This is a genomic window from Leclercia sp. GLN_9 (assembly GCF_043105735.1).
Taxonomy (GTDB): domain Bacteria; phylum Pseudomonadota; class Gammaproteobacteria; order Enterobacterales; family Enterobacteriaceae; genus Enterobacter; species Enterobacter adecarboxylatus.
In genome coordinates this window covers 1-56887 of sequence record NZ_JBICLV010000022.1, presented here as the reverse complement: position 1 = coordinate 56887, position 56887 = coordinate 1, and the positions used below count along the sequence as shown (strand labels likewise).

Here is a 56887-nt window from a genome sequence, read left to right as displayed (position 1 = left end):
CCATATCCACCAGCCCTTGCATCGACGCCAGTTCGTTACCGAGGTTATAAACGTACCCGCTCATGGTCTGAATTCCGTTCAGGACAAACACCTGCTGATTCTCCTGCGACAGCATGCTGCGCCCGTTCGGATATTTGATGCAGCAGGTCTCGCACTCATCCTTCGGTAGGTTCTCTGAGCGCGCGGTAAAGCAGCGTGCGGAGTAGGCCAGCGGCAGATGGCCATAGCTGAGTACTTCTACTTCAAACTGATTGCGGATCCCCAGTTCGTCGCACTGCGCCAGTATGTTGACCAGCCAGTCACGGGAAAGCTCCACCGGCATACACCAGCGGGTCATGCCCTGTTTAAGCAACAGACGCAGGGTTACGGCGTTGTAGCAGTTCAACGCATGCCCGGCGACAAACGGCAGTTTGCGCTCGGCGCACAGGTTCACCACGCCGAGATCGCTGGCTTCCAGCAGAAACTCGCCGTTATCCACGTAGCGTTTCAGCTCGTTCAGTTCAGACGAGGCCTGCACCAGCGCCAGGGTGGAGAGCACCACCTGTTTGCCGCTGCCTGCCAGGCTTTTTGCCATATCCAGCCAGTCACCCACTTTAGTGGCCCGGCGCTTACTGCATACCGCCTCACCGAGATAAATCACATCGGCCTGACTGGTTGCGGCCTGCTGGTAAAAATCTTCCAGCGTCTCTTTTGACCAGTAATAGAGCACCGGTCCTAATGAATATTTCATGCGTTATCTCACTGCCATTTACGGTGATACGCGCCCAGCGTGGTCTGAGTGCCTTCGGACATTGCGCCCAGGGTCTCCATCCATGCGGGTTGCGGGGCATATTGCTTGGGATCTGCCATGCAGCGATCGATCGCCTGGCGCCACACTTTTGCCACCTGGCTGACGTAAGCCGGGCTGCGCTGGCGGCCTTCGATTTTGACCGAGGCAATATTGGCAGCCAGCAGTTCCGGCAAAAGCGCCAGGGTATTGAGGCTGGTAGGCTCTTCCAGCGCATGATAGCGCTCGCCATCCACCAGATAGCGGCCTTTACACAGCGTCGGATAACCCGCGTTTTCGCCGTCCTGATAACGGTCAATCAGCACCTCGTTCAGACGCGACTCCAGCCCCTGGGGAGTTTGTTGCCAGCGCACGAAGCGGGCTGGCGAGCAGGCACCCACGGTGTTAGGGGATTCGCCGGTTAAGTAGGAGGAGAGGTAGCAGCGACCTTCGGCCATAATGCACAGGCTGCCAAAGGCAAAAACTTCCAGCGGAACTGGCGTGACGCGCGCCAGTTGCTTAACCTGATGAATAGAAAGCACCCGTGGCAGCACCACGCGCGCAACGTCGAAGTGACGATGATAAAAGCGAATGGCTTCTTCATTGGTGGCCGATGCCTGAACCGAGACATGGCGCTCAATATGGGGATAGCGTTCGGCGGCATACTCCAGCATGGCGAGGTCGGCAAGGATCAGCGCATCGGCGCCCAGCTGTGCCGCCATATCCACCGCACGCTGCCAGCGTTGATAGCCGTCGGGGTGGGCAAAGGTATTAATGGCGATGTGCAGCTTGCGGCGGTGCTGGTGCACGAAACTCACCGCTTCCTGTAGCTTTTTCTCAGTAAAATTGAGACCAGCGAAGTGACGGGCATTGGTATCGTCCTTCAGCCCGATATAAACCGCATCGGCGCCGTTTTCGATGGCCGCCTTAAGCGCCGGTAGATTTCCAGCAGGGCAGAGCAGCTCCATAATTTATCCTGACGTTCGCAGCCCCAGAGGGATGCAAAATTGTTATCGAGCAGCGATTTTAGTTAACCATCCGGCGACAATTTTTGATTTAAGGCAGCTAATGGCGTATTGATGGCACCAATAATGGATTATGCCGGACGCCAGTTTGTTGATTTACGCCGCTATACCAACGACTGGATATGGCAAAATATCAGGACTATAGATATCAGGGAGTATTGCTCGTGCTGGATAAACTGCGTTCACGTCTCGTACAATTTGGCCCATCGCTGCTGAGCGTGCCGGTGAAGCTAGCGCCCTTTGCGCTGAAGCGCCAGGTGCTGGAGCAGGTACTAAGCTGGCAGTTTCGCCAGGCGCTGGCGGAGGGCGAGCTGGAATTTCTGGAAGGACGCTGGTTAAGTATCGAGGTGCGGGACATCGGCCTGCGCTGGTACACTTCCGTTGAAAATGAACAGCTGGTGGTACGTGAATCTGCTGAGGCGGATGTCAGCTTCAGCGCTGACGCCAGCGATCTGCTGATGATCGCGGCGCGTAAACAGGATCCTGACACGCTCTTTTTCCAGCGCCGTCTGGTGATTGAGGGCGATACCGAGTTAGGCCTGTATGTTAAAAACCTGATGGATGCCATTGAACTGGAGCAGATGCCGAAGCCGCTGCGCGTGGCGCTGCTGCAACTGGCCGATTTTGTCGAGGCGGGCCTGAAAACGCCGCCGGATAGTAAACACACTTCTGTAGGTGAGCCATGTTGATTCGAGTAGAGATTGGGATCGATGCGCCGGGTATTGATGCCTTATTACGCCGGGCTTTCGACGGAGACGGTGAAGCGCAACTGGTTCAGGACCTTCGTGAAGATGGCCTGATTACCCTGGGCCTGGTGGCTACGGACGATGAGGGGCAGGTTGTAGGCTACGTCGCCTTTAGCCCGGTCACCGTGCAGGGCGAAGAGTTGCAGTGGGTCGGCATGGCACCGCTGGCGGTGGATGAAAACTACCGCGGCCAGGGCCTGGCGCGTCAGCTGGTCTACGAAGGGCTGGATTCACTCAACGAGTTTGGCTATGCCGCGGTGGTCACGCTGGGCGATCCGGCGTTCTACAGCCGTTTAGGCTTCGAGAAAGCAGCGCATTACGATCTGCGCTGCCGCTGGCCAGGCACCGAGTCGGCTTTCCAGCTGCACGGTCTGGCAGACGATGCGCTTAACGGCGTCAGCGGCCTGGTCGAATACCACGACCACTTCAACCGCTTTTAATCAGCGGCGTTTGCAGGCTCTCCCGTAGCGCCTCAAAGGTTCCATCCCCACTGACGAGGCACTCTTTCTGGCGCTTCGTCAGCTGTTTGATCCGGTACTCCAGCCGTAGCGCCAGCGACCGATCCCCCACGACGGCGGAAAACGCCAGCGTCAGTTCTCCTTTGCCGCGTAACGCCTTCGCCCCTTTTCCTGTCTGATGTTGCAGGAAGCGGCGCGGGACATCGGTAGTGATCCCCGTATAGAGCGCATTATCAGCAGTTCGAACCAGATAGAGAAACCAGCACACGGCGAAAGATTCATTATGTTAAGGTGAACGCACCTTAGCACGAGAGAGAAGCGAAATGGAAACTCTGGCCGCTATCAACCGCTGGCTGGCGAAGCAGCATGTGGTCACCTGGTGTGTGCATCATGACGATGAGCTGTGGTGCGCCAATGCCTTTTACTACTACGATCCACAGCGGGTGGCGTTCTATGTCTTAAGCGAGGATAAAACCCGTCATGCCCAGATGAGCGGCAGGCAGGCCAGGGTCGCGGGCACCGTCAACGGACAGCCAAAGAATGTGGCCTTGATCCGCGGGGTGCAATTTAAAGGGGAGATCCGTCGTCTGGAAGGGGAGGAAAGCGACGCCATGCGTAAGCACTACCTTCGTCGCTTTCCGGTAGCCGCCGCAATGCCAGCTCCCGTATGGGAAATCCGTCTGGATGAACTTAAGTTCACTGACAACACGTTAGGCTTTGGTAAAAAACATCACTGGCTACGCGCCGAGTAAGCGCAGCGCCTCGCGGTTAAACGCGATCAGATCTTCCGGCGTACGGCTGGTGACAAGCTGATCTTTATCAACCACCACCTCCTGATCGTGGAAATCCGCCCCGGCGTTTTTCAGATCAATGGCGATCGATTTCACGCCCGTTAATTTGCGGCCGCGCACCACTTCGGCGCTGATCAGCAGCTGCGGGCCATGGCAAATGGCGAACACCGGTTTGCCAGAATCGACAAAATCACGGGTAAAGGTCACGAAACGCGAGTCGCTGCGCAGTGAATCCGGGGAGTGGCCGCCGGGTAGCAGCAGGGCGTCAAACTCTGCGGGCTGCACTTCGTCGATAGCTTTATCAATGGAAACGCTGGCTTCGCCTTTATGGCCTTTCACCGTTTTTCCCGCCTGTTTTTCGATTGTGATCACCTCATGTCCCGCTTTGCGGAACGCCTCGGCAGGCGAGGTGAATTCTGAATCTTCAAACTCGTCGGTGATCAAGACTGCAATTTTCTTGCTCATGCTTCCTCCGTTGTTTTGGCTTCAGACAGCTTTTTCTTCGCTTGTGGTAAATACTTTGCAATGAGACTACTAAGTGTGGTTGAAGAGCATGAAATCGCATACGGACTAATCTGCAAAGGAGGAATAATGAGTCAGGTTTTAATTACCGGCGCGACTGGTCTTGTGGGTGGGCACCTGCTGCGTATGCTGATTCAGGATCGGAGAGTTAACTATATCGCCGCTCCGACACGTCGCCCGCTGGGGGATATCGAAGGTGTGTTCAATCCAAACGATCCGCAGCTAACCGATGCCCTGGCTCAGGTGCAGGATCCGGTGGATACCGTTTTTTGCTGTCTGGGTACCACGCGGCGTGAAGCAGGCAGCAAAGAGGCCTTTATCCATGCCGACTATACCCTGGTGGTGGATACGGCCCTGACCGGCAAACGGCTCGGGGCGAAACATCTGCTGGTGGTCAGTGCGATGGGAGCCAACGCGCACTCGCCGTTCTTCTACAACAAAGTAAAAGGCAAAATGGAAGAGGCCCTGATCGCCCAGAAGTGGGAGCGACTGACCCTCGTGCGGCCCTCAATGTTGCTGGGTGAACGAGAGAAGCATCGCTTCAGTGAGTCACTGTTTGCGCCGCTGTTTAGCCTGTTGCCCGGCAACTGGAAGTCAGTCGAGGCGCGGGATGTGGCGCAGGTGATGCTGCAGGAGGCGCTGGGTGCGTCGCCGGGTGGCGTCAATATTATTACGTCAGCGAAGATCAGGGAGATGGCGCAGGGGCAAGGCTAATGGCCCTCTGCTGATGGCAGCAGAGGGCAGGGGATAACTACTTCAGATAGGTAAACGCGGTGGTGACGTGTTTCACGCCGCTCACCCGGCTGGCGATATCTGCCGCCGCTTTGCCTTCGCGGTCAGTCACCAGGCCGAGCAGGAACACTTCGCCGTTCTCGGTGGTCACCTTCACGTTAGAGGATTTTACCTGATCGCTACCCAACAGCTGGGAGCGCACTTTCGTGGTGATCCAGGTATCGTTTGAGGCCTCACCCAGGCCAATCGGCTGACCCTGGCGCACTTCATTAAACACCTCAGTGGCGCCCTCTACACCCATCGCGATCTGCTTCGCACGGGCGGCAAGTTCGGTATTTGGCGCCTGGCCTGCCAGCAAGACTTTGCCCTGGTAAGCCGTAACGTTGATGCGCGCTTCTTTCTTAATTTGTTGGTCTTTGGACAGTGCGCTGTTCACGCGCAGTTCCAGGGTGCCGTCATCTACCTGTGTGCCCACGGAACGCGGGTCAGTCGCGGCTTTGGTGCCCACTGCCGCGGTACCCACTACCGCTGCAGCCACACATCCCTGAAGCAGCAGCGCAGAAATAAGGACTGCGAGGGGCGAAAGTGCCTTCATGTATACTCCTTAATCATCCTGGTGAGGGAAAAGCGTGTTATCGATCAGATCGCATAAACAGTTCACCGTCAGCATGTGCATCTCCTGGATGCGGGCGCTGCGGTGAGAAGGAATACGGATCTCAACATCATGAGGACCTAACAGCCCCGCCAGCTCGCCGCCATCGTAACCGGTCAGTGCGACGATGGTCATGTCGCGCGTGACGGCGGCTTCAACGGCTTTGACGATGTCGCGGCTGTTGCCGCGCGTAGAGATAGCCAGCAGCACATCACCGGCGTGTCCTAACGCACGCACCTGTTTGGCATAGATCTCATCATGGAGACGATCGTTAGCAATCGCTGTTAAGACCACGTTATCGGTATTAAGTGCAATGGCAGGTAAGCTAGGACGCTCTGTCTCAAAACGATTAATCATACTGGCAGCAAAATGCTGTGCGTTGGCGGCCGAGGTGCCGTTGCCACAACAGAGGATTTTGTTGCCGTTAAGCAGGGACTGGACCAGCGTCATCGCCGCACGGGAGATGGCGTCCGGCAGCGCTTCTGCCGCTGCGATCTGAGTCTGAATGCTTTCGGTGAAGCAAACCTTAATTCTTTCGAGCACGGTATCCCTTAACGATCTGATTTACGCGTCTGCGCCGAAGGCGTTTTTGAACCATTCGATGGCGTTTCCGGTGAAGGCTACCACATCGAACCGGCAATCCACAGTATCAAAGCTGCCATTATGCCGGGCAAGCCACAACTGGGCGGTGAGTAATAATTTTTGCTGCTTCGCCCGGGTCACGCTGGCGGCGGCCCCACCATAATGAGAAGACTGGCGGTAGCGCACCTCGATGAACACGATGGTCGGGCCGTCCTGCATAATAAGGTCAATTTCCCCGCCGCGCGCGCGAACGTTCGCGGCGATAAAGCGCAGTCCTTTGCGCTCAAGCCAGCGACGCGCCTCTGACTCGCGCGCGTCGCCGGTCTGTTTACGGGTTAGCTGGCCGGAACGATCTGTCCTTGCTGGTATTTGAGCCATGATAACTTCCTGTTAATCACGCAGTCCTGAGTGGCGGTGAGATCGCCAGTGTTGCCGTTAAGTTCAAAGCCTGGCACCTGACGCATCTGGGTGAAGTGGTTCGCCAGCGCCCAGGCATCCACGCCCATCGCGTACAGACGCGCCAGCGAGTAGTCGTTACGTACGCTGTTCAACGCCTGCTGCATCAGCGCCGGGTTAGCGCCTGCCAGCATCGGAATTTCGCTGTACTGCAGGCCTTCCATCTCGAGACGGAAGTCCGGGCCAGCGGTGCCCTGCGCGCTGCGCGAGCTGGCATACAGCGACACGCCAGCCTGACTGCCGTTACGCATAGCGATCATCGGTTTGATAAAACCGATCTCTTCGGGGGTGGCGATGATGTAAGCCGCATCGACGTTGCCGCCGCCGCTGATCTGCGCGTCCGTAGGCGGTGCCGGGATAGTCAGGCCGCCAATCGTCACGCCCTGCTGCTGCGGCAGGCTGGACGTGACAGGGCTACCGGTCAGCGCAATACCCGCTCCGCCGTTAACGCCCGCGCGCAGTTCAGCGCTGGAGCCAAATTTTTGCTGCAGAACAATGCCGCCGCCCAACTGTTGCCACTCCTCGGCAAAGGCGGTAGCGACACGATCGCCCAGCTGGCTACGTGGGATCAGCAGCAGAGGCGCCTGCTTCCCTTGCTCGTGGATATGGCGCGCGGCATCGCGGGCTTCGTCTTCTGGCGACAGGGCGAAGTAGCAGACGTTCGGGAGGTTCTGCACCTGCTCCGGCTGGTTGAGGGCCAGCACGTTCAACGGCGTTCTGCTCTTCATCAGCTCTTCGACGTTGTTTTTCAGCAGCGGACCTACGACGATGCTGGCCCCATCCTGCTGCACCTGATTCAGCACCTGGTCGAGCGGTTGGGTGCTGGTGTCATACACTTTCACCTCGGCGGCCGGGTTGGCGATGGCCGTGGTCTGAGGCGCTTGCTCAGTGGCAGGTGCCTGCATCGGATCCTGTACGGAGTCATTCGGTGCGGCGACAGGTTCCGTGGTCTCAGGGGCCTGGGCCGGATCCTGCACGGTGTTATTCGGTGCGGCGACAGGTTCTCGGGTCTGAGGGGCCTGGACCGGATTCTGCATCGTACCTTCCTGCACGGCAACGGGTTGAGCCGTGGTCAGGTCGTTGGTTTCGGCACTGGACGGGCTTACCACATCACCGGCGTTGGCCGCCTGGGCGACCTGAGCGGGAACGGCATTACCCGTGACGGCAGCGGTGCCATTTCTCGCCGCGTCAAAACCCTGCTGGATAGTGCGGCCAAAGACGGCGGCCTGGCCACCCAGCGGCAGCAGTAGGGCAATTTTGCTGGTGGAGGCGGGCTTAAAGTTCTGCACATTGACCAGCTGAGTAGGCAGCAGGGTCGCACCCGGGTTATTCGGGTAGCGGGTCTGCCAGTCTTTGATGCCGGCTTTCAGCATGGTCGGATCGTTGCGGTTATCGAACCAGACGCGCTGCAGATCCAGCCAGCCCTGCAGGACATTTTCGTCGGCATTGATCACGAGGGCATTGGCCTGATCGGGATTCATCGCGGAGAGCGTCTGCCAGGTGGCATCGATATTTTTCTGTTTTTCAGCGCCAGCGAGCAGCGGCTCCTGGGCAATCAGCGCCCGTAGCAGCGTCAGGGAAGGGCGTCCCTGTTCCGCGGCAATGCCGGCCTGCCAGAAACGCGCCTGCTGGTTTTTATCCAGCGTACTGATGTCGATATTTCCGAGGATCTTTTTCGCCCCGGCCACATCGTTCTGCGCAATTTTCAGTTCAGCGGCCAGCAGTGTCTGCTCGCGGCGCTGCGTCTCGCTCAGATCCTGCGGCAACTGGTTAAACAGATCGGCGGCGTGCTGGGTTTTACCTTCTTTCAGCAGTGCACGAATGGCGAGTAATTGCCAGTTGATCCGGGTATCATCTGAGCTTTGCTCCATCTGGTGCAGATAAAAACCGGAGTCAGCCTGCGCTGTACCCTCCATATGGGCAGCACTTTGATCGGGCGCCTGCGTACCACAGCCAGCAAAGATCAGGGCTGCCAGCACCAGCGGAAGGCTGCGCGTGACTTTATTATGAAGAAACGTTAAGGGTACCATACTGTATCCAGTGATATTTTTTACGCAATGCTCAATATTAAATCGGCAATACGGATGAAACAATGAAACAACACGAAACGGCAGATAATTCTCAGGGTCAGCTTTATATTGTACCTACTCCTATCGGGAATTTATCTGATATTACCCAACGTGCGCTCACCGTGTTGCAAAGCGTTGATCTTATTGCGGCTGAAGATACCCGCCATACCGGCCTGCTCCTGCAACATTTTGCGATTAACGCCCGCCTGTTTGCCCTGCACGATCATAACGAGCAGCAAAAAGCCGCCATGCTGGTGGCCAAACTGAAAGAGGGACAGAACATCGCCCTGGTGTCCGATGCCGGTACGCCGCTGATCAACGACCCGGGCTATCACCTGGTGCGCACCTGCCGTGAAGCGGGGATTCGCGTTGTGCCGTTGCCGGGGCCGTGCGCCGCCATTGCCGCACTGAGCGCGGCGGGCCTGCCGTCGGATCGTTTCTGCTATGAGGGCTTTTTGCCCGCCAAATCCAAAGGCCGTCGCGACGTGCTGAAGGCGCTCGAAGCCGAACCGCGTACCCTGATTTTCTACGAATCGACCCACCGCCTGCTGGAGAGTCTGGAGGATATGGTCGCCGTCTGGGGTGAGGCGCGTTACGTGGTGCTGGCGCGCGAGCTGACCAAAACCTGGGAGACCATCCACGGTCTGCCGGTCGGCGAGTTGCTGGCGTGGGTGAAAGAGGACGAAAACCGCCGTAAAGGCGAGATGGTGCTGATTGTCGAAGGGCATAAAGCTGAAGAGGACGCCCTGCCTGCCGATGCGCTACGCACCCTGGCGCTGCTGCAGGCCGAACTGCCCTTAAAAAAAGCGGCTGCGCTGGCGGCAGAGATCCACGGCGTGAAAAAGAATGCGCTGTATAAGCACGCCCTGGAACAGCAAGGGGAGTAAGCCTTTTGCTGGGTGGGGCTTCGCTTACCCAGCCTACAAATCGTCACGTAGGCCCGATAAGCGAATCGCCATCGGGCGCATTTAAACCACAATGAGCTCAACTGACGTTTGTTTCAGGCTCTTCAGCTCTTTCTCACCGATCCCTTCGTCGGTAATCACACAGTCAATCTCCGCCATCGGCAGCACCTGGTTAAACCCGCGACGGTTGAACTTGCTCGCGTCCAGTACAGCAATCACCTTATGCGCAGCCGCCGCCATCACGCTGCTGATCGAGTACCCTTCGTTGAAGGTGGTGATGCCGTTGGTAGTGTCGATCCCGTCAGCTCCGACAAACATCAGATCGGCGCTAATGCCCGCCAGCGAGCGTTCGGCGATGGTGCCATGCATGGAGTGGGTCTTATGGCGTACGGTACCTCCGCACACTACCAGGGTGATGTCTTTGTTGTCCGATAAGGCGAAAGCAGCGGGTAAGCTGTTGGTGATCACCGTGATATTAGCCTTCTTTGCCAGCGCTTCAGCGATAAGCATGGTGGTGCTGCCGCTGTCTAAAATTACCGTCATCCCCTCTTCGATCATCGTTACTGCTGCCAGGGCGATACGTTTTTTAGGGTCACTGGCGAGACTGTAGCGATCTTCCAGCAGTACTTCCTGGTTTTCATTTTCACCCAAATTACTGCCCGGCTTTGCCGCCCCACCGTGAAAACGCGTCACTAGCCCTTTCTCTTCCAGCAAACGCAGGTCGGCGCGGATAGTGACCTCGGAGATGCCAAAAGAATTCGAAAGGTCGAGTACTAACACGCTGCCGTTAGCATTCACCAGATCAACGATTTTGTTCCTTCGCTCAAATGAGTTCATTTTGTTTTGCCTGATAATTAACTTACTCCAGTTTAATCGAAGGGATGCGAAAGGTGAACGCTAGCGTTCGAAAGTAAATGTGAGCCAGCTCCGGTTGCTGGCTCATGAGTTTATTCCAGGCGCAGCAGGATTTTACCCTGCATTGGTGATCCATTTAGTGCCTGAATGGCATGGGCAAAATTTTCGCTGTCGCCGGTCAAGGCGATCAGTGGCTCCAGTCGCAATTTTTTCTCGCAAAGCAACCGGGCAGCGGTCTCCCACTCAACACCTGGCCATGGCGCAGAGTAGTTCATCCAGCTGCCTTGCAGGGTCAGCTCTTTGCGCAGGATCTTGCCAAAGTTCGCGGCAGATAAATTCAGGTCATGGTGCAGGGTTCCTACCAGCACCACCTGGGCGCGTGGCCCGGCGATATCGATAGCAAGGGCGACGGTTTGCGGTGTGCCAGCCGTTTCCAGCACCAGCTGATCGAAACGCGTCTCGTGAAGGGCCGCCAGCATCTCATCTGCACTCAGGGCTTTACTGTTGAATACCCGGTTTGCCCCCAGCGAGGTCGCCAGCGCCAGCTTATCATCATTGATATCAATGGCAGTCACGCTTGCCGCACCCAACGCCAACGCGCATTGCATGGCCAGCAGGCCGATAGTGCCCGCCCCCACGATAATCACATTTTTGCCCTCACAGCCCTGGGCAAGGTGGAATGCATGCAACCCGACGGTGATAGGCTCGATAAAGGCGCCGTCTTCAATGGCCATCTCCGCAGGCAGACGGAATAGATTAGCGCGCTTCACCACAATGTACTCGGCGTTCCCGCCTTCGCTGCGGGAGCCGACGAACTGGTATTGCTTACACAACGAGAAGTAGCCTTTTTTACACTCCGGGCAGGAGAAGCAGGGCAGTAGCGGAACGCACGCGACTGCATCGCCAGCCTCCAGATCGTCGATGCCTGAGCCACAGACGTCAACGTAGCCGCTGAATTCATGACCCAGGGTGATAGGGTAATAGTGAGCCGCTTTGGCAAAAATACGCGGGATATCCGAACCGCATAATCCCGAGCAGACCACGCGCACGCGCACGTCATCTGCAGCCTGAATGTCCGGGACAGGGCGCTCTTCCACGCGCACCTGACCCTCAGCATGAATTACCACTGATTTCATGATTCACTCCAGAAAAAGAGGGGAGCAGCGCTCCCCGGATATTAAGAAGCCGTCTGGCTCTGTGGGGCCTCATCGCGTTTTTCTGCTGCGCTACAGGCGCGGGCGCGGCGCCAGGTGAGCAGCACGCCGGTAGTGTAGAAAACACCAATCACCAGGAAACCCACCACGTTTTGCCAGGTAAAGAGCTGGATCAGCAGCCAGGTGATGGGCGAGCCGCCCTGGTCGAGAGAGGCCACCATCCCACCTGCTTTCAGCGCCCCGGCATTCTCAGCAAGCTTTGTATGCAGGCCGATGGTCTGGGTAGCGATCCACAGGGTGATGCTCATGATGATGACGCCGGAGATGAGGGTGCGGAACAGGTTGCCCTGATGCACCGCCACAGCCATCGCCACGAAGAAGCCGATAGTGGCCAGGTCGCCAAACGGCAGGACCTGGTTGCCCGGCACCAGTACCGCAATCAGGATGGTCAGCGGGATAAAGATCAGGCTGGCAGAAACTACCGAGGTATGGCCCAGCAGCAGCGCCGGATCGAGGCCGATTAAGAACTCCTGCCCGCCAAATTTTGCCTGCAGACGCTTACGCGCATGTTTAGCAATCGGCGTAAGGCCGTCCATGATCGGCTTGATGACGCGCGGCATCAGTAGCATCACCGCAGCGGTTTTTACCGCCAGTTGTAATACGCCTTTGGTGTCGTAACCAGCCAGCAAACCGATAACCAGCCCCATAACAAAACCGACAGTGACCGGCTCGCCAAACGGGCCAAAGCGTTTCTGCACATCGTCGGCGCTGAAGTGGATGCGCTTCAGCCCGGGGGTCTTCTCAATGAGTGTATCGACCAGCACCGCAATCGGGCCAAGGTAAGCGGAGGAGCCATGCGGGATGGCAATCCCTTCCAGGCCGAAGAAGTCGCGTGTGTCTTTGGCAAACCAATCTCCCAGCTTGTAGACAAAGGCCGCGTGGACTACCACGCCGAGGATCCCGAGCCAGTAAGAGCCGGTAGCCAGATGCAGCATCGCCCCGGTAAAGGTCATATGCCAGATGTTCCAGATATCGACGTTCACCACGCGGGTCATACGGGTGACCAGCATGAGCACGTTGACACCAATCGCCACTGGGATCGCCACCAGCGCAATCTGCGAAGCCCAGGTCATAGGTGATGAACCTGGCCAGCCCACGTCCACCACGTGCAAGTTAATCTGGAACTGCTCCGCCATCGCTTTGGCCGCCGGACCGATGGAGTCGAGCATCAGGCCAATAACCAGCCCGATCCCGACAAAGCCAATCCCGATATGCAGACCGGATTTAAAGCAGTCGCCCAACTTCATCCCCAGCAGCTTCGAGAAGATAATGATGACGATGGGCAGCATGACCGTCGGCCCCAGATCGAGGATATACCGCATGATTTCGGTAAACATGATCTTACCCCTCGAGGATGGTCAGGATTTTTTGCTGTAGGGCTTCAATGCCGACGCTCGATACAAACGGCATACCGTGGACCACCGGAATGTCACCAAAGGTACGGTCGACTTTTGCAGTGGTGCAGATCAGGTCTGCGCCGTCCATATAGGTTTCAATTTCGGTCACCCGGCACTGCACCAGATCCAGGGTGATGTTGTGGGCATCACACAGCTCTTTGATCTCTTCGGCAGCCATGGTGGAGGTGGCAACGGCGCCTCCACAGGCGACGATAACTTTACGTTTCATAGGGTACTCCTTCTTATTATCAGTATGTTACGAGGCTTGCTTACAGGGTTCGGTCATCAGGATGGCCTCCGCAAACAGGGCCTCCAGCTGGTGGTCCGGCGCGGTAAGCAACGTCTCCATCAGGGTTGGTTTTTGCAGCTCACTAAATAGCCGGCGCAGCAGGGTAAGTTGCGCTGAAGGGTTTTCCACTATCAGGGCGATAATCAGCGACACGGCGATCTCCGTATCGTCATCAGCCTGATGAAAATGAACCGGATTGTCAGGACGGATCAGGTAAAGTGCCGGTTCTCTGGCATGAATCGCCTCGCAGTGCGGGATCGCCACGGCATGTTTTTCCAGGGCGATACCGGTGGGGAACACCGCTTCCCTCTCCAGTAGTGCGGCAGGATACGTAGGATGGACGACCCCCTTCGCCAGCATCTCCTCGCCGATATGAGCCAGCGCCTGCTGGCAAGTGGCAAAATCAATGCCGGTACGGACAAACAGTTTGCTCATGAATCCTCCAGTCTTAAGTAGCGTCAGGCGCGCAGCCGTAGCGGTACGCACGTAAAACGTCCTGTATTCTGTCGATGACCAGCGCCTGAGGCGTTGGGGCAAGGGTTTGTGCGGTGACGCGTTCAAACTGCACAGGCATGTACTGGCTGATCAACCCCAGCGGCAGGGTCAGGCTGTCCAGGTTAGCGAGTAGCTTGTCCACACTCTGACGGATCCGTGGGTGCGGCCAGTAGTAGCGAATGCGGTCTGACAGGCTAAAGTGAATGTCCACCATCGCCTGGCTCCAGGTTGGGCGATAGTATTTTTTCCAGTAATCCGGCTCGTTCAGCATTACCTCGTCGATCACCTCCAGCACGCGGCTGCGATCTTCCGGGGCGATCAGTGCCGTCTCCATCTGCGCCAGGGCAAAAATGGCCTCGCGCAGGGCGAAGGTGAGGGCTGGGCCGACCTTCAGGATCGCAAAATGATCCTTCACCAGTGCCCGGTACGCCCGTCTGGACTGGTAATCTGTAGAGTGCGCTTCATAAACCATCGGCGTCTGGCGGATCCAGCCCGACAACGCTTCAGCGGCCTGCGGCTGATAGTGGATGATCTGGGTATGGTCGAACTCAACGCCGGGCTGCACTACGATAGCAATGACCCGGGTCATTGCTTCATCCAGACCCAGAGCCTGGAATGCGGCCTGATGTGTTTCGAGGGTGCGCGCGGCATCCTCCACGCGGGTGACATGTACAGTGTCAATACTGCTGGCCTCGCCGCCCGGTACCGGCACTTCGGTGCCAATGACATAGGTCAGCGCCATTTTCTGCGCGTTGCTGGCGGTCTCTTCCGCTGCCTGGCACAGCCGCGCCGCACGCTGGGCTACTATCACGGGATCCAGGGGAATGGGATCGTCGGCGCATGACATCGATGCATCAAGATGGATCTTGCTGAAGCCCGCAGCCACATAAGCCTTAATCAGCTCGACGGCTTTCTCCATCGCCGTCTCTGCGGGTTCATTCTGCCAGCAGTTCGTCCCAAGATGATCTCCACCGAGGATTAGCCTTTGTTGCGGGAAGCCCACCTTTTCGGCGATGTTCAGAACAAAATCGCGGAAGTCGGCCGGCTTCATGCCGGTATAGCCACCATACTGATTTACCTGGTTGGACGTGGCTTCAATGAGGACACTGTTACCGCTTGCCAGATCAAAGCGCAGGGCGGCTTCGATCACCAGCGGGTGCGCTGAACAGACGGAACAGATACCGAGATGTTCTCCCGCTTTATGGCGGGCAATAATATTTTTCACCGTTTTCTCCGGGTTGTGGGGGTCAGAGTTCGCCTTCGCAGCCGCAGTCATGAATGACTTTGCGGACCACCTCTTTCATGGCGGTTTTGGCGGGGATCATGTAGTGACGGGGATCGCTGGCTTCAGGATGCTCCGCAAGATAACTTTTCAGCGCGTCGGAAAAGGCGATTTTCAGCTCGGTGGCGACGTTCACTTTGCAGATACCAAGACCAATAGCCCGGCGGATATCGGCGGAAGAAAGTCCCGAGGCGCCGTGCAGCACCAGCGGAACGTCCACATGGCTGCGAATCTCTTCCAGACGTTCAAAATCGAGTTTTGGCGTGGCTGTATAGAGGCCGTGGGCGGTGCCAATGGCGACGGCAAGGGAGTCGATGCCGGTCAGTGCCACGAACTCGCGGGCCTGCTGCGGATGGGTGTAAAGGGTATCTTTGCTATCCACCACCAGGTCATCTTCCTGACCGCCAAGTCGACCCAGCTCCGCCTCCACGCTGACGTCATAGCGATGGCAGTAGTCGGTGACCCGTTTTACCAGCGCCACGTTATCGGCAAACGGCAGGTGCGATCCGTCGATCATTGCCGAGCGCACGCCTGCCTGCACTTTTTGGGCGATGTCGTCGAACGTTTCGTGATGATCGAGATGGATCGCCAGCGGCTGGTTATGCGTTTTTGCCAGATCGCCCGCGATAGCCACGATATTGCCGATCCCGGCATAGCTGAAGGTGCCAGGTGTTCCGGCAACGATCAGCGGCGAGCGCAGCTCGGCGGAAGTCTCGACAACAACCTGCAGCGTTTCGAGATTATGAATATTGAAAGCTGGAACCGCGTAACCTTCTCGCTGAGCTTTCGTGAGCATCGCTTTGGTCGAAATGATGTGCATTCTTCCTCCGAAACCTTTCGTTTGTTTTCTTCGAAAGAAGATATAGTGTTTCGGAATGCTTTTTTGTGATTGGTATCGTAAAAACGAAAGAAGCGAAAGAGAAAGGAAGTTTGCGAAAGAACGAAAGGCAAAAAAAAGCATGGCCGGAGCCATGCTAAAGAGGTTTACTGCACTATCAGGTCACAGGAGCCGGGTTAAATACCGCCAGCTGATTGTGTAATCCCCACTGATCCGAGAAGGTTTTCTTGCGACCGCTGGCCACGTCGAGAATAAAGTGGAACAGCTTCCAGCCCACATCCTCAATCGTCTCTTCGCCCGTAGCGATGGTGCCAGCGTTGATATCCATCAGATCAAACCAACGGTTAGCCAGCTCGGTACGCGTCGCCATTTTAATGACGGGAACGGCCATCAGGCCGTACGGCGTACCGCGCCCGGTGGTGAACACCTGCACGGTGATCCCGGAGGCCACCTGCTGGGTGCCACAGACGAAATCGCTGGCTGGCGTGGCGGCATAGATCAGGCCGCGTTTGGTCGGACGCTGACCCGGCGAGAGCACCTCAACAATGGCGCTCTGGCCCGATTTGGCGATAGAGCCAAGGGCTTTTTCCACCACGTTCGCCAGGCCGCCTTTCTTGTTGCCCGGCGAGGGGTTGGCGCTGCGGTCGGTTTTGCCCATGTCGAGATAATTATCGTACCAGGCCATCTCTTCCAACAGGCGTTTACCCACCTCTTCGTTGATGGCGCGCGGCGTGAGCAGGTGAATGGCATCCCGCACTTCGGTCACTTCCGAGAACATCACCGTGGCGCCGCAGCGCACCAGCAGGTCCGAGGCATAACCCACGGCCGGGTTAGCAGTCACGCCGGAGAAGGCATCGCTGCCGCCGCACTGCATGCCTACTACCAGCTCAGAGGCCGGGCAGGTTTCACGCTTACGCTGGTTCAGCTTCGCCAGATGGCGCTCAGCTACCTGCAAAATGTCGTCGACCATGGAACGGAAACCGACGTGCTGCTCATCCTGCAAACGCACGACGCTGGCGCTATCGACAGGAATGGCCTGCGTATCTTCCGTGCCCTGTAACAGTTTTTCCGGGACCAGTTTTTCGCAACCGAGGCCCACCACCATCACTTCGCCGCCAAAGTTCGGGTTTAGCGCGATATTGTGAATGGTACGGATCGGCACAATCGCCGCCGGGGCGTTGATCGCCACGCCGCAGCCGTACAGATGGTTCAGACCCACCACGCCGTCAACGTTCGGGTATTTTGGCAGCAGGTCACGCTCAATAATCTTCACCACGAAATCGACCACGCCCGCCACGCAGTGCACGCTGGTGCTGATACCAAGCAGGTTTTTGGTGCCAACGCTGCCGTCTGGATTGCGGAAGCCTTCAAAGGTATAGCCTTCCAGGGCTGGCATTGGCTCCGGCACGCGGGTCGCCAGCGGCAGGGTGTTCAGCGGCGGCGCTTCAGGAAGCGCAACCAGGGATTCGTCAATCCAGCTGCCCTGCGGGATCGCCCGTACGGCATAGCCAATGACTTCGCCGTAACGCACAATTTCGCCCTGCGCCGGGATATCGACCAGCGCCACTTTATGGCCCTGCGGAATATGTTCGATCAGTTCAAGCCCGTCCGGGAAACGCGTTCCGGCTTTTAACCCCTGATCGTTAACAATAATCGCCACGTTATCGGTGTCGTGCACCTTAATATAAAACGCGCCCGGTGACGTTTGTCGAATTTCGATGTCGGCCATTGTCCAGTATTCTCCAGCGAGTGGGGATAATTAATTTGTCAAAGAGTACGTGTATTTTCTTGTTATCGGAAATAAAGACTCTGCTCAGTGGAATAAAGAATGTCAGGCGCAGGAAATTAAAAATGTGATGTCGATCACTCATTTTTGACATGCGCCCAGGCGTAAGGGGGGCAATGGCGAAATCTGTGCATCAGCGCCCAGGTTGTTGTGCATATGCTCAATATTATATTCATTTAAGACTTCATAATTGAGCGATGCAACAATGCGGGGCAGAGGGCGGTTGATTATACTCATTAACGATTTCGTGGCTCCGGGTTTATTAACCGGGTTTGCCTGCTACTGCTGAAATAATCAGGAATACCTCTTTCTTAAAATAATAAAAATAATTCGCTGATGTACCAGAGGAAATACAAATGTTGCTGGATACTACTGTTGAAACAAAAAAGGTGGCTCCGACCCGCTATTTAATACTGCTTATTATCTTTATTGTTACCGCCGTCAATTACGCCGACCGCGCCACGCTCTCTATTGCCGGAACGGAAGTTGCTAAAGAACTTCAGTTAAGCGCCGTGTCGATGGGGTATATCTTCTCCGCCTTCGGCTGGGCCTACCTGCTCATGCAGATCCCCGGCGGCTGGCTGCTGGACAAGTTCGGTTCGAAAAAAGTTTATACGTACAGCCTGTTCTTCTGGTCACTGTTTACCTTCCTGCAGGGCTTTGTTGACCTCTTCCCGCTGGCGTGGGCTGGCGTGTCGATGTTCTTTATGCGCTTTATGCTCGGCTTCTCCGAAGCACCGTCTTTCCCGGCCAACGCCCGTATTGTGGCGGCCTGGTTCCCGACCAAAGAGCGCGGTACGGCATCGGCCATTTTTAACTCCGCCCAATATTTCTCGCTGGCGCTATTCTCTCCGCTGCTCGGCTGGCTGACCTTCGCCTGGGGCTGGGAGCATGTCTTTACCGTGATGGGCGTGATTGGCTTTGTGCTGACCGGCCTGTGGGTGAAGCTGATTCATAACCCAACCGACCATCCACGTATGACTGCCGAAGAGCTGAAATTTATTAAGGACGGCGGCGCGGTAGTCGATATGGACCATAAAAAGCCGGGCGATAAAGCGGCCAACGGTCCGAAGCTGCATTACATCAAACAGTTATTGTCCAACCGCATGATGCTGGGCGTATTTTTCGGACAATACTTTATCAATACCATCACCTGGTTCTTCCTCACCTGGTTCCCGATTTATCTGGTGCAGGAGAAGGGGATGTCGATCCTGAAGGTGGGCCTGGTGGCGTCGATTCCGGCACTGTGCGGGTTTGCCGGTGGCGTACTGGGCGGCGTGTTCTCGGATCACCTGATTAAGAAAGGGAAGTCGATTACCCTGGCGCGTAAGCTGCCGATTGTGCTGGGTATGCTGCTGGCCTCCTCAATCATTCTGTGCAACTACACCAATAACACCGCGCTGGTGGTGGCCCTGATGGCGCTGGCCTTCTTCGGCAAAGGGTTTTGTGCCCTGGGCTGGCCGGTGATTTCCGATACCGCACCAAAAGAGATTGTTGGGCTGTGTGGCGGTGTGTTTAACGTCTTTGGCAACGTAGCGTCAATCGTCACTCCGCTGGTGATTGGCTATCTGGTCAGTGAGCTGCATTCGTTCAACGCGGCACTGGTATTTGTAGGCTGTTCCGCGCTGATGGCGATGTTCTGCTACCTGTTCGTAGTGGGTGACATCAAACGTATGGAATTGCAGAAATAAGCAAAGGTATAAGCGATGAGTAACGATATTTTCCCGAACAAATTTAAAGCGGCCCTCGCGGCGCATCAGATTCAGATCGGTTGCTGGTCCGCGCTGGCAAGTCCTATCAGCACCGAAGTGCTGGGGCTGGCAGGTTTTGACTGGCTGGTCCTGGACGGTGAACATGCGCCGAACGACATCACTACGTTTATCCCGCAGCTGATGGCGCTGAAAGGCAGCCACAGCGCGCCGGTAGTGCGTGTCCCGACCAATGAGCCGGTGATCATTAAGCGCCTGCTGGATATCGGCTTCTACAACTTCCTGATTCCGTTTGTGGAAAACGAGGAAGAGGCGGTGCAGGCGGTGGCTTCCACCCGCTATCCGCCAGAAGGTATTCGCGGCGTGTCGGTCTCCCATCGCGCCAACATGTTTGGCACCGTACCGGATTACCTGGCCCAGTCAAATAAGAACATCACCATCCTGGTACAGATCGAGAGCCAGCAGGGCGTGGACAACGTCGATGCTATCGCCGCCACTGACGGCGTGGACGGCATCTTTGTCGGCCCAAGCGACCTGGCTGCGGCATTCGGCCATCTCGGCAATGCCAACCACCCGGAAGTGCAGCGCGCCATTCAGCACATCTTTGCCCGCGCCAAAGCACACGGTAAGCCGGCTGGCATTCTGGCACCGGTTGAAGCCGATGCCCGCCGCTATCTGGAATGGGGTGCGACCTTTGTTGCCGTCGGCAGCGACCTCGGCGTGTTCCGCTCTGCAACGCAGAAATTAGCTGATTCCTTTAAGAAATAACCACCACAGAAAGAGAGAGACGTTATGACACTGAAAGTTGGTTTTATTGGCCTGGGTATCATGGGTAAACCAATGAGTAAAAACCTCATCAAAGCAGGTTACTCACTGGTGGTTGCAGACCGTAACCCGGAAGCCATTGCCGAAGTGATTGCCGCTGGCGCAGAAACGGCGGCCACGGCAAAGGCGATTGCCGAGCAGTGCGATGTGATCATCACCATGCTGCCAAACTCCCCGCACGTGCAAGAAGTGGCGCTGGGCGAAGGCGGCATCATTGAAGGCGCTAAACCCGGCACCGTGCTGATCGACATGAGTTCCATCGCACCGCTGGCCAGTCGCGAAATCAGCGAAGCGCTGAAAGCAAAAGGCATCGACATGCTGGATGCGCCTGTGAGCGGCGGCGAGCCGAAAGCCATCGACGGTACCCTCTCTGTGATGGTGGGCGGCGACAAGGCCATTTTCGACAAATATTACGATCTGCTGAAAGCGATGGCTGGCTCTGTGGTACATACCGGTGAAATTGGCGCAGGTAACGTCACCAAGCTGGCAAACCAGGTGATTGTGGCCCTGAACATCGCAGCCATGTCCGAAGCCCTGACCCTGGCGACCAAAGCGGGTGTTAACCCGGATCTGGTGTATCAGGCGATCCGTGGCGGCCTGGCGGGCAGCACCGTGCTGGATGCCAAAGCGCCGATGGTGATGGATCGTAACTTCAAGCCTGGCTTCCGTATCGATCTGCACATTAAAGATCTGGCTAACGCGCTGGACACCTCCCACGGCGTAGGCGCGCAACTGCCGCTCACTGCGGCGGTGATGGAGATGATGCAGGCCCTGCGTGCCGACGGACTGGGCACGGCCGACCACAGCGCCATTGCCTGCTATTACGAAAAACTGGCGAAAGTCGAAGTCTCTCGCTAACAAAGACGGGCGCGGGAACGCGCCCGCTATTTTTGCCTTAAGCGGTAACAGGCTATAACTATGAAAATCGTAATCGCCCCTGACTCTTACAAAGAAAGCCTGTCTGCCACCGAGGTAGCGCGGGCGATAGAAAAAGGCTTTCGGGAGATCTTTCCCGATGCAGAGTATGTTTCGGTTCCCGTGGCGGATGGCGGGGAAGGAACGGTTGAAGCGATGATTGCCGCCACCAACGGCACGATGCAGCACGCGGTAGTGACGGGACCACTGGGCGAAAGCGTTAACGCCTGCTGGGGGATCTCCGGCGATGGCGTAACGGCGTTTATTGAGATGGCAGCGGCAAGCGGCCTGGCTCTGGTTCCGCCAGCCCAGCGTAACCCATTGGTTACCACCTCTCGCGGCACGGGCGAGCTGATCCTCGCTGCACTGGATAAAGGCGCGCGCAATATCATTATCGGTATTGGCGGCAGCGCCACTAACGACGGCGGCGCCGGGATGGTACAGGCGCTGGGCGCAAAACTGACCGATGCCAACGGGACTGATATCGGCCACGGCGGCGGCAGTCTGATGGCGCTGAACAATATCGATATTTCGGCCCTCGATCCGCGCCTTAAAACCTGCGCGATCCGGGTGGCTTGTGATGTGAGCAATCCGCTGATCGGCGAGCAGGGCGCATCCCATATCTTCGGCCCACAGAAAGGGGCCACGGAAGCCACCATTCAGGAGCTGGACAAGAATCTTTCCCACTACGCTGATGTGATTAATACCGCGCTGCGTATTGATGTCAAAAATGTGCCTGGCGCGGGTGCGGCTGGAGGAATGGGCGCTGCGCTAATGGCGTTCCTCGGCGCGGAGCTAAAGAGCGGCATAGAAATTGTTACCCAGGCGCTGAATCTCGAAGAGCATATTCATGACTGCACCTGGGTGGTGACAGGTGAAGGGCGTCTGGACAGTCAAAGTATTCACGGCAAAGTGCCGGTAGGCGTGGCGCGCGTCGCCAGCAAATACCATAAACCGGTGATCGGCATTGCCGGCAGCCTGACCAGCGATGTCGGTATTGTGCACCAGTACGGCATCGACGCGGTGTTCAGTGTCCTGACCAGCATCAGCACTCTGGAAGAGGCGTTCCGCGGCGCGTTTGACAATATTTACCGCGCCTCGCGCAATATCGCCGCCACTCTGCAGGTCGGGATGCTCACCGAAGGGTGACAGCGGGGCACAAACCCTCTATACTGCGCGCCGAAGCTGACCAGACAGTCGCCGCTTCGTCGTCGTCCCTTTCGGGGGAGACGGGCGGAGGGGAGGAAAGTCCGGGCTCCATAGGGCAGGGTGCCAGGTAACGCCTGGGGGGGAAACCCACGACCAGTGCAACAGAGAGCAAACCGCCGATGGCCCACGCAAGTGGGATCAGGTAAGGGTGAAAGGGTGCGGTAAGAGCGCACCGCGCGGCTGGTAACAGTCCGTGGCACGGTAAACTCCACCCGGAGCAAGGCCAAATAGGGGTTCACATGGTACGGCCCGTACTGAACCCGGGTAGGCTGCTTGAGCCAGTGAGCGATTGCTGGCCTAGATGAATGACTGTTCAACGACAGAACCCGGCTTATCGGTCAGCTTCAACTTCTTCTAAAACAATACGTTGGTGTGTCCCTGGTGCTCAGAAGCAGAATTGGGATACTTAATGGGATACACCAACGGTTGCAACATCCCCCTACACTCCGCCGTAACGACATTTATTATGTCTACTTTCGTTTGTCCGATCGCCAGATTTTCCGCTGCTCTTTTATGAACGGATAGTTCACGTCGCGGTTGATTTATTATTTCTCGTCTCCATCCACACATATCACTTATCACTCCTCAGACTTGGCAGGAAAGGCGTAGCCGTGTGCATATCCTGAAGCGGCGTACCACTTCATTCTGCTGTTAGCATGTTTGTTTAACATGGTTTCGTCTCACCAACTGCTCTTGACTACAACCTAATATTTTTCGAGCTGAATGAATTGCGCTAAAACATTCACAGAAAGATTATTTGAAATAAAGTTTCATTTTCTGAAAAAGCCAATTTTTGTGAAAGGTTATTGTTCATACAATGAATAGTACATTAACGTTAATACATTTTAAGTAGAGGGAGTTATGGCAAAGGGATACATCCTCCATATGTACGATCCTACCACGTGTGGGGGACGCATATTGGACGGAGCACCTAACCGGCGAACCAATGGCACTTCTATTGCGCGGATGGGTGACCGGGTATCGTGTGGTAAAGATGGCAATATATACCGCATAGTCGGTGGCATTGGATGGATTAAAACGGATGGTCGCCTTGTTGCAGGCAGTCTGCACAGTTTCAGTAGTTGCCCGTGCAATGCAAAAATAATCCCGCAGATAACCGTACAAGCCTATGACTCGCTCAGCGAATCCAGAATGTTTTCACCGGTGGTAGCAACGACACCATCGACAGTCGTTTCCTCACATTTGTCGCCAGTAGTCAGCCGGGCTGCACTATTACCTGTTCCTGTCTTTGCTAAATCCCGCGAGCGCGGCACAGGGAATACTGATGCAGGAAAGCAGCAGGAGCCGCACACCAATTTTGCAGAAATGGGGCTTTTCCGGGCAGCACCTGCTGCTGATGCCGCAATAGATTTTGATGCACCACAACATGCACAGACGGCGAAGAAAAAGCCGCCAGCGCCCGAAGATATCTCAAAACCGAAGAAGCGCAGCGCCCTGTATAAGTGGTTAAACGGCAATCATGAAGAGATACAATATCAGGCCGCTGTTGCAGCTGCTGCCAGTGCGAGCAGAGCACAGACAGCCACCGCAGGCGCTGGCGTTCTTGAACAGGTTGCCGGACGTTTTGCTACTTATGGGACGTGGGCGGTACAAGGTACGGAAATTGCCGCTGGTGGCGTTGGAGCCTCCGTTGCCGGATTCCTGGTAGGCATGATGCCCGGCAAACTCAATGAAGGAGAACAGGACTTCATTGACCGTATGCGCCTTGCACAGATGCGTGAAGCTCCCTCGCGTGTCCGCTTTACATGGGAGGATAGCAGCAACGGACATCCCGTTCCGCATGGATACCACACGCCACCGGGTAAGGATATGGTGCGTGTCCGCAAGATGGAATGGGACCGCCGCTATGAGGCGTACACCTTTGCCACTGAGGAAGAAAAGTCGGTAACCATCATCTGGACTCCAGATCATTCTGACGTCAACACGCCGTCAAACACAGGCAACCAGACACCGCCAAGGCTATCGGGGGCAATACCTGTTGACCCGCTACCGGATGATAGCCGCATCGCAACAACGACCACTCCGGCCCCGGATGAGAAGAGCTTCGCGGATTACATTCTGATCCTGCCAGTGTCAGACATCCCGCCGATTTATATCTATCTAAATGCGGATCACAAATACCATGTAGCGCCACGAGGTACTCCGCCATTACCCGCTTTTCCAGATGCAAAAACGGCTAAGAAAAGAACACCAGTAAAAGGAGGGGGAACTTTACGTTCAAGATGGAAGGATTCTAAAGGACGCATTTTTGAGTGGGATTCCCAGCACGGTACAGTTGAAATGTATGATCGTTCAGGTAGAAATCATCTCGGGGAATTTGATCCTGTATCAGGAGAGCAGACCAAACCGGCAGATCCAACAAGAAGGGTTGAGAAATGACAATTATTTATACTGTTGATGCATTTGATCGTGTAGATGAACTACTTGTTTTTGAGGTTGAAGTGCCTAAAGAGAAACTTCCCGAGATTAGTAAAGTCATGGGGTGGACCGAAGAAGACTATAACGATTTTGTGGCTGGGCTTGGAGGCTGGAACCTTACTGACCAAAAGGTTAGAGCTATTGAAGGTATTTTAAGTAAAAAATTCTATCAGGAAGATCTGGATTTTCAGATTTCAGGTGGAGAAATTTAAAATTGATGGCTCATAAACACTCGTGCCCTTGCTGCTGTCAGTATGAATTCCCCGGAAAGGAGAGTTATGAGATTCGCCCGGTTTTCAATTGGGAAGATGATCCTGTTCAGGCTGAAGAACCTGACTACAAAGGCGGGGCTAATGTTTTGAGTTTAAACGAAGCGCGCGAGCATTCCGGCAAGGCTGAAAGGTATGTTAGCTCTGCTTTGATGGATCTTATCCGTGAGCGAATGGCTGGGCTTAATTCCGCCCTTCCTTTTGCTTGTTAACCTGTTTTATCTGTTACATAAAGTGAGAGATACAGTCTGTGGCACAAGACAATCCCAGCGCCGCAGATGCCTGACGTATGCTTGAACGAACCCGGCTTATCGGTCAGCTTCAACTTCTTCAACAAAACCCCGCTTCGGCGGGGTTTTTGCTTTCTGAGGCAACCCTGCAAGCAGAACGAATTATTAAATTTGCGACAATAAGCACATTTCACTGCTTTTTGTCCAAATGCCACTACACACTCAAAAAGAGCTGCCTGGCAGGTGACATTAATCACTATGAAGCAGGCGTTTTGCAGTGTTAGATATTTGTTGCCTGCTTGTGTCTTCTTTTAATATTCATTAACCGTATATTCATATTGAATACATTCACTAGATGAATAATGTGATGCGCGGCACCCTTTATCCCTCAATATCCCTTCGATTATTGTTTTATTTTAAAAATTGCATCGTTTTTTAATTAAGAAAATGGCGAATAATTACGCTTTTATTGCCTGAAAGTTCGCCTTTATTATGATTTAAAATTGCATTTAAGCGCCTTCGGTTATCGCCATAAAATAAAGTTATCTTGTCGGTTTTTGTTGATCGATATCAGGCAATATCGTGATTTAATTATAGTTAACTCTATGTTTTATAAATGGTTTGTGTGATTTATTTAAAGGTGTAATGAACGTGGGAAATTAATTTGTGAGTAACAGCACATACCCCCGTTATCAATAATGGGTAGAATTCTTCATCGGGATAAGGAAATAAGCGCAGAATATAATGAACACTATTATTCTACCGAAGACACAGCACCTCGTCGTATTTCAGGAAGTCATTAAAAGTGGCTCTATCGGATCTGCGGCGAGGCAACTGGGCCTGACGCAGCCCGCCGTCAGCAAAATCATCAACGATATCGAATCTTACTTTGGCGTTGAGCTGATTGTGCGGAAGAACACGGGTGTGACCTTAACCAGCGCCGGGCAGACCCTACTCGCTTACTCCGAATCCATTACCCGCGAAATGAAGAATATGGTCAGCGAAATGAACACCCTGAGCTTCAGCACCGTTATCGACGTCTCCTTCGGTTACCCGTCGCTGATTGGCTTTACGTTCCTCTCCAGCATGATCAAAAAGTTCAAGGAAGTGTTCCCCAAAGCCCGTGTCTCGATGTTTGAAGCGCAGCTCTCCTCCTTCCTGCCCGCTATCCGTGACGGACGGCTGGATTTCGCCATCGGTACGTTGAGCGATGAGATGCTGTTACAGGATCTGCACGTGGAGCCGCTGTTTGAATCCGAGTTCGTGCTGGTGGCCAGTAAAACACGAACATGCACCGGCCCGACAACCCTGGCATCACTCACGCACGAACAGTGGGTGATGCCGCAAACCGACATGGGCTACTACAAAGAACTCTTAACGACCCTCCAGAACAACCACATCAGCATTGAAAACATTGTCCAGACCGATTCCGTGGTCACTATCTATAACCTGGTGCTGAATGCTGATTACCTCACGGTGATCCCGCGTGACATGATTGCCCCCTTCGGTTCGGATCAGTTTGTGGTGCTGCCTGTTGAAGAGGAATTACCCATTGCACGCTATGCGGCGGTGTGGTCGAAAAATTACCGTATTAAAAAATCAGCGTCGGTCTTAGTGGAATTAGCGAAGCAATATTCCGCACAAAATAGTGAACGACGAAAGCAGCCGATCATGGCTGAATAATTAACCGAACAATTTAACTGTTACGCATCTGGCGAATGTTAACGCATTCGTCCACGGCTGAACGTTGCTTAAAAATATTAACGCTTATTAAGAGGGTTTTATGCACATTACTTATCAACTCCCGGTAACGCTTGAAGATATACAAACTGCACGTAAACGCCTTGCAGGACGAATTTATAAAACCGGTATGCCGCGCTCAAATTATTTAAGCGAACGTTGTAAGGGCGAAATATACCTGAAGTTTGAAAATATGCAGCGTACCGGCTCCTTTAAGATCCGCGGCGCGTTTAATAAATTAAGTTCGCTGACCGAGGCCGAAAGACGCAAAGGGGTAGTGGCCTGTTCCGCTGGGAACCACGCACAGGGCGTTTCGCTCTCCTGCGCCATGTTGGGTATCGACGGAAAAGTGGTGATGCCGAAGGGTGCCCCAAAATCCAAAGTCGCGGCCACCCGCGATTATTCGGCGGAAGTGGTGCTCCATGGTGACAACTTCAACGACACCATTGCCAAAGTGAGTGAAATTGTCGAGATGGAAGGGCGTATTTTCATTCCTCCTTACGATGATGCGCTGGTCATTGCCGGGCAGGGCACTATTGGTCTGGAAATTCTGGAAGATCTGTACGACGTGGATAATGTCATTGTGCCCATCGGCGGCGGCGGGTTAATTGCCGGGATTGCCACCGCCATTAAATCCATTAATCCAACCATCAATATTATCGGCGTGCAGGCTGAAAATGTTCACGGTATGGCCTCTTCTTATTCTGCTGGTGAAATCATGAACCACCGCACCGCCGGGACATTAGCCGACGGCTGCGATGTTTCCCGCCCGGGTAAATTAACGTTCGAAATTGTGCAGGAATTAGTGGACGACATTGTGCTGGTGAGCGAAGACGATATTCGCAACAGCATGATCGCCCTCATCCAGCGTAACAAAGTGGTCACCGAAGGTGCAGGTGCCCTGGCTACCGCTGCGCTATTGAGCGGCAAGCTGGATCACTACATTCAGGGCCGCAAAACCGTGAGCATTATTTCCGGCGGTAATATCGATCTCTCCCGCGTTTCACACATCACTGGCTTAGTTGATGCCTGAAAGGACCTCCTATGAGCAATACTGAAAGCATTATCATTGGGCAGACAAAAACCGCCTCCTGGCGGAAATCCGATACCACCTGGACCCTCGGGCTGTTCGGTACGGCCATTGGCGCAGGGGTGCTGTTCTTCCCTATCCGCGCCGGTTTTGGCGGCCTGATCCCCATTTTACTGATGCTGGTGCTGGCCTATCCTATCGCCTTTTACTGCCACCGGGCGCTGGCGCGTTTGTGCCTGTCCGGCAGCAATCCGTCCGGGAATATCACCGAGACGGTGGAAGAGCACTTCGGTAAAACCGGCGGGGTGGTGATCACCTTCCTCTACTTCTTTGCCATTTGTCCACTGCTGTGGATCTACGGCGTCACTATTACCAACACTTTTATGACCTTCTGGGAAAACCAACTCCAGATGCCTGCATTGAACCGTGGCTTTGTCGCCCTGTTCCTGCTGTTGCTGATGGCGTTCGTTATCTGGTTTGGTAAAGACCTGATGGTGAAAGTGATGAGCTGGCTGGTGTTCCCGTTCATTGCCAGTCTGGTGCTGATTTCGCTGTCGCTGATCCCCTACTGGAACTCTGCGGTCATCGATCAGGTGAACCTGAGCGACATCTCCTTTACCGGCCACGATGGCATCCTGGTCACCGTCTGGCTGGGGATCTCCATCATGGTCTTCTCCTTTAACTTCTCACCTATCGTCTCCTCGTTTGTGGTCTCGAAGCGTGAAGAGTACGAAGGGGAGTTCGGCAAAGACTTTACCGAGCAGAAATGTTCCAAAATTATCGGCCGCGCCAGCATGCTGATGGTGGCGGTGGTAATGTTTTTCGCCTTTAGCTGCCTGTTTACCCTCTCTCCGCAGAACATGGCGGAAGCCAAAGCACAGAACATTCCAGTGCTCTCCTATCTGGCAAACCACTTTGCCTCGCTGTCCGGCACCAAATCAACCTTCGCCACCGTGCTGGAATACGGCGCATCGATCATCGCGCTGGTGGCCATCTTTAAATCCTTCTTCGGCCACTACCTGGGCACGCTGGAAGGGCTGAACGGCCTGGTACTGAAGTTTGGCTACAAAGGCGACAAGAAAAAAGTCTCCGTCGGCAAACTGAACACCATCAGCATGATTTTCATCATGGGGTCCACCTGGATTGTGGCTTACGCCAACCCGAACATTCTCGACCTGATCGAAGCCATGGGCGCGCCGATTATCGCCTCTCTGCTGTGCCTGTTGCCGATGTATGCCATCCGCAAAACGCCTGCGCTGGCGAAGTACAAAGGCAGAACCGAGAACATCTTCGTCACTCTGGTGGGGCTGCTGACCATCCTGAATATCGTCTACAAACTGTTCTGATTTAAGGCTCAGGAAGAGCGGAGTAATGACATGATTGAATTTCCGGTGGTATTGGTAATTAACTGTGGATCGTCTTCGGTGAAGTTCTCGGTGCTGGATGCGGCAAGCTGCGATGCGCTGGTGACGGGGCTGGCGGACGGCGTGAACACAGAGAACGCCTTTATTTCCGTGAATGGGGGCGAGCCAGTGAATCTGGCTCGCAAGGACTACGAAGGGGCGCTGGCAGCCATCGCCCTCGAGCTGGAAAAGCGCGATCTGATGAGCAGCGTGGCCTTAATTGGCCACCGCATCGCCCACGGCGGCAGCCTCTTCAGCGAGTCCACCCTCATCACCGAAACGGTTATCGAACAGATCCGGCGGGTTTCCCCCCTGGCTCCGCTGCACAACTATGCCAACCTCAGCGGCGTAGAAGCGGCACAGCACTTATTTCCGGGCGTACAGCAGGTGGCGGTGTTTGACACCAGTTTTCATCAGACGCTGCCGCCTCAGGCCTATCTGTATGGGCTGCCGTACCGCTATTTCGAGGAACTGGGCGTGCGCCGGTATGGTTTCCACGGCACGTCGCACCGCTATGTTGCCCGGCAGGCGCAGGAGTTACTGGATCTCCCGGCGGAAGACAGTGGCCTGGTCATCGCCCATCTTGGCAACGGGGCCTCTGTCTGTGCCGTGCGTAACGGGCAGAGCGTCGATACCTCAATGGGCATGACCCCGCTGGAAGGGCTGATGATGGGCACGCGCAGCGGCGATGTCGATTTCGGCGCGATAACGTGGATTGCCCAACAAACCGGGCAGTCGCTGGAGGATCTCGGGCGCGTCGTTAATAAAGAGTCTGGTTTGCTCGGGATTTCCGGCCTCTCTTCTGACCTGCGCACGCTGGAAAAAGCCTGGCACGACGGGCACGCGCGCGCCCGGCTGGCGATTGAGGTCTTTGTCCACCGCATCGCGCGCCACATCGCCGGGCATGCCGCCTCCCTGCACCGGCTGGACGGCATCATCTTTACCGGCGGAATTGGTGAAAACTCGGTGCTCATCCGCCAGCTGGTCACAGACCATCTGCACGTGTTCGGGATCGAACTGGATCGCACCCGCAATGCCCTGCCAAACAGCGAAGGCGAGCGGGTGATCACCGCCGCGGCCTCCCGCGTGGTTTGCGCAGTGATCCCCACTAACGAAGAAAAAATGATCGCGCTGGATGCCCTCCGTCTGGGAGAGGTTGGTCTGGCTGCGGCGTACGCCTGATACAGAGAGAACATCATGAAGGTAACGATTGATACCCGTGTCGCCCCCTACAGCGACGCGTGGGCCGGCTTTTGCGGTAATGACTGGCAAAACAGCATTAACGTGCGCGATTTCATTCAGCATAACTATACCCCTTATGAAGGCGACGAAGCCTTCCTGGCCCCGGCGACGCCTGCCACTACGGCGCTGTGGCAGAAGGTGATGGAAGGCATCCGTCAGGAAAATGCCACCCATGCGCCAGTGGACTTTGACCTCAACGTGGCAACCACCATCACCGCGCACGGGCCGGGCTATATCGATAAAGAACGCGAAAAAGTGGTCGGTCTGCAAACGGATAAGCCGCTCAAGCGGGCGCTGCACCCCTACGGCGGGATCAATATGATCCGCAGCTCGTTTGAAGCCTACGGCCGTGAAATGGATCCGCAGTTCGAATACCTGTTCACCCATCTGCGTAAAACCCACAATCAGGGCGTTTTTGACGTCTATTCGCCAGAGATGATGCGCTGTCGCAAATCGGGTGTCCTCACTGGCCTGCCGGATGGCTACGGTCGCGGGCGTATAATTGGCGACTATCGCCGGGTGGCGCTGTACGGCATCAGTTATCTGGTGCGCGAGCGTGAACTGCAATTTGCCGATCTTCAGCCCCGCCTGGAGCGCGGGGAAGATCTGGAGGGGACGATCCGCCTGCGGGAAGAGTTAGCCGAGCATAAACGTGCCCTGCTACAAATCCAGCAGATGGCGGCAAGCTACGGATACGACATCTCCCGTCCGGCCATGAACGCGCAGGAGGCGGTGCAGTGGCTCTACTTCGCCTACCTCGCGGCGGTGAAATCGCAGAACGGCGGGGCGATGTCGCTGGGCCGCACGGCCACCTTCCTCGATATCTATATTGAACGCGACATGCAGGCAGGGCGGCTGAATGAGATCCAGGCCCAGGAGCTGATCGACCACTTCATCATGAAGATCCGCATGGTGCGCTTCCTGCGCACCCCGGAGTTCGACACGCTGTTCTCGGGGGATCCGATCTGGGCGACGGAGGTGATCGGCGGGATGGGGCTGGATGGCCGCACGCTGGTCAGCAAAACGTCGTTCCGCTACCTGCACACGCTCCACACTATGGGGCCTGCACCTGAGCCGAACCTGACCATCCTGTGGTCCGAACGGCTGCCGATCGCCTTTAAGAAATACGCCTCCGGGATGTCGATCGCCACGTCGTCATTGCAGTACGAAAACGACGATCTCATGCGGGTGGATTTTGACAGCGATGATTACGCCATCGCCTGCTGCGTCAGCCCGATGGTGATCGGCAAGCAGATGCAGTTCTTTGGCGCACGCGCAAACCTGGCCAAAACGCTGCTGTACGCCATTAACGGCGGGGTAGATGAGAAGCTGAAAATCCAGGTCGGCCCGAAAACCGCGCCGCTGCTGGACGACGTGCTGGACTACGACACCGTCATGGCGAGTCTGGATCACTTTATGGACTGGCTGGCAGTGCAGTACGTCAGTGCCCTGAACCTGATCCACTATATGCACGACAAATACAGTTACGAAGCCTCATTGATGGCGCTGCACGACCGCGATGTGCATCGCACCATGGCGTGCGGCATGGCTGGCCTTTCCGTGGCCGCGGATTCCCTGTCCGCTATCAAATACGCGACCGTCAAACCGGTGCGCGACCACACGGGGCTGGCGGTCGATTTCGTCATCGAAGGCGAGTACCCCCAGTACGGCAACAACGATGACCGTGTGGACAGTATTGCCTGCGACCTGGTTGAGCGTTTTATGAAGAAGATCCAGGCCCTGCCGACGTACCGCAATGCGGTGCCGACGCAGTCGATCCTGACCATTACCTCCAACGTGGTGTACGGTCAAAAGACCGGGAACACGCCGGATGGTCGTCGTGGCGGCACGCCGTTTGCGCCAGGGGCCAACCCGATGCACGGGCGCGACCGCAAGGGCGCTGTGGCCTCACTGACCTCCGTGGCGAAGCTGCCATTCACCTACGCCAAAGACGGTATTTCGTACACCTTCTCCATTGTGCCGCAGGCGCTGGGCAAAGACGAAGGGGTGCGCAAAACCAACCTGGTGGGCTTGCTGGACGGTTACTTCCATCATGAAGCGTCTGTCGAAGGAGGGCAGCACCTGAACGTCAATGTCATGAACCGGGAGATGCTGATGGATGCGATTGCACATCCTGAGAACTACCCGAACCTGACGATCCGCGTCTCGGGCTACGCAGTGCGGTTTAACGCCCTGACGCGCGAGCAACAGCAGGATGTGATCTCCCGTACCTTCACTCACACGATGTGAGCCAATCCCGGCCCCCGGAGCAGCATGCCGGGGGCCGGGCGCAAATCGTCAAGGCAATGGGGTATTTAGGTTTAAGGCCAAAATTCTTCCCGCGCATGTCGCGGGTTTTTTATTTCTTGAAGTACGTCACAATGAGAAAAAAGGGCATTATTTTCCTATAATAAAGAGTAGTTTTTTCTTCCGCCTCAGAAAAACCTGATTAATGTTGTGACTTTTTTCTCCGTCTCTCTCGCTATGATCTTTCCATTCCAATAACACGCACCTGCACCTCTCTGACTCATTATCGCTGATGAGCGGATACCCATAAAAATAACTGTCCACCCTACAAAATAAGCGAGAGCCTAATGGATACGGCGACAAACAGCAGCGTGATTGTGAACGACTCCCCGGCGGCAAGACGGGCAGGAATGAGTGAGCGTGAATGGCAGGAGGCCATTAAATTCGACAGTAATGACACCGGTTGGGTCATCATGAGTATTGGGATGGCCATTGGCGCGGGCATTGTTTTTCTTCCGGTGCAGGTTGGCCTGATGGGGCTATGGGTTTTTCTTCTCTCTTCAGTTATCGGCTATCCTGCCATGTATCTGTTCCAGCGGTTGTTTATTAACACGCTGGCGGAATCACCGGAGTGCAAAGATTACCCCAGCGTGATTAGCGGCTATTTAGGCAAAAACTGGGGCATCTTATTAGGGGCACTCTATTTTGTGATGCTGGTTATCTGGATGTTCGTCTACTCCACTGCCATCACCAACGACAGCGCATCCTATCTACAGACCTTCGGCATCACTGACGGTCTGCTGTCAGAGAACCCCTTCTATGGCTTATTCCTGATCTGTATCCTGGTGGCGATCTCGTCGCGCGGGGAAAAAATGCTGTTCAAAGTGTCCAGCCTGATGGTGCTCACCAAACTGCTGGTAGTGGCGGCGTTAGGATTGTCGATGATCGGCATGTGGCATCTTTATAATACTGGCACCTTGCCGCCGATGGGGCTGTTGATCAAAAACGCCATTATTACGCTGCCCTTTACCTTAACCTCCATTCTGTTTATCCAGACCCTCAGTCCGATGGTGATCTCCTACCGCTCACGCTCGAAGTCGATCGAAGTGGCGCGGTACAAAGCCCTGCGGGCGATGAATATCGCGTTTGGCATTCTGTTTGTGACCGTCTTTTTCTATGCGGTTTCGTTCACCCTGGCGATGGGGCATGACGAAGCGGTCAAAGCCTATGAGCAAAATATCTCTGCCCTGGCGATTGCCGCGCAGTTTATCAGCGGTGACGGCGCGGGCTGGGTCAAAATCGTCAGCGTGGTGCTGAATATTTTTGCGGTGATGACCGCCTTCTTTGGCGTCTATCTCGGCTTTCGCGAGGCCACCCAGGGGATCGTCATGAATATCCTGCGTCGCAAAATGCCAGCCGAAAAAATCAATGAACGTACCGTACAGCGCGGCATTATGGTCTTCGCCATTCTGCTGGCCTGGAGCGCCATCGTATTAAACGCGCCGGTGCTGAGCTTCACCTCTATTTGTAGCCCTATTTTTGGCATGGTGGGCTGCTTAATTCCGGCGTGGCTGGTCTACAAAGTCCCTGCGCTGCACAAATATAAAGGCGTCTCGCTGGCGATTATCATCATCACCGGACTGCTGCTTTGTGTTTCTCCTTTCCTCGCTTTTTCCTGAGGCGCAACGAAGGTCGTAACGATGTCTGAGCAAATGAATCCTTTATGGAACCTGTTAATTCACGCGGTGCAGGAAGAGGTTAAACCTGCATTAGGATGCACTGAGCCTGTCTCGCTGGCGCTGGCCTGTGCCATTGCGGCTGAACAGTTGAGCGGGGAGATTACGCATATCGAGGCGTGGGTTTCACCCAATTTAATGAAAAATGGACTGGGTGTGACGGTGCCTGGCACCGGAATGGTGGGGCTGCCGATTGCTGCCGCGCTGGGCGCAATCGGTGGCAATGCCCGGGGCGGGCTGGAGGTGTTAAAAGACGCCTCTGGCGCGGCCATCGCCCGGGCGAAAGCGTTACTCGCGGCCGGAAAGGTGCAGGTGAAATTGCAGGAACCCTGCGACGAGATCCTCTATTCCCGCGCCCGTGTTTATGCCGGGGAGAGATCGGCAAGCGTCACCATTGCGGGAGGCCATACCCGGGTGGTGCATATCGACTGCCAGGGTGAAACCCGTTTCAGGCTCGAGGAGCAACCGGAATGTCGCACAGACGATCCGCTGACGATGCTGTCGCGCACCACGCTGTCGCAGATCCTGGAGTTTGTTGAGCAGGTTCCGTTCCCGGCGATCCGTTTTATTCTGGAGGCGGCGCGCCTGAACGATGCGCTGTCCCGGGAGGGATTAACCGGCAACTGGGGATTACATATCGGCGCGACCTTGCAGAAACAGCAGGCACGTGGCTTTGTCGCTCAGGGGTTAGGATCGGCGATTGTGATCCGCACCAGCGCCGCGTCGGATGCCCGCATGGGCGGAGCGACGCTGCCCGCCATGAGCAATTCCGGGTCGGGTAATCAGGGGATCACGGCCACCATGCCCGTGCTGGTGGTGGCTGAGCATGTTCAGGCTGATGACGAAAAACTGGCGCGGGCGCTGATGCTTTCGCACCTGTCGGCGATTTACATCCACTACCAGCTTCCTCGTTTGTCGGCGCTGTGTGCGGCCACCACTGCCGCCATGGGCGCGGCAGCAGGCATGGCATGGCTACTGGATGGCCGTTATAAGGCTATCGCGATGGCGATAAGCAGTATGATTGGTGATGTCAGCGGGATGATCTGTGACGGGGCGTCTAACAGCTGTGCCATGAAGGTATCAACCAGCGTGGGCAGCGCCTGGAAGGCAGTGTTGATGGCGCTCGATGACTCAGCTGTCACCGGCAACGAAGGGATCGTGGCGCAGGATGTTGAACAGTCCATTGCCAATCTTTGCTCACTGGCGTGCCGTTCGATGCAGGCGACCGACCGGCAGATTATCGAAATCATGGCGCAGAAGGCGTCCTGATATAACGCTCCTCTCTCCTGACAGAGAGAGGAGACGTTTTACACCGGCAAATCTATCAGCAATGCGCGCAAAGGCGTATCGGCGACCAGCGTGACATTTGCTTCGTCGCGGATAAATGCTCCATCCCCACAGGTCAAAGCTTCCCGCTCTTCAGCTGGCGTCAACGCATGCACCGTACCATGAATGGATTGCAGATAGGCGCGTGGGCCATGCAGCTGAAAACTCAGACGTTCCCCTTTATCCAGCGCGATATGATGCAACCAAATCTTCTGGCGTAACTGCAAACTCCCTGCAGTGCCGTCGGGGGAGGCCAGCAGTTGCTGCTTACCATCCTGCAGGTCGATCTTCTGCAGCGGTGGATTTTCACGCTCCGGGCAGGCATCCAGCCACAGCTGGATCCGCGTCAGCGTCTTATCTTTGCTGAGATTGTGCTCGCTATAGCTAATGCCTGGCTGGGTGGCAATCAGCAATGCTTCACCGGCTTTCGCCTGGACATGGTTGCCCTCGCTGTCGCGATACTCTGCTTCGCCTTCAAGAATCAGGTTCAGGATATCCACTTTCGGATAGGTACGCGGCTGGAACGAGGCCCCGGGTGCGAGTACCTCCTGATTCAGTACACGCAAAGAGGCATAGCCCAGCAGTTTCGGGTCAAAGTAGTGTCCAAAGGAAAAGGTGTAGCGGGCCTGCAGCCAACCGAAATCGGCTTTTCCGCACTGTTTGGCTGTTCTTGTCGTAATCATAAACTTGACCTCTCTTTACACTAAAACAATGGTAAAGGTATGGACGCTGCATTGTTAGCCAGATATTCTGCCCGGTATGTTCAAATTTCCTGAATGAGAACGCCATGGCTAAAGAGAGAGCATTGACCCTTGAAGCACTGCGGGTGATGGACGCAATCGATCGACGCGGTAGCTTCGCTGCAGCAGCAGACGAACTTGGGCGCGTGCCATCTGCCCTGAGCTACACCATGCAGAAGCTGGAAGAAGAGCTGGATGTGGTGCTGTTTGACCGCTCCGGTCATCGAACAAAATTCACTAACGTAGGGCGAATGCTGCTGGAGCGCGGCCGCGTGCTGCTGGAAGCGGCAGATAAACTGACTACCGACGCCGAAGCGCTGGCCCGCGGCTGGGAAACGCACCTGACGCTGGTCACCGAGGCGCTGGTGCCCACCACTGCGCTCTATCCGCTGGTGGATCGCCTGGCAGAGAAAGCCAACACTCAGCTGTCGATCATCACCGAGGTGCTCGCCGGGGCGTGGGAACGTCTGGAGCAGGGCCGGGCCGATATTGTGATCGCGCCGGACATGCACTTCCGCTCCTCATCCGAGATCAACTCCCGCAAGCTCTATAAAGTGCTGAATGTGTACGTGGCGGCCCCGGATCATCCGATCCATCAGGAGCCAGAACCCCTGTCGGAAGTGACCCGCGTAAAATATCGCGGCGTGGCGGTGGCAGATACCGCCCGCGAACGTCCGGTGTTAACCGTTCAGCTGCTGGACAAGCAGCCGCGTCTTACCGTCAGTACTCTGGAAGACAAGCGTCAGGCGTTGCTGGCCGGACTGGGCGTGGCCACCATGCCGTATCCTTTTGTGGAAAAAGATATTGCCGAAGGACGGCTGCGGGTGGTTAGCCCGGAGTACACCAGTGAAGTGGATATCATTATGGCGTGGCGTCGTGACAGCATGGGTGAAGCCAAATCCTGGTGTCTGCGTGAGATCCAGAAACTGTTCGTTCAGAAGTAATCTTTACGCCCGGCAAGCGCAGCGCCGCCGGGCAATTTCTCACTCGTTTCGCAGCGGATCCGGCCCGAAACGGTTTTCACCGGGGGTTCCGCGCTGGCAGTTGAAGATCAGGATAACCAGCCAGCCGAGCACCGGGATCAGCACCAACAACAGCCACCACGCCGACCTGTCGGTATCATGTAACCGGCGAAACAGCACCGCCCACCCCGGGATCAGCACCAGCAGGCCATACACCGTGGTGAGAATGCCTTCGCCGCCAGCCCTCTCCCAGCCCAGCATTTTGTCGATCAGTCCCAGCACGCAAATCAGAATGAAGTTCACCAGCGTAAACATCCAGAACTCTTTACGGCGGGCACGACCTTTAAACCCAACATAATTTCGCAGTACTTTGAGATACCAGTCCATTTTACAAGGCCTCAGCAGCAATTAATCACTTGTTTTCTAAGGGATCAAATAAAGCATAGACGGGAATAAAAGAGGGGTAAAGGGCGCCTGAGAAGCGCCCCTGGGGTTTAGCCGAAACGCGCGTCGCGACCGTGTGGTTCAGTCAGATCCTGCCACGGGCCAATGGAGATGATGCCCGTCGGGTTGATGGTTTTATGGCTGCGGTAATAGTGGTTACGGATGTGGTCAAAATCGACCGTCTCCGCAATCCCCGGCATCTGATAGATGTCACGCAGGAAACCGTACAGGTTGAGGTAATCGCTGATCCGGTGTTTGTCGCATTTAAAGTGGGTCACGTAAACCGGGTCAAAACGCACCAGGGTGGTCCACAAACGAATATCGGCTTCGGTCAGCTGGTCGCCGGTCAGATAGCGGTGTTGACCGAGGATCTGCTCCAGGCGCTCCAGCGATGCAAAGACGTTGTTCACGGCTTCGTCGTAAGCTTCCTGGCTGGTGGCAAATCCGGCCTTGTAGACACCATTGTTAACGTTGTCGTAGATCCAGCTGTTTAGGTCATCAATTTTTTCGCGCAGCGCTGGCGGATAATAATCGCCGGCCCGGGCGCCGTGAGCATCAAACGCGGTGTTGAACATGCGGATGATCTCTGCCGATTCATTGCTGACAATGGTCTGATTTTTTTTGTCCCACAGTACCGGAACGGTGACCCGGCCAGTGTAGTGAGGATCGGCGCGCAGATAGAGCTGATAAAGAAAATCATGGTGATAGAGCGAATCGCCGGTGGCTGCCGGGAAATCGTTGCCGAAGGTCCAGCCGTTTTCCAGCATCAACGGATGCACGACTGACACGGGGATCAGTGATTCCAGTCCCTTCAGGGCGCGAACGATCAGTGTGCGGTGCGCCCATGGGCAGGCAAGCGAAACATAGAGATGGTAACGATCCTTCTCTGCTGCAAAGCCACCTTCGCCGCTCGGGCCAGGCGCGCCGTCGGCGGTAAGCCAGTTACGGAAGGCCGAAACGGAGCGCTTAAAGCGTCCCCCGGTGGATTTGGTGTCATACCAGGTATCCTGCCAGACGCCGTCTACGAGTTGTCCCATCTTTTCCTCCTTAGATAGCAAAAGCGAGGAGATATCTCCTCGCTTTTTGATTCAGTATAGCGTGCTTACCACTTCTTATTCAGAACGCGGTCAATGCTGTATGCACCCGGCCCGGTGATGGCCAGCAGCAGGTAACCGCCTGCGATGGTCAGGTTTTTCATGAACATCAGAGAGTTCACGCCTTCCGCAAAGTTGCTGTGGAACAGGAACGCGGTCAGCAGGGTGAAGCCTGCGGTAAACAGCGCCGTGGTGCGGGTCAGGAAACCGAACAGAATCGCCAGACCACCGCCAAGCTCAAGCAGAATGGTCAGCGGCAGCAGGAACCCCGGAACGCCCATCGCTTCCATGTACTGTTGCGTCCCGGCATAACCACCGATTTTGCCCCAGCCTGCAGTAATAAACAGGATTGGCATCAGGATACGCGCAACCAATACACCAACATCTTCTAATTTTTTCATGTTACTCTCCAGGGAACCACTTGGGCTGTAAATACTCTTTTATGTGCAAAATCGGGCGTATGCCGCGGTCTCGCTGTCGATGGAGAGAATCATAAACGTGGCGAAGGGCGATTGTTAGCAAGGAAAACTGTCAATCTTTATCAAAGATATTGAGCAAGAAGGGGCGGCGTAAAAAAAGTAAAGCGCCAGAAGGCGCTTTACCGGGTGAGGCAGAGAGTAACGTCAGTGCGCGTCGGATTTGCGTAACTGCTGCTGACTGATGGTCGACTTAACCAGCTTCCAGGCACTCCAGATACCAAAGCCACGGCGCGCCCAGCGGATCAGCCTGTTCGGATGTCGGACTGCCCGCACCGCCAGAATGCTGCTCCCTACCAGTGCCCAGGCACGGAGGCTCAGGAACGTATTCCAGCCACGATCGTAAGCGTGGGTCACCGCCAGCCAGTCACGGCTACTCGCTGACAGATCAATCCGTTGCTGCTGGATTTTGCTCAGCAAAAATGCCTTCTCTCGCTGACGTTCTGATCTGCTTCTGCTCACTTTTTCTCATCCTCCAGCAATGACCGATCGTTGGCCAGTTCCTTACGGGTATGATGGAGCAGGGTGGAGTGGCGCACTTTGCGCATCGTCCAGATGCCACCTATCAGGGCGGCAAGCAGCAGTACCACGGTTGTGCCAATCATCACATTCAGGCGGTACTGCGGATCGACTGCCCAGATAATCAATACCATAAGGCTCATCAGGCCAAAAGCGGCGAAGAGCATGGTCAACCCCAACATCAGTAGCAGCTGGAAGAGGTTTGCTTTCTCTTCTTCCAGTTCAACCACTGCCAGGCGAATACGCGTCTCCGCGATGCCGACGAGAGTGGTTAAAATCCGCTGTCCGATACCGAGGACGTTTTTTGCGGGCCCTTGTGGTTGACGTGAATCTTCCATAATTAACGTCGCGTCAGGAGCATGCCGATGACGACGCCCACCGCAGCACCGATACCTACCCCGGCCCACGGATTTTCACGGACGTACTCATCGGCGCGCGCAGCGGCTTCACGGGTCTGTTTCGCCAGCACATCGCTGGTTTCGCCCAGACGGTAGCGGCTCTCATGCAGGGCCTGCTCCGCTTTATTGCGCAGTTTACTCAGCTCTTCTTTCGACTTACTGCTCGAGGAGCTCAGCACCTCTTCCAGGGTATCCGCCAGGGACTTTAGTTCAGCGCGTAAATGGTCTGACGTAGTATCTTTTGACATGATTCTCTCCTGTTAAGATGTCGTTAAATCAGTAATCGCGAGACTCCAGCGCTTTCAGCTCGTGCTCGGCTTCCTGCAATTTATTCTCACGTTTAGTAATCTTATCTGCATCGCCTTTCTCTTTTGCCTCCGCCAGATCGCGGCGGCGCTCAGCAATCTCCTCTTTCTGATCGGCAATCTTGCGCTGATGATCGGCACGCAGCTTGCTGTCTGAACAGTTAGCTTGAACTTCGCTAAGAGCCTTCTTCAGCCCATTGATTCGATTCTGATTGTTATGCTTTTCAGCGTAGCTGATCTCGCGTTGAATATCCTTTTCCTTCTCCAGACAGAGAGAAGACGCGAACGATGCTGCACTCAAAGAAAAAAGGGCGAGGCCCAGGGCGATGCGGTAATTCATTATGAAAACCTTCCATTGTTTTTCGACATAACCAGCGGGAATGTCGGTTTCCAGAATCGTGCGGAGTACGAGTGGGAGGTGCTCCGCGTACTTAAGCATAGTAAGTAAACGGTGATATCACCAAAGTGAGTGAAAAGATTCAGAATAGTGGAAATTTAGCCTAACAGACGCGAGGTATCACGCAGACGCGTGAGCCAGAGGACTGCCTGATTATTATCATCCTGTTGAGCAATGATATAACCGTGCAGGCTGCGGTCGAGCACCTTCTTCGCTGCGGCGCTCTGCACGCTGGAGTCGAAAGTGATCAGCAGCACGTCGTTCTGCGGGGTAATGCTCTTAAACTGAATGCCGTTTGCATCCAGATGATGCCAGATAGAGAAGCCATCGGGCATGGTGGTGCCCTGATTAACGGACCGGATAGCTAACGTCGATTCCTGCTTTTGCAGCGCCGCCCAGGCCAGCAACAAGGCGCTGAACATCATCAGCGCAACGATGGCGTAAGAGAGACGGCGCAGTGACGGGGTTGAATTGTTCATCACCTTAACCCTGACTTCCGTGTTTTTTCTTCCACAACACCACCAGCGAGCCAATCAGGCCGAACACCAGTAGCACCACAGGCAGCAGCATCAGGCAGGACATAAGCTGGTCTTCGTACTTCAGGAAGACCGACGTTTTGCCGAGCAGATAACCAAGAGTCGTCAGGATCAGCACCCACAGCAGGCCACTCATCCAGTTGAAGAACTGAAAACGCGTGCTGCTGAGACCGGAAAGCCCGGCAATGGTTGGCAGCAGGGTACGGACAAAAGCGATAAAGCGGCCGACCAGCAGCGCAGAAAGCCCGTGCTTGTGGAACAGATGATGCGCTCGCTGGTGATAGTGTGCCGGGAGATGGGAAAGCCAGTTTTGCACGATGCGCGTATTGCCAAGCCATCGCCCCTGGATATAGCTCAGCCAGCAGCCGAGGCTGGCAGCAATGGTCAGCAGCAGGACGGTTTGCGGGAATTGCATTGCCCCTTTTGCACAGAGCACGCCCACCAGCACCAGCAGGCTATCGCCAGGCAGGAAGGCGGCAGGCAGCAGACCGTTTTCAAGAAACAGAATCATAAACAGGACAAAATAGAGCATGCCAATCATGGAAGGATTGGCCAGCGTTTCGAAATCCTGAGCCCATAAGGCATTCAGTAGTTGGGTCAAAAGTTCCATTCAGTATTCCTGAAAATCGGTTAACGGCACGCCTGTCAACCGGGTCAAACAGCACGGCGACATTTTTTATAATTTCATTATGGTCGCTCGCGGACACGAGTACGTGGCCAGAACTGTTCCCTGTTAAGTGGCAAAGTAAGCAAGCACTAACTAACTAAACGGCTAAATGCATCTAATTGTAACAAAGCCAGAAGGGATCCGTCACAGTATTTGCATTATTCCAGAATTGATTTTGGCTTAACCCAGGGAGGGGACGCGAGGTCTTTTACAAACGCTGACACTCTAAAGGTTTACTTACCCACCTCAGCGGGAAGGCGCAGCGAAGCGCCTGCTCGTGGAAAAGAAAACTATTTTACCTGACTGACCGCGGTATCGAGATGAACCACCGGATTTTCGGCAAAAAGATAGCGGTCGGCATTAAATTCGAAGTCATCACTGGTTTCATTGAACAGCATCTGCTTGGTGTTCTCGAGGTGCTGCCACATCGCCACTTTTGCCGCATGCGGGTCTTTACGGATCAACGCCTTGAGGATCTGGTCGTGATCGTCACACCAGTTATCCACGGTACGAGAATCGATATGATCGTGCAGTTTTTTCCAGTACGGGTTGTGAACGCGCTGAGTCCACATTTTTTCGACGATTGCGGCCAGGGCGCTATTTTGGGTGGCGAGGGCTACCTGAACATGAAACTGTAAATCCCACTCGGAGTCGCGGAAACATTTTTCTTTACGCGCGTTATCCTGGATCTCCATCAGCTTCATGATGTCCTGCTTGGTCACCTGGGTGGCGGCAAACTCTGCGATATTGCTTTCGATAAGCTGACGGGCCTGGAGCAACTCAAAGGGACCATAGTTGGCAAATTCAAGATTCTCGTCCGGCACCGGGGAGTGTTTTGCCTGGCTGGAGATGACATGAATACCCGATCCTTTACGCACTTCAACATAGCCTTCGACTTCCAGCATGATGATGGCTTCACGAACCACGGTGCGGCTTACGCTCTTTTCATCCGCGATAAAACGCTCGGCAGGTAATTTGTCCCCCACCAGATAAACGCCTTGCTCGATGCGAGCTTTCAGCTCAGCAGCCAGCTGCTGATAAAGGCGACGGGGTTCGTTGATTTCCATATGCGCTCCAGGCAGGGTATGGCTAATGATTTGTTATACCACTTTTAGCTGTTTCTCTCCAGATTTGACCCGCAAAAAAGCCGCCCGGAGGCGGCCTTTTCATTGCCGGGCGGACCCGGTCTGTCTGTTTTATCTACCCGTGTCAGCGTCAGCCTCGCCGGGCAAAGACTACAGACTAACTCTGTGTGACCGGCCTTCCAACCGACTCTTGCAGCAACTCATCCGCAGATTTGTTTTTCAGCACCGTCCAGATAAGCACTGCACCCATCAGGTCGAAGACAGCCAGTACTGCGAACAGCGGGCTGAAGCCGATGGTGTCAGCCAGCGCACCTACCACCAGAGCAAAGAGGGTACTGGCGGTCCAGGCAGCCATCCCGGTCAGGCCGTTAGCGGTCGCCACTTCATTACGGCCGAAGACGTCTGAAGAGAGGGTAATCAGCGCACCGGACAGCGACTGGTGAGCAAAACCACCGATACACAGCAGACCGATAGCCACGTATGGGCTGGTGAACAGGCCGATCATCCCTGGGCCAATCATCAGCACGGCACCCATGGTCACCACCATTTTACGGGAGACGATCAGGTTCACGCCAAACCAGCGCTGGAACAGCGGTGGCAGGTAGCCGCCAACGATACAACCCAGGTCAGCAAACAGCATTGGCATCCAGGCGAACATGGCGATCTCTTTCAGGTTAAAGCCGTAGACTTTAAACATGAACAGTGGGATCCAGGCGTTGAAAGTACCCCATGCTGGCTCTGCCAGGAAACGTGGCAGGGCGATACCCCAGAACTGACGGGTACCCAGGATCTGCAGGACAGACATCTTCTTGCCGTTGTTGGTCTGGTGTTGAGACTCCTGGCCGCCAATGATGTAGTCACGTTCTTCATTAGAGAGTTTCTTTTGATCGCGTGGATGCTTGTAGAAGATCAGCCAGGCCATAGCCCAGGCGAAGCTCAGCACGCCGGAGAGGATAAACGCCAGCTGCCAGCTGTGCATCACGATAGCCCATACCACCAGCGGCGGAGCAATCATCGCACCAATAGAAGAACCCACGTTGAAGTAGCCCACTGCGATAGAACGCTCTTTCGCCGGGAACCACTCGGATGCCGCTTTCAGACCCGCAGGGATCATCGCAGCTTCTGCCGCACCGACTGCGCCACGGGCCAGCGCCAGGCCGCCCCAGCTACCTGCCAGTGCGGTTGCGCCGCAGAAGATAGCCCATGTAACGGCGAAGACCGCGTAGCCAACTTTCGTCCCCAGAATATCCAGCACGTAGCCCGCTACCGGCTGCATGATGGTATAAGCCGCGGAGTAAGCCGCGATAATGTAGGAGTATTGTTGCGTGGAGATATGTAGCTCTTCCATCAGCGTCGGCGCAGCCGCCGCTATGGTGTTACGCGTCAGGTAGCCCAGCACGGTGCCAAGCGTCACCAGTGCGATCATGTACCAACGTAACCCTTTAATTTTACGCATGTAAAACCTCATCGTTATGTTATTGCCGCACCGGAGTACGGGCATCTCTACGGCAGGCGTGAGATGTTTATCAACGGGAGGGCGTTACCGGGATTACTCCCGGAACGGCCCGAACCTTGCCATAAGTAAACGTGCATAAGTCGGTATCCTTACCGCTGAGTCCGATGCCTTTGGCACCGGTAACGCAATCCGTCGGCTTATAATTTGCGACGGCGAAACGATAACTTGTCATACAGCTTTAAAAGGTGAGTGACATCACAAAAGTGTCAATATTTGTAAGGTCAATGTTTCCGCTCTGCCAGGCCAGAGCTGGCGCGGTGTTGAGCGACATTTACCACTTTGGACGTATATTATTTGTCGACGTTTATTGATCTAACTCACGAAAAAATCATCGGCCTCTGGAAATTGGTGTGATAACTTTGCAGCATCTGAACATCACTTTTCTGACGCACTCGTAAGCTCGTAAGAGGAAGACGATAATGACCCCGTTTATGACTGAAGATTTCCTGTTAGATACCGACTTTGCCCGCCGCCTGTACCACGATTACGCAAAAGACCAGCCGATTTTCGACTACCACTGCCATCTTCCGCCGCAGCAGGTTGCCGAAAATTACCGCTTCAAAAACCTGTATGACATCTGGCTGAAAGGTGACCACTACAAGTGGCGCGCCATGCGCACGAACGGCGTGGCGGAACGCCTCTGTACTGGCGATGCCTCCGATCGCGAAAAATTCGACGCCTGGGCCGCCACCGTCCCGCACACCATTGGTAACCCGCTGTACCACTGGACCCATCTGGAGCTGCGCCGTCCGTTTGGCATCACCGGCAAGCTGCTCTCTCCGGCAACGGCGGATGAGATCTGGAACGAATGCAATGAACTGCTGGCGCAGGACAAATTCTCTGCCCGCGGCATCATGAAGCAGATGAACGTCAAGATGGTCGGCACCACCGACGATCCTGTTGACTCTCTGGAGCATCACGCCGTTGTCGCCCAGGACAGCTCTTTTGACGTCAAAGTGCTGCCAAGCTGGCGCCCGGATAAAGCGTTCAACATTGAGCTGGCGACCTTTGCCGACTACATGGCGAAGCTGAGTGAAGTCTCCGATACCGAGATCCGCCGTTTCAACGATCTGCAAACCGCGCTGACGAAGCGCCTGGACCACTTTGCGGCGCACGGCTGTAAAGTCTCTGACCATGCCCTGGACGTGGTGCTGTTTGCGGAAGCGAACGAAGCCGAACTGGACAGCATTCTGGCGCGTCGTCTGGCGGGTGAAAGCCTGAACGAACACGAAGTGGCGCAGTTCAAAACCGCGGTACTGGTCTGGCTGGCGGCAGAATATGCCCGTCGCGGCTGGGTGCAGCAGTACCACATCGGCGCGCTGCGCAATAACAACCTGCGCCAGTTCAAACTGCTGGGTGCTGATGTTGGTTTCGACTCCATCAACGACCGTCCACTGGCGGAAGAGCTGTCAAAACTGCTGAGCAAACAGAACGAAGAGAACCTGCTGCCGAAAACCATCCTCTACTGCCTGAACCCACGCGATAACGAAGTGCTGGGCACCATGATCGGCAACTTCCAGGGCGAAGGGATGCCAGGCAAGATGCAGTTTGGTTCCGGCTGGTGGTTCAACGACCAGAAAGATGGCATGGAGCGTCAGATGACGCAGCTGGCGCAGCTCGGTCTGCTGAGCCGCTTTGTGGGGATGCTGACCGACAGCCGTAGCTTCCTGTCTTACACTCGCCATGAATATTTCCGCCGCATTTTGTGCCAGATGATTGGCCGCTGGGTCACCGCGGGCGAAGCCCCGGCCGACATCCAGCTGCTGGGCGAAATGGTGAGAAACATCTGCTTTAACAACGCACGCGACTACTTCGCTATTGAACTGAACTAAGGCCTTCTGAGGGTTGATATGCAATACATCAAGATCCATTCGCTGGATAACGTAGCGGTCGCGCTGGCCGACCTGAGCGAAGGGCTGGAAGTGACGTTTGACAACCAGACCGTCACGCTGCGCCAGGACGTTGCGCGCGGGCACAAGTTCGCTCTGCAATCCATTGCCAAAGGGGAGAACGTCGTCAAATACGGTCTGCCTATCGGCCATGCGCTGGCGGATATCGCGGCGGGTGAGTTTATTCATTCTCACAATACGCGCACCAATCTGAGCGATCTGGATGAGTACAGCTATCAACCTGAGTTGCAGGCTGAAGGCAGCCAGGCGGCAGATCGTGATGTCCAGATCTACCGCCGTGCCAGCGGCGAGGTGGGGATCCGCAATGAACTGTGGATCCTGCCGACCGTCGGCTGCGTCAACGGCATTGCCCGTCAGATCCAGAGCCGGTTCCTGAAAGAGACCAATCAGACAGAGGGCACGGACGGCGTCCACCTGTTCAGCCACACCTATGGCTGCTCCCAGCTGGGGGACGATCACATCAACACCCGCACCATGCTGCAAAACATGGTACGTCACCCGAACGCCGGAGCGGTGCTGGTGATCGGCCTGGGCTGTGAGAACAACCAGGTCGATGCCTTCCGCGAAACGCTGGGGGACTTCGATCCGGCACGTGTGCACTTCATGGTGTGTCAGCATCAGGACGATGAAGTGGAAGCGGGCCTGGAGCATCTGCACCAGCTGTATGAAGTGATGCGCCACGACCAGCGCGAAGCGGGCAAGCTGAGCGAGCTGAAGTTTGGTCTGGAGTGCGGCGGCTCGGATGGGCTGTCCGGCATTACGGCTAACCCGATGCTGGGTCAGTTCTCCGATTACGTCATCAGCAACGGCGGCACTACCGTGCTGACCGAAGTGCCGGAGATGTTTGGTGCAGAGCGCATCCTGATGAGCCACTGCCGCGACGAAGCGACATTTGAAAAGACCGTCACCATGGTGAACGACTTCAAACAGTACTTTATCGCGCACAACCAGCCGATTTACGAAAACCCATCGCCGGGTAACAAAGCGGGCGGGATCACCACCCTCGAAGAGAAATCCCTCGGTTGCACCCAGAAAGCGGGCGCCAGCCAGGTGGTGGACGTGCTGCGTTACGGCGAGCGGCTGCAAACCCACGGTCTGAACCTGTTAAGCGCCCCGGGCAACGATGCTGTCGCCACCAGCGCCCTGGCGGGTGCGGGCTGTCATATGGTGCTGTTCAGCACCGGTCGCGGCACACCGTACGGCGGCTTTGTGCCAACGGTGAAAATCGCCACCAACAGCGAGCTGGCTGCGAAGAAAAAGCACTGGATCGATTTTGACGCGGGCCAGCTGATCCATGGCAAAGCCATGCCGCAGCTGTTAACGGAGTTTGTGGATGTGATTGTTGATATCGCCAACGGCAAACAGACCTGCAACGAGAAAAACGACTTCCGCGAGCTGGCGATCTTTAAGAGTGGTGTAACGCTGTAAGTGTGTTTGCCGGGCGGCACTGCGTTTGCCTGGCTTATGATAGTAAAAGGCCCGGTCACTGACCGGGCCTTTTTTATTAGCTGCGCAGCGCGTTTTTCGCCAGACGCGCATCTTCAGCCTGACAGGCTGCGGCGGTAAACAGCACGTCAGTCGAGGAGTTCAGCGCCGTTTCGCAGGAGTCCTGCAGCACGCCAATGATAAAGCCCACCGCCACCACCTGCATGGCCACCTCATTCGGGATACCGAACATATTACAGGCCAGCGGGATCAGCAGCAGCGAACCGCCTGCCACACCCGATGCGCCACAGGCGCACAGCGATGCCACGACGCTCAACAGCAGCGCAGTAAGCAGATCCACAGGGATACCCAGGGTATGCACCGCCGCTAAGGTCAGCACGGTGATGGTGATCGCCGCACCTGCCATATTGACGGTCGCACCCAGCGGAATGGAGACGGAGTAAGTATCACGATCCAGGTTCAGCTTCTCGGCCAGCGCCATGTTCACCGGAATGTTTGCCGCAGAGCTGCGGGTGAAGAAGGCGTACACGCCGCTCTCACGCAGGCAGGTCAGCACCAGCGGATACGGGTTACGGCGGATCTGCCAGAACACCAGCAGCGGGTTGATCACCAGCGCCACCAGCAGCATACAGCCGACAAGCACAACCAGCAGCTGCGCGTAGCCCCACAGCGCGTCAAAACCGGTCGTCGCCAGGGTGGAGGAGACCAGGCCGAAGATCCCGATGGGCGCAAAGCGGATCACCAGTTTCACCATAAAGGTCACCGCGTTGGACATATCGTTCACCAGGTTTTTGGTGGTCTCGTTACCGTGGCGAAGCGCGAAGCCCAGACCAATCGCCCAGACCAGGATGCCGATGTAGTTGGCATTCATCAGCGCCGTGATGGGGTTGGATACCATGCTCATCAACAGGCCGCGCAGCACTTCCACAATGCCGGACGGTGGTGTGATATCACCGGCCGCGCTGGTCAGATGCAGCGTGGATGGGAACAGGAAGCTGAATACCACCGCCGTCAGCGCGGCAGAGAAGGTGCCCAGAAGATACAGGAAGAGAATAGGGCGAATGTTAGTTTTTTGTCCGTGTTGGTGGTTGGCAATCGACGCCATCACCAACATCAGCACCAGTACCGGCGCGACGGCTTTCAGTGCGCCAACGAACAGGGTGCCGAGCAGTCCCGTGGCTTCAGCAGCAGGTTTTGACACCATAGCCAGCAGAATACCCAGTACCAACCCGACCAGAATTTGTTTAACGAGGCTGCCTTGCGCCAGGCGCGCGAACAGACCGCTTGATTGTGTGCTCATACGTTATTCCTGAGTGAAATTGCGTTCCATCCTGGATGTGCTCTTAGTCACATTTATGTCCGGATGTAAGTATTTGTTTGCCTGGTTGAGTATCAGGGAAAGCAGCGCAAGGCGGAAGAGTAAAATGCTGGATTTTACGTGTCACATCATATTTTTTAACTACTGCGTTACAAAAGTGTGTTCGCCCTCTCCCTGTGGGAGAGGGCCGGGGTGAGGGCATCAGACCGCACCAACCCCCCTTTACTGCATCTGCTGCTTCTTATCGTTCCGGTGGTTAACCCAGGCGTTGATAATCAGGGTCAGGACCAGGATGCCAAACACCACGCCCAGAGAGATGGCGATCGGGATATGGTAGAAATCGACAATCATCATCTTGATACCGATAAACACCAGGATCACCGACAGGCCGTACTTCAGCATGGTGAAGCGCTCCGCTACACCCGCCAGCAGGAAGTACATGGCACGCAGGCCGAGGATGGCAAACAGGTTCGACGTCAGCACGATGAACGGGTCAGTGGTCACCGCAAAGATCGCCGGGATGCTATCGACCGCGAAAATCACGTCGCTCAGCTCAACCATGATCAGCACCAGCAGCAGCGGCGTTGCGAAGAGCAGCCCGTTCTTACGCACAAAGAAGTGCTCGCTCTCGATGGTGTCGGTCATGCGCAGATGACCGCGGATCCAGCGCACCAGCGGCTTCTCGCCAATACCGGTTTCGTCTTCCTTCGCCAGCGCCATCTTCACACCGGTGAACAGCAGGAAGGCGCCGAAGATATAGAGCAGCCATTCGAACTGCGAAATCAGCCAGCTACCTGCGAAGATCATGATGGTACGCAGCACGATCGCGCCCAACACGCCATACACCAACACACGACGCTGCAAAGCAGCCGGTACGGCAAAGTAGCTAAACAGCATCAGCCAGACGAAAACGTTATCCACCGCGAGGGCTTTTTCAATCAGATAGCCGGTGAGGAAGGCCAGCGCCTGCGGATCGGCCACCGCGCGACCCTGAGTGACAGAGAGATACCACCAGAAGGCAGCACAGAAAAGCAAGGAGAGGGAGACCCACACCAGCGACCAGGCGGCCGCCTGTTTCATGGTCATGCCATGTGCGCCACGACGCCCCTGTAAAAAGAGATCGATCGCCAGCATGATCACGACCACGACTGCGAATCCGCCCCACATCAGCGGAGTACCGACAGTATTCATACAATTTTCCTTACGCGTAAAAAACAAAAACGGCTAGGGTCAGAAGACGATAGCCGTTGCGTTTTTTATGCATAGACCTCGCCTTCCGGCAAGGTCTCACTTACAACAAGAAAGGAATACGTTAATCGCATTCCTTTTTCGTTGCCCGGCGACCGGATGCGGTATTAAACGCATCGTAATGACGATCCACCGGCAAGGAAGTTACTCCCCTTTGCAAGTAACAAAATATGTCAGGCCATTGATTTCGTCAATGGCCTGCACGGATTCATTACACAGCTTTACGCGGTAACTTCTGCGTTCAGGCCATCCGCCGGGAATACCACCCCCGTCTGACGACGGATCTCGGTCTGCAGCTTCGCCGTGGTACGGCTCACCGCAAGGCCTGGATGGTTCACTTCCTGGGTTTCAACCAGACGCGCGAACACCTCTGCCTCATACAGCATAGTGTTGATATGTTGAGGCTGCGTCAGCTCCTGGGCTTTACCGCCGCGCGGCACGTAGCTCAGCTTCTGGCACTCGGAGATTTTCTCGATCACCAGCGAGCCGTTCTCGCCCTGGATTTCACTCGGCAGCACCGAATCGCTCACCTTGGAGTGCTGCAGCGTGACGCTGAAATCCCCGTAGTCCAGCACCACCAGACCGTGGGCATCCACGCCGCTCTCCAGCAGGCTGGCAGTAGCCTGAACCCCGTGCGGCTCGCCCCACAGCGCGACCGCCGAGGCCAGGCAGTAGAAGCCGATGTCCATAATCGAGCCATTAGAGAAGGCCGGATTAAAGGTGTTCGGATTCTCGCCGTCGAGATAACGCTGATAGCGTGACGAATACTGGCAGTAGTTAATAAAGGCTTTGCGCATGCGGCCCAGTTTGGGCAGCGACTGTTGCAGCAGCAGGAAATTGGGCAGGCTGGCGGTTTTGAAAGCTTCGAACAGCACAACCTGATTTTCCCGCGCCAGCTGAATGGCGGCTTCCACCTCATCGATATTCGAGGCCAGCGGTTTCTCGCAAATCACATGTTTTTTGTGGCTGAGGAACAGCGTCGTCTGCGGGAAATGCAGTGAATTTGGGCTGGCAATATAGACCGCGTCGATGGCATCGCTTTGCGCCATCGCCTCCAGAGAGGTAAACAGATGCTCGACGAGATAGTCGTTAGCAAAGGCCTGCGCCTGTTCAAGGCTGCGGGAATAGACTGCGGTAAGTTTATATTTGCCGGTCTCATGGGCGGCATCGACGAACTGACGCGTGATCCAGTTCGTCCCAATGACTGCGAAACGTATCATAAACGTTCACGAACTCCGTTGCTGGGAACCTGTTGCCACTGTAGCACGTGATAATGACAAAACTTGTGCGCTATAGCGATAAATGCGTCAGCCACAGGCGAGTATCAAACTCCAGCTGGTGGTATTGCGGCTCCATATGACAGCACAGGGAGTAGAACGCCTTGTCGTGTTCTTTCTCTTTCAGGTGTGCCAGCTCGTGAACCACAATCATGCGCAAAAAGGCTTCCGGCGCGTTGCGGAACACCGTCGCCACGCGGATCTCGGCTTTGGCTTTCAGTTTGCCGCCCTGCACGCGGGAGATGGCGGTATGCAGACCCAGCGCGTTTTTCAGCACGTGGATTTTGTTGTCGTACATCACCTTGTTGATCGGGGGCGCGCTCTTCAGATATCGGTTTTTCAGATCCTGCGTATACTGCCAGAGGGCTTTATCGGTCGCGAAATCGTGGGTTCCCGGATAGCGTTTTTCCAGCACCGCCCCCAGTTTTTGCTCGGCAATCAAGGTGCGGACCTGGGAAAGCAGATGCTCCGGGTAGCCCTGGAGATAAGTCAGCTGGTTCATTAAAGCCCCAAAATAATGTGAAAACAGGTATGCCCGTCATCCTTCACATTGCCTCTGTGTTGGCTGCGTCTGCTCACCCCTTTCACTGACTTGTGTCAGCGCCTGGGGATCCTCAGACTTGCTGCTTTAATGCAACGTGAATGATTTTGGGTATATACTCTCGCACCCTTTTCAGGGATAACGCCGAAATTTTACCATTCAGGAGGGCCGATGAGCCACTTAGACAACGGTTTCCGTTCACTCGACTTAAAACGTTTCCCGGAAACGGACGACGTTAACCCGCTTCAGGCGTGGGAAGCGGCGGATGAATATCTGCTGCAACAGTTGGATGACACTGAAATCAGCGGCCCGGTTCTGATCCTGAATGATGCTTTTGGCGCATTGGGTTGTGCGCTGGCCGAACACTCGCCTTACAGCATCGGTGATTCCTACCTGAGCGAGCTGGCGACGCGCGAGAATTTACGCCACAACGATATCGCTGAATCCAGCGTTAAGTTCCTCGACAGCACCGCGGAATACCCGCAGGCGCCAGGCGTCGTGCTGATTAAGATCCCAAAAACCATGGCGCTGCTGGAGCAGCAACTGCGTGCGCTGCGTAAGGTAGTGACGCCTGAGACGCGCATTATTGCCGGTGCCAAAGCGCGCGATATCCACACCTCGACGATTGCGCTGTTCGAGAAAGTGCTGGGGCCAACCACCACTACCCTGGCGTGGAAAAAAGCGCGCCTGATCAACTGTACGTTTAGTTCTCCACAGCTGGCTGACGCGCCGGAAACCCTGAGCTGGAAGCTGGAAGGCACCGACTGGACTATCCACAACCACGCGAACGTCTTCTCTCGCACCGGGCTGGACATCGGAGCGCGTTTCTTCATTGAACATCTGCCGGAAAACCTGGAAGGGGAGATCGTCGATCTCGGCTGCGGTAACGGGGTGATCGGTCTGACGTTGCTGGCGAAGAACCCGGAGGCCAGCGTGGTCTTTAGCGATGAATCGCCGATGGCGGTGGCATCCAGCCGCCTGAACGTGGAAACGAACATGCCAGAGGCGCTGGATCGCTGCGAGTTCATGATCAACAACGCGCTCTCCGGCGTGGAGCCATTCCGCTTCAACGCCGTGTTCTGTAACCCGCCGTTCCACCAGAAGCACGCCCTGACCGATAACGTTGCCTGGGAGATGTTCCACCACGCGCGCCGCTGCCTGAAGATCAACGGCGAGCTGTACATCGTGGCCAACCGCCACCTGGACTATTTCCACAAGCTGAAGAAGATTTTCGGCAACTGCACCACCGTGGCGACGAACAGTAAGTTCGTGGTGCTGAAAGCGGTGAAGCTGGGGCGTCGTCGGTAAGATTGTTTTTACCCTTCATCCCTTTACCCCTCACCCTAACCCTCTCCCCAGAGGGGAGAGGGGACTGATCGGTGCGGCCTTTTCCTGGGGAGAGGAAACCGTTCGGTGTGGCCTTTTTCCTGGGAGAGGAAACCGTTCGGTGCCGCCTTTTTCCTGGGAGGGGAAACCGTTCGGTGCCGCCTTTTTCCTGGGAGGGGAAACGGCTCGGGGCTATCTTTTCCGCCTCGCCCCTTTGGGGAGAGGGCCGGGGTGAGGGGCAAAATCAAATTTCAAGAGCCAGCGTCGTCCCCTGGGCAATCGCCCGCCTTGCATCCAGCTCCATCGCCACATCACACCCGCCAATCAGATGCACCGCCTTGCCCGCCTCGCGCAGCGGCTCAGCCAGATCGCGCTTCGGCTCCTGCCCGGCACACAGAATCACATGATCCACCGCCAGCAGCTGCGGTTCACCGCCGATCAGCACATGCAGCCCCTCGTCGTCGATCTTCTGATAACTCACGCCCGGGATCATCTTCACGCCGCGCGCGAGCAGGGTGGCGCGATGGATCCAGCCGGTGGTTTTCCCCAGCCCTTCGCCCGGTTTGCTGGCTTTGCGCTGCAACATCACTATCTGGCGCGGGCTTTTCGGCAGTTGCGGCCCTTCTGGCCGTAAACCGCCCACCTGATTCAGGCTGGTGTCGATACCCCACTCCTCGCAGAATTCCGCAATGTTCTGGCTGGTTGGCTCGCCCGACTGGCTCAGATACATGGCGGTATCAAACCCAATGCCGCCACAGCCGATAATCGCCACCTTATCACCCACCGGCGCTTTATCGCGTAGCACGTCGAGATAGCTCAGCACCTTAGGATGATCGATGCCGTCGATCGCCGGGGTACGCGGGGCGATCCCGGAGGCGAGGATCACCTCATCGAACTCCATAAGATCCGACGCATTCACAAAATGGTTCAGCCGCAGATCCACGCCCGTCAGGTCGATCATCCGGCGGTAGTAGCGCAGGGTTTCGTAGAACTCCTCTTTGCCGGGGATCTGTTTGGCGATATTAAATTGCCCACCGATCTCAGCCAGGGCATCAAAGAGCGTCACGCTGTGCCCGCGGGCGGCGGCATTCACCGCAAACGCCAGCCCGGCGGGGCCAGCGCCCACCACGGCGAGCCGTTTTTGGGTGACGGCAGGCGTGACGGGCATTTTGGTTTCATGGCAGGCGCGCGGGTTGACGAGACAAGAGGTGACTTTACCCACGAAGATCTGATCCAGACAGGCCTGGTTGCAGCCTATACAGGTGTTGATCTCATCCGCGCGACCGCTTTGCGCTTTAGAGAGGATCTCAGCATCGGCGAGGAATGGCCGCGCCATCGACACCATATCGGCATCGCCCTTCGCCAGCAGATCGTCTGCCACCTGGGGATCGTTAATGCGGTTGGTGGTCACCAGCGGGATCGACACCTTGCCTTTCAGCCTGCGCGTCACCCAACTGAATGCCGCCCGTGGCACCGGCGTGGCGATAGTCGGGATCCGCGCCTCGTGCCAGCCGATCCCGGTATTAATAATGGTTGCGCCTGCGGCTTCAATGGCCTGCGCCAGCTGGACGGTCTCCTCAAAGGTGCCGCCGCCTTCCACCAGGTCGAGCATCGACAGACGATAGACAATAATAAAATCGCTGCCGACACGTTCACGCACCGCACGCACCACTTCTACCGCAAAGCGCATCCGGCGGGCATAGTCGCCGCCCCATTCGTCCTCGCGCTGGTTAGTGCGCGCGGCGAGAAATTCGTTAATCAGATAGCCTTCGGAACCCATCACCTCTACGCCGTCGTAACCGGCTTCACGCGCCAGCGCAGCGCAGCGGGCAAAGTCATCAATCAGGGCGAGGATGTCATCATGGGTGAGGGCGTGGGGCGTAAAGCGGTTGATCGGGGCCTGGATCGCCGACGGCGCCACCAGGTTTGGCTGGTAGCTGTAGCGTCCGGTATGCAGAATTTGCAGGGCGATTTTGCCGCCCTCGTTGTGTACCGCGTCAGTCACGATCCGGTGGTGCGGCAGCTGTGCCACATCGTTCAGCATCGCGCCGCCCTCCATCGTCACGCCGGAGGAGGCAGGCGCGACGCCGCCAGTGACGATCAGCGCTACGCCGTGGCGCGCGCGTTCGGCATAAAACGCTGCCAGGCGCTCAGGGCCGTCCGGGCGCTCCTCCAGCCCGGTATGCATCGAGCCCATCAGCACGCGATTTTTGAGCGTGGTAAACCCCAGATCGAGGGGGGCGAATAGCGACGGGTAGCGGCTCATAGTCTCTTCCAGTGTTAATTTATTGTTATGTGGTCGGATGAGTTACTAATTTAGCCAGCAGCAGCAGAAAGGTAAAAGCGGGATCGAATGATTGTGATAGATCTCAAAGAACTTTGCCCCTCACCCCGGCCCTCTCCCCAAAGGGGCGAGGGGGAAAAGACCGCACCGAGCAGTTCGCTCTCCCGTATGGGCGAGGAGGGAAAGACCGCACCGAGCAGCTCCCTCTCCCTAAAGAG

General features: G+C 55.7%; 55 protein-coding genes, 1 other RNA gene and 1 pseudogene (1 of these 57 cut by a window edge). 24 read left to right on the top strand and 33 right to left on the bottom strand.

All coding sequences use genetic code 11. The features are described from left to right. Both ACF8PE_RS15505 and ACF8PE_RS15500 read right to left on the bottom strand, forming a co-directional pair. Window positions 1–730: the 5' portion of a U32 family peptidase gene (locus ACF8PE_RS15505; protein WP_262658800.1), read on the bottom strand. 149 nt of this gene lie to the left of the window's left edge; 730 of the gene's 879 nt are visible here — the first part of the coding sequence; it begins with the start codon at window positions 728–730; the stop codon falls past the left edge of the window. Window positions 731–738: 8 nt separating this feature from the next. Next, window positions 739–1734, bottom strand: coding sequence for a peptidase U32 family protein (locus ACF8PE_RS15500; RefSeq protein WP_032614401.1), 996 nt, complete (start codon window positions 1732–1734; stop codon window positions 739–741). A gap of 221 nt (window positions 1735–1955) precedes the next feature. Between ACF8PE_RS15500 and ACF8PE_RS15495 the strand changes: the two genes are divergently transcribed. Both ACF8PE_RS15495 and ACF8PE_RS15490 read left to right on the top strand, forming a co-directional pair. Next, the gene (locus ACF8PE_RS15495) at window positions 1956–2480 is read left to right on the top strand and encodes an SCP2 domain-containing protein (RefSeq protein WP_392495060.1); all 525 of its coding nucleotides are present in this window, start codon (window positions 1956–1958) and stop codon (window positions 2478–2480) included. Further along, complete coding sequence (locus tag ACF8PE_RS15490) at window positions 2474–2977, top strand: GNAT family N-acetyltransferase (protein WP_032614397.1); 504 nt, start codon at window positions 2474–2476, stop codon at window positions 2975–2977. Before ACF8PE_RS15495 ends, ACF8PE_RS15490 begins: the two co-directional genes overlap by 7 nt. Here ACF8PE_RS15490 and ACF8PE_RS15485 read toward each other — a convergent pair. Further along, window positions 2964–3304, bottom strand: a pseudogene (locus tag ACF8PE_RS15485) (GIY-YIG nuclease family protein). The gene ACF8PE_RS15490 and the pseudogene ACF8PE_RS15485 sit on opposite strands and share 14 nt — an antisense overlap. A 14-nt stretch (window positions 3305–3318) precedes the next feature. On the opposite strand from ACF8PE_RS15485, the gene ACF8PE_RS15480 reads away from it, so the two are divergent. Then, the gene (locus tag ACF8PE_RS15480; protein ID WP_032614393.1) at window positions 3319–3747 is read left to right on the top strand and encodes a YhbP family protein; all 429 of its coding nucleotides are present in this window, start codon (window positions 3319–3321) and stop codon (window positions 3745–3747) included. Here ACF8PE_RS15480 and ACF8PE_RS15475 read toward each other — a convergent pair. Beyond that, window positions 3733–4251 carry a type 1 glutamine amidotransferase domain-containing protein gene (locus ACF8PE_RS15475; RefSeq protein WP_032614390.1) on the bottom strand — a complete coding sequence of 173 codons (519 nt, stop codon included), beginning with the start codon at window positions 4249–4251 and terminating at the stop codon, window positions 3733–3735. The genes ACF8PE_RS15480 and ACF8PE_RS15475 overlap by 15 nt on opposite strands. 126 nt (window positions 4252–4377) lie before the next feature. On the opposite strand from ACF8PE_RS15475, the gene ACF8PE_RS15470 reads away from it, so the two are divergent. Then, window positions 4378–5022 (top strand): NAD(P)H-binding protein, encoded by a 645-nt coding sequence (locus ACF8PE_RS15470; protein ID WP_392495059.1) that lies wholly within the window; start codon window positions 4378–4380, stop codon window positions 5020–5022. Window positions 5023–5059: 37 nt separating this feature from the next. Here ACF8PE_RS15470 and dolP read toward each other — a convergent pair whose 3' ends face one another. From dolP to ACF8PE_RS15450, 4 genes are read right to left on the bottom strand one after another with little or no spacing between them, the layout of a single operon-like run. Next, on the bottom strand, window positions 5060–5635 hold the full coding sequence (dolP, locus tag ACF8PE_RS15465) for a division/outer membrane stress-associated lipid-binding lipoprotein (RefSeq protein WP_032614388.1): 576 nt from the start codon (window positions 5633–5635) through the stop codon (window positions 5060–5062). Between the two features lie 9 nt (window positions 5636–5644). Next, complete coding sequence (gene diaA / locus ACF8PE_RS15460; RefSeq protein ID WP_032614385.1) at window positions 5645–6235, bottom strand: DnaA initiator-associating protein DiaA; 591 nt, start codon at window positions 6233–6235, stop codon at window positions 5645–5647. A 21-nt stretch (window positions 6236–6256) separates the two neighbouring features. Further along, entirely contained in the window at window positions 6257–6652 is a 396-nt protein-coding gene (locus ACF8PE_RS15455) for a YraN family protein (protein WP_032614383.1), read from the bottom strand. Continuing rightward, window positions 6610–8760: a penicillin-binding protein activator gene (locus tag ACF8PE_RS15450; protein WP_103792791.1), complete on the bottom strand. Its 2151-nt coding sequence runs from the start codon at window positions 8758–8760 to the stop codon at window positions 6610–6612. The genes ACF8PE_RS15455 and ACF8PE_RS15450 overlap by 43 nt, the downstream gene beginning before the upstream one ends. A gap of 62 nt (window positions 8761–8822) precedes the next feature. Here ACF8PE_RS15450 and rsmI point away from each other — a divergent pair, with 62 nt between their 5' ends. After that, complete coding sequence (gene rsmI / locus ACF8PE_RS15445; protein WP_270735335.1) at window positions 8823–9686, top strand: 16S rRNA (cytidine(1402)-2'-O)-methyltransferase; 864 nt, start codon at window positions 8823–8825, stop codon at window positions 9684–9686. Between the two features lie 81 nt (window positions 9687–9767). Here the strand turns inward: rsmI and ACF8PE_RS15440 are convergent, their stop codons facing one another. The 8 genes from ACF8PE_RS15440 to garD form a co-directional block, all read right to left on the bottom strand. After that, the gene (locus tag ACF8PE_RS15440) at window positions 9768–10541 is read right to left on the bottom strand and encodes a DeoR/GlpR family DNA-binding transcription regulator (RefSeq protein WP_032614377.1); all 774 of its coding nucleotides are present in this window, start codon (window positions 10539–10541) and stop codon (window positions 9768–9770) included. Between the two features lie 110 nt (window positions 10542–10651). Beyond that, window positions 10652–11695 (bottom strand): galactitol-1-phosphate 5-dehydrogenase, encoded by a 1044-nt coding sequence (gene gatD / locus ACF8PE_RS15435; protein ID WP_200142332.1) that lies wholly within the window; start codon window positions 11693–11695, stop codon window positions 10652–10654. Window positions 11696–11736: 41 nt separating this feature from the next. Further along, entirely contained in the window at window positions 11737–13110 is a 1374-nt protein-coding gene (locus tag ACF8PE_RS15430) for a PTS galactitol transporter subunit IIC (protein WP_392495058.1), read from the bottom strand. Between the two features lie 4 nt (window positions 13111–13114). Then, window positions 13115–13399 carry a PTS galactitol transporter subunit IIB gene (gatB, locus tag ACF8PE_RS15425; RefSeq protein ID WP_392495057.1) on the bottom strand — a complete coding sequence of 95 codons (285 nt, stop codon included), beginning with the start codon at window positions 13397–13399 and terminating at the stop codon, window positions 13115–13117. A 27-nt stretch (window positions 13400–13426) separates the two neighbouring features. Then, complete coding sequence (gene gatA, locus ACF8PE_RS15420; protein WP_392495056.1) at window positions 13427–13894, bottom strand: PTS galactitol transporter subunit IIA; 468 nt, start codon at window positions 13892–13894, stop codon at window positions 13427–13429. A gap of 13 nt (window positions 13895–13907) precedes the next feature. Next, window positions 13908–15179: a tagatose-bisphosphate aldolase subunit GatZ gene (gatZ, locus tag ACF8PE_RS15415; protein WP_392495055.1), complete on the bottom strand. Its 1272-nt coding sequence runs from the start codon at window positions 15177–15179 to the stop codon at window positions 13908–13910. A 22-nt stretch (window positions 15180–15201) separates the two neighbouring features. After that, window positions 15202–16056: a tagatose bisphosphate family class II aldolase gene (locus tag ACF8PE_RS15410; protein WP_392495054.1), complete on the bottom strand. Its 855-nt coding sequence runs from the start codon at window positions 16054–16056 to the stop codon at window positions 15202–15204. A gap of 175 nt (window positions 16057–16231) precedes the next feature. Further along, entirely contained in the window at window positions 16232–17803 is a 1572-nt protein-coding gene (garD, locus tag ACF8PE_RS15405) for a galactarate dehydratase (protein WP_077226317.1), read from the bottom strand. Between the two features lie 413 nt (window positions 17804–18216). On the opposite strand from garD, the gene ACF8PE_RS15400 reads away from it, so the two are divergent. The 15 genes from ACF8PE_RS15400 to ACF8PE_RS15330 all read left to right on the top strand — a co-directional run bounded on the left by ACF8PE_RS15400 (window position 18217) and on the right by ACF8PE_RS15330 (window position 36123). Continuing rightward, window positions 18217–19551 (top strand): MFS transporter, encoded by a 1335-nt coding sequence (locus tag ACF8PE_RS15400; protein ID WP_392495053.1) that lies wholly within the window; start codon window positions 18217–18219, stop codon window positions 19549–19551. Window positions 19552–19566: 15 nt separating this feature from the next. After that, a complete protein-coding gene (garL, locus tag ACF8PE_RS15395; protein WP_032614360.1) occupies window positions 19567–20337 on the top strand; it encodes a 2-dehydro-3-deoxyglucarate aldolase in 771 nt (256 codons plus the stop codon). Window positions 20338–20361: 24 nt separating this feature from the next. Next, window positions 20362–21252, top strand: a complete 891-nt coding sequence (gene garR, locus ACF8PE_RS15390; RefSeq protein WP_032614359.1) for a 2-hydroxy-3-oxopropionate reductase — start codon at window positions 20362–20364, stop codon at window positions 21250–21252. Window positions 21253–21312: 60 nt separating this feature from the next. Next, a complete protein-coding gene (gene garK, locus ACF8PE_RS15385) occupies window positions 21313–22458 on the top strand; it encodes a glycerate 2-kinase (RefSeq protein ID WP_032614357.1) in 1146 nt (381 codons plus the stop codon). Window positions 22459–22490: 32 nt separating this feature from the next. Next, window positions 22491–22868, top strand: an RNA gene (rnpB, locus tag ACF8PE_RS15380) — RNase P RNA component class A. Between the two features lie 511 nt (window positions 22869–23379). After that, on the top strand, window positions 23380–24918 hold the full coding sequence (locus ACF8PE_RS15375) for an S-type pyocin domain-containing protein (protein WP_072010748.1): 1539 nt from the start codon (window positions 23380–23382) through the stop codon (window positions 24916–24918). Continuing rightward, window positions 24915–25169 (top strand): hypothetical protein, encoded by a 255-nt coding sequence (locus ACF8PE_RS15370; protein WP_032614356.1) that lies wholly within the window; start codon window positions 24915–24917, stop codon window positions 25167–25169. Before ACF8PE_RS15375 ends, ACF8PE_RS15370 begins: the two co-directional genes overlap by 4 nt. A gap of 5 nt (window positions 25170–25174) precedes the next feature. Next, window positions 25175–25438: a CPCC family cysteine-rich protein gene (locus ACF8PE_RS15365; protein ID WP_071886411.1), complete on the top strand. Its 264-nt coding sequence runs from the start codon at window positions 25175–25177 to the stop codon at window positions 25436–25438. Between the two features lie 762 nt (window positions 25439–26200). Beyond that, the gene (gene tdcA / locus ACF8PE_RS15360) at window positions 26201–27139 is read left to right on the top strand and encodes a transcriptional regulator TdcA (RefSeq protein ID WP_032614355.1); all 939 of its coding nucleotides are present in this window, start codon (window positions 26201–26203) and stop codon (window positions 27137–27139) included. Window positions 27140–27239: 100 nt separating this feature from the next. After that, complete coding sequence (tdcB, locus tag ACF8PE_RS15355; RefSeq protein ID WP_032614354.1) at window positions 27240–28229, top strand: bifunctional threonine ammonia-lyase/L-serine ammonia-lyase TdcB; 990 nt, start codon at window positions 27240–27242, stop codon at window positions 28227–28229. A gap of 11 nt (window positions 28230–28240) precedes the next feature. Beyond that, a complete protein-coding gene (gene tdcC, locus ACF8PE_RS15350; RefSeq protein WP_077226319.1) occupies window positions 28241–29572 on the top strand; it encodes a threonine/serine transporter TdcC in 1332 nt (443 codons plus the stop codon). Window positions 29573–29602: 30 nt separating this feature from the next. Continuing rightward, complete coding sequence (gene tdcD, locus ACF8PE_RS15345) at window positions 29603–30811, top strand: propionate kinase (protein WP_117386353.1); 1209 nt, start codon at window positions 29603–29605, stop codon at window positions 30809–30811. 15 nt (window positions 30812–30826) lie between these two features. Beyond that, complete coding sequence (gene pflB, locus ACF8PE_RS15340) at window positions 30827–33121, top strand: formate C-acetyltransferase (protein ID WP_117386354.1); 2295 nt, start codon at window positions 30827–30829, stop codon at window positions 33119–33121. A 344-nt stretch (window positions 33122–33465) separates the two neighbouring features. Next, window positions 33466–34797 (top strand): amino acid permease, encoded by a 1332-nt coding sequence (locus tag ACF8PE_RS15335; protein WP_032614345.1) that lies wholly within the window; start codon window positions 33466–33468, stop codon window positions 34795–34797. A gap of 21 nt (window positions 34798–34818) precedes the next feature. Then, window positions 34819–36123, top strand: coding sequence for a serine dehydratase subunit alpha family protein (locus tag ACF8PE_RS15330; RefSeq protein WP_191152178.1), 1305 nt, complete (start codon window positions 34819–34821; stop codon window positions 36121–36123). A 38-nt stretch (window positions 36124–36161) separates the two neighbouring features. On the opposite strand, the gene ACF8PE_RS15325 is transcribed toward ACF8PE_RS15330, so the two are convergent. Beyond that, on the bottom strand, window positions 36162–36863 hold the full coding sequence (locus tag ACF8PE_RS15325) for a pirin family protein (RefSeq protein ID WP_392495052.1): 702 nt from the start codon (window positions 36861–36863) through the stop codon (window positions 36162–36164). Between the two features lie 104 nt (window positions 36864–36967). Here ACF8PE_RS15325 and yhaJ point away from each other — a divergent pair, with 104 nt between their 5' ends. Then, window positions 36968–37864 carry a DNA-binding transcriptional regulator YhaJ gene (yhaJ, locus tag ACF8PE_RS15320; protein ID WP_032614339.1) on the top strand — a complete coding sequence of 299 codons (897 nt, stop codon included), beginning with the start codon at window positions 36968–36970 and terminating at the stop codon, window positions 37862–37864. A 39-nt stretch (window positions 37865–37903) separates the two neighbouring features. Here yhaJ and ACF8PE_RS15315 read toward each other — a convergent pair whose 3' ends face one another. From ACF8PE_RS15315 to ACF8PE_RS15265, 11 genes are all read right to left on the bottom strand, one after another. Continuing rightward, on the bottom strand, window positions 37904–38269 hold the full coding sequence (locus ACF8PE_RS15315) for a DUF805 domain-containing protein (protein ID WP_032614337.1): 366 nt from the start codon (window positions 38267–38269) through the stop codon (window positions 37904–37906). 107 nt (window positions 38270–38376) lie between these two features. Beyond that, window positions 38377–39363: a glutathione S-transferase family protein gene (locus ACF8PE_RS15310; RefSeq protein WP_032614335.1), complete on the bottom strand. Its 987-nt coding sequence runs from the start codon at window positions 39361–39363 to the stop codon at window positions 38377–38379. Between the two features lie 65 nt (window positions 39364–39428). Beyond that, a complete protein-coding gene (locus ACF8PE_RS15305) occupies window positions 39429–39821 on the bottom strand; it encodes a DoxX family protein (RefSeq protein ID WP_032614333.1) in 393 nt (130 codons plus the stop codon). Between the two features lie 222 nt (window positions 39822–40043). Then, window positions 40044–40358 (bottom strand): YqjK-like family protein, encoded by a 315-nt coding sequence (locus ACF8PE_RS15300; protein ID WP_032614331.1) that lies wholly within the window; start codon window positions 40356–40358, stop codon window positions 40044–40046. Then, window positions 40355–40753, bottom strand: coding sequence for a phage holin family protein (locus ACF8PE_RS15295; RefSeq protein ID WP_032614329.1), 399 nt, complete (start codon window positions 40751–40753; stop codon window positions 40355–40357). The genes ACF8PE_RS15300 and ACF8PE_RS15295 overlap by 4 nt, the downstream gene beginning before the upstream one ends. A 2-nt stretch (window positions 40754–40755) precedes the next feature. After that, window positions 40756–41061 carry a YqjD family protein gene (locus tag ACF8PE_RS15290; RefSeq protein ID WP_032614327.1) on the bottom strand — a complete coding sequence of 102 codons (306 nt, stop codon included), beginning with the start codon at window positions 41059–41061 and terminating at the stop codon, window positions 40756–40758. A 28-nt stretch (window positions 41062–41089) separates the two neighbouring features. Continuing rightward, window positions 41090–41458, bottom strand: a complete 369-nt coding sequence (locus ACF8PE_RS15285; RefSeq protein ID WP_103792803.1) for a DUF1090 domain-containing protein — start codon at window positions 41456–41458, stop codon at window positions 41090–41092. A gap of 155 nt (window positions 41459–41613) precedes the next feature. Then, complete coding sequence (gene mzrA, locus ACF8PE_RS15280; RefSeq protein WP_032614323.1) at window positions 41614–41994, bottom strand: EnvZ/OmpR regulon moderator MzrA; 381 nt, start codon at window positions 41992–41994, stop codon at window positions 41614–41616. Window positions 41995–41998: 4 nt separating this feature from the next. Next, window positions 41999–42661: a DedA family general envelope maintenance protein YqjA gene (gene yqjA, locus ACF8PE_RS15275; protein ID WP_392495051.1), complete on the bottom strand. Its 663-nt coding sequence runs from the start codon at window positions 42659–42661 to the stop codon at window positions 41999–42001. 347 nt (window positions 42662–43008) lie between these two features. Beyond that, the gene (gene exuR / locus ACF8PE_RS15270) at window positions 43009–43785 is read right to left on the bottom strand and encodes a transcriptional regulator ExuR (RefSeq protein ID WP_059307127.1); all 777 of its coding nucleotides are present in this window, start codon (window positions 43783–43785) and stop codon (window positions 43009–43011) included. A 175-nt stretch (window positions 43786–43960) separates the two neighbouring features. Further along, entirely contained in the window at window positions 43961–45259 is a 1299-nt protein-coding gene (locus tag ACF8PE_RS15265; protein ID WP_032614319.1) for an MFS transporter, read from the bottom strand. Between the two features lie 479 nt (window positions 45260–45738). On the opposite strand from ACF8PE_RS15265, the gene uxaC reads away from it, so the two are divergent. Both uxaC and ACF8PE_RS15255 read left to right on the top strand, forming a co-directional pair. Further along, a complete protein-coding gene (gene uxaC / locus ACF8PE_RS15260) occupies window positions 45739–47151 on the top strand; it encodes a glucuronate isomerase (RefSeq protein ID WP_392495050.1) in 1413 nt (470 codons plus the stop codon). Between the two features lie 18 nt (window positions 47152–47169). Next, the gene (locus tag ACF8PE_RS15255) at window positions 47170–48657 is read left to right on the top strand and encodes a UxaA family hydrolase (protein ID WP_392495049.1); all 1488 of its coding nucleotides are present in this window, start codon (window positions 47170–47172) and stop codon (window positions 48655–48657) included. A 76-nt stretch (window positions 48658–48733) separates the two neighbouring features. On the opposite strand, the gene sstT is transcribed toward ACF8PE_RS15255, so the two are convergent. From sstT to ACF8PE_RS15235, 4 genes are all read right to left on the bottom strand, one after another. Then, entirely contained in the window at window positions 48734–49975 is a 1242-nt protein-coding gene (sstT, locus tag ACF8PE_RS15250; protein ID WP_032614314.1) for a serine/threonine transporter SstT, read from the bottom strand. A 240-nt stretch (window positions 49976–50215) separates the two neighbouring features. Continuing rightward, window positions 50216–51184: a TerC family protein gene (locus tag ACF8PE_RS15245; RefSeq protein WP_059307130.1), complete on the bottom strand. Its 969-nt coding sequence runs from the start codon at window positions 51182–51184 to the stop codon at window positions 50216–50218. A 278-nt stretch (window positions 51185–51462) separates the two neighbouring features. Next, on the bottom strand, window positions 51463–52461 hold the full coding sequence (locus tag ACF8PE_RS15240; protein ID WP_032614310.1) for a Gfo/Idh/MocA family protein: 999 nt from the start codon (window positions 52459–52461) through the stop codon (window positions 51463–51465). Between the two features lie 70 nt (window positions 52462–52531). Further along, window positions 52532–53020, bottom strand: coding sequence for a YgjP-like metallopeptidase domain-containing protein (locus ACF8PE_RS15235; RefSeq protein ID WP_032614308.1), 489 nt, complete (start codon window positions 53018–53020; stop codon window positions 52532–52534). A 210-nt stretch (window positions 53021–53230) separates the two neighbouring features. Here ACF8PE_RS15235 and rlmG point away from each other — a divergent pair, with 210 nt between their 5' ends. After that, complete coding sequence (gene rlmG, locus ACF8PE_RS15230; RefSeq protein WP_117386357.1) at window positions 53231–54367, top strand: 23S rRNA (guanine(1835)-N(2))-methyltransferase RlmG; 1137 nt, start codon at window positions 53231–53233, stop codon at window positions 54365–54367. Window positions 54368–54629: 262 nt separating this feature from the next. On the opposite strand, the gene ACF8PE_RS15225 is transcribed toward rlmG, so the two are convergent. Beyond that, window positions 54630–56651, bottom strand: a complete 2022-nt coding sequence (locus ACF8PE_RS15225; RefSeq protein WP_392495048.1) for an FAD-dependent oxidoreductase — start codon at window positions 56649–56651, stop codon at window positions 54630–54632. Between the last annotated feature and the right edge of the window lie 236 nt (window positions 56652–56887).

Bases quoted from the DNA above. Each gene is read 5' to 3' on its own strand.
- ACF8PE_RS15325 (WP_392495052.1), bottom strand. From the start codon at position 36,863: ATGATTACGACAAGAACAGCCAAACAGTGCGGAAAAGCCGATTTCGGT.
- garD (WP_077226317.1), bottom strand. From the start codon at position 17,803: ATGGCCGACATCGAAATTCGACAAACGTCACCGGGCGCGTTTTATATT.
- pflB (WP_117386354.1), top strand. From the start codon at position 30,827: ATGAAGGTAACGATTGATACCCGTGTCGCCCCCTACAGCGACGCGTGG.
- ACF8PE_RS15400 (WP_392495053.1), top strand. From the start codon at position 18,217: ATGTTGCTGGATACTACTGTTGAAACAAAAAAGGTGGCTCCGACCCGC.
- dolP (WP_032614388.1), bottom strand. From the start codon at position 5,635: ATGAAGGCACTTTCGCCCCTCGCAGTCCTTATTTCTGCGCTGCTGCTT.
- rlmG (WP_117386357.1), top strand. From the start codon at position 53,231: ATGAGCCACTTAGACAACGGTTTCCGTTCACTCGACTTAAAACGTTTC.
- ACF8PE_RS15480 (WP_032614393.1), top strand. From the start codon at position 3,319: ATGGAAACTCTGGCCGCTATCAACCGCTGGCTGGCGAAGCAGCATGTG.
- ACF8PE_RS15410 (WP_392495054.1), bottom strand. From the start codon at position 16,056: ATGCACATCATTTCGACCAAAGCGATGCTCACGAAAGCTCAGCGAGAA.
- tdcB (WP_032614354.1), top strand. From the start codon at position 27,240: ATGCACATTACTTATCAACTCCCGGTAACGCTTGAAGATATACAAACT.
- ACF8PE_RS15240 (WP_032614310.1), bottom strand. From the start codon at position 52,461: ATGATACGTTTCGCAGTCATTGGGACGAACTGGATCACGCGTCAGTTC.
- ACF8PE_RS15490 (WP_032614397.1), top strand. From the start codon at position 2,474: ATGTTGATTCGAGTAGAGATTGGGATCGATGCGCCGGGTATTGATGCC.
- ACF8PE_RS15310 (WP_032614335.1), bottom strand. From the start codon at position 39,363: ATGGGACAACTCGTAGACGGCGTCTGGCAGGATACCTGGTATGACACC.
- ACF8PE_RS15255 (WP_392495049.1), top strand. From the start codon at position 47,170: ATGCAATACATCAAGATCCATTCGCTGGATAACGTAGCGGTCGCGCTG.
- ACF8PE_RS15430 (WP_392495058.1), bottom strand. From the start codon at position 13,110: ATGTTTACCGAAATCATGCGGTATATCCTCGATCTGGGGCCGACGGTC.
- garL (WP_032614360.1), top strand. From the start codon at position 19,567: ATGAGTAACGATATTTTCCCGAACAAATTTAAAGCGGCCCTCGCGGCG.
- yhaJ (WP_032614339.1), top strand. From the start codon at position 36,968: ATGGCTAAAGAGAGAGCATTGACCCTTGAAGCACTGCGGGTGATGGAC.
- ACF8PE_RS15290 (WP_032614327.1), bottom strand. From the start codon at position 41,061: ATGTCAAAAGATACTACGTCAGACCATTTACGCGCTGAACTAAAGTCC.
- ACF8PE_RS15500 (WP_032614401.1), bottom strand. From the start codon at position 1,734: ATGGAGCTGCTCTGCCCTGCTGGAAATCTACCGGCGCTTAAGGCGGCC.
- ACF8PE_RS15285 (WP_103792803.1), bottom strand. From the start codon at position 41,458: ATGAATTACCGCATCGCCCTGGGCCTCGCCCTTTTTTCTTTGAGTGCA.
- tdcA (WP_032614355.1), top strand. From the start codon at position 26,201: ATGAACACTATTATTCTACCGAAGACACAGCACCTCGTCGTATTTCAG.
- ACF8PE_RS15335 (WP_032614345.1), top strand. From the start codon at position 33,466: ATGGATACGGCGACAAACAGCAGCGTGATTGTGAACGACTCCCCGGCG.
- ACF8PE_RS15225 (WP_392495048.1), bottom strand. From the start codon at position 56,651: ATGAGCCGCTACCCGTCGCTATTCGCCCCCCTCGATCTGGGGTTTACC.
- ACF8PE_RS15450 (WP_103792791.1), bottom strand. From the start codon at position 8,760: ATGGTACCCTTAACGTTTCTTCATAATAAAGTCACGCGCAGCCTTCCG.
- ACF8PE_RS15455 (WP_032614383.1), bottom strand. From the start codon at position 6,652: ATGGCTCAAATACCAGCAAGGACAGATCGTTCCGGCCAGCTAACCCGT.
- garK (WP_032614357.1), top strand. From the start codon at position 21,313: ATGAAAATCGTAATCGCCCCTGACTCTTACAAAGAAAGCCTGTCTGCC.
- ACF8PE_RS15235 (WP_032614308.1), bottom strand. From the start codon at position 53,020: ATGAACCAGCTGACTTATCTCCAGGGCTACCCGGAGCATCTGCTTTCC.
- ACF8PE_RS15305 (WP_032614333.1), bottom strand. From the start codon at position 39,821: ATGAAAAAATTAGAAGATGTTGGTGTATTGGTTGCGCGTATCCTGATG.
- ACF8PE_RS15245 (WP_059307130.1), bottom strand. From the start codon at position 51,184: ATGAATACTGTCGGTACTCCGCTGATGTGGGGCGGATTCGCAGTCGTG.
- exuR (WP_059307127.1), bottom strand. From the start codon at position 43,785: ATGGAAATCAACGAACCCCGTCGCCTTTATCAGCAGCTGGCTGCTGAG.
- ACF8PE_RS15295 (WP_032614329.1), bottom strand. From the start codon at position 40,753: ATGGAAGATTCACGTCAACCACAAGGGCCCGCAAAAAACGTCCTCGGT.
- ACF8PE_RS15475 (WP_032614390.1), bottom strand. From the start codon at position 4,251: ATGAGCAAGAAAATTGCAGTCTTGATCACCGACGAGTTTGAAGATTCA.
- rsmI (WP_270735335.1), top strand. From the start codon at position 8,823: ATGAAACAACACGAAACGGCAGATAATTCTCAGGGTCAGCTTTATATT.
- tdcD (WP_117386353.1), top strand. From the start codon at position 29,603: ATGATTGAATTTCCGGTGGTATTGGTAATTAACTGTGGATCGTCTTCG.
- ACF8PE_RS15440 (WP_032614377.1), bottom strand. From the start codon at position 10,541: ATGAACTCATTTGAGCGAAGGAACAAAATCGTTGATCTGGTGAATGCT.
- gatD (WP_200142332.1), bottom strand. From the start codon at position 11,695: ATGAAATCAGTGGTAATTCATGCTGAGGGTCAGGTGCGCGTGGAAGAG.
- ACF8PE_RS15370 (WP_032614356.1), top strand. From the start codon at position 24,915: ATGACAATTATTTATACTGTTGATGCATTTGATCGTGTAGATGAACTA.
- ACF8PE_RS15375 (WP_072010748.1), top strand. From the start codon at position 23,380: ATGGCAAAGGGATACATCCTCCATATGTACGATCCTACCACGTGTGGG.
- sstT (WP_032614314.1), bottom strand. From the start codon at position 49,975: ATGAGCACACAATCAAGCGGTCTGTTCGCGCGCCTGGCGCAAGGCAGC.
- ACF8PE_RS15470 (WP_392495059.1), top strand. From the start codon at position 4,378: ATGAGTCAGGTTTTAATTACCGGCGCGACTGGTCTTGTGGGTGGGCAC.
- gatB (WP_392495057.1), bottom strand. From the start codon at position 13,399: ATGAAACGTAAAGTTATCGTCGCCTGTGGAGGCGCCGTTGCCACCTCC.
- tdcC (WP_077226319.1), top strand. From the start codon at position 28,241: ATGAGCAATACTGAAAGCATTATCATTGGGCAGACAAAAACCGCCTCC.
- ACF8PE_RS15330 (WP_191152178.1), top strand. From the start codon at position 34,819: ATGTCTGAGCAAATGAATCCTTTATGGAACCTGTTAATTCACGCGGTG.
- uxaC (WP_392495050.1), top strand. From the start codon at position 45,739: ATGACCCCGTTTATGACTGAAGATTTCCTGTTAGATACCGACTTTGCC.
- ACF8PE_RS15365 (WP_071886411.1), top strand. From the start codon at position 25,175: ATGGCTCATAAACACTCGTGCCCTTGCTGCTGTCAGTATGAATTCCCC.
- yqjA (WP_392495051.1), bottom strand. From the start codon at position 42,661: ATGGAACTTTTGACCCAACTACTGAATGCCTTATGGGCTCAGGATTTC.
- garR (WP_032614359.1), top strand. From the start codon at position 20,362: ATGACACTGAAAGTTGGTTTTATTGGCCTGGGTATCATGGGTAAACCA.
- ACF8PE_RS15315 (WP_032614337.1), bottom strand. From the start codon at position 38,269: ATGGACTGGTATCTCAAAGTACTGCGAAATTATGTTGGGTTTAAAGGT.
- gatA (WP_392495056.1), bottom strand. From the start codon at position 13,894: ATGAGCAAACTGTTTGTCCGTACCGGCATTGATTTTGCCACTTGCCAG.
- ACF8PE_RS15265 (WP_032614319.1), bottom strand. From the start codon at position 45,259: ATGCGTAAAATTAAAGGGTTACGTTGGTACATGATCGCACTGGTGACG.
- mzrA (WP_032614323.1), bottom strand. From the start codon at position 41,994: ATGAACAATTCAACCCCGTCACTGCGCCGTCTCTCTTACGCCATCGTT.